This window comes from Arthrobacter sp. 2MCAF14, assembly GCF_052115645.1.
Lineage (GTDB): Bacteria > Actinomycetota > Actinomycetes > Actinomycetales > Micrococcaceae > Arthrobacter.
The window spans coordinates 1-57671 of the sequence record NZ_JBFRHB010000008.1 but is presented as its reverse complement, the minus strand read 5'-3'; the positions used below and the strand labels follow the sequence as shown (position 1 = coordinate 57671).

The 57671-nt window shown below is 63.7% G+C and carries 51 protein-coding genes and 2 pseudogenes (1 of these 53 running past the window's edge); 23 read left to right on the top strand and 30 right to left on the bottom strand.

All coding sequences use genetic code 11. The features are described from left to right. The 3 genes from AB4074_RS08280 to AB4074_RS08270 form a co-directional block, all read right to left on the bottom strand. A protein-coding gene (locus AB4074_RS08280; RefSeq protein WP_441412949.1) for an NAD-glutamate dehydrogenase crosses the window boundary here: on the bottom strand, positions 1 to 3119 show its 5' portion. Its footprint begins 1741 nt before the window's first position; only the first 3119 of its 4860 coding nucleotides appear in the window; it begins with the start codon at positions 3117 to 3119; the stop codon falls past the left edge of the window. Positions 3120 to 3979: 860 nt separating this feature from the next. Next, positions 3980 to 4258: a DUF4192 family protein gene (locus AB4074_RS08275; protein WP_441412948.1), complete on the bottom strand. Its 279-nt coding sequence runs from the start codon at positions 4256 to 4258 to the stop codon at positions 3980 to 3982. A gap of 183 nt (positions 4259 to 4441) precedes the next feature. Beyond that, entirely contained in the window at positions 4442 to 5065 is a 624-nt protein-coding gene (locus AB4074_RS08270) for a TetR/AcrR family transcriptional regulator (protein WP_441412947.1), read from the bottom strand. 247 nt (positions 5066 to 5312) lie between these two features. On the opposite strand from AB4074_RS08270, the gene AB4074_RS08265 reads away from it, so the two are divergent. From AB4074_RS08265 to AB4074_RS08240, 6 genes are all read left to right on the top strand, one after another. After that, positions 5313 to 5711, top strand: coding sequence for an SDR family NAD(P)-dependent oxidoreductase (locus AB4074_RS08265; RefSeq protein ID WP_441412946.1), 399 nt, complete (start codon positions 5313 to 5315; stop codon positions 5709 to 5711). Beyond that, complete coding sequence (locus tag AB4074_RS08260; RefSeq protein ID WP_441412945.1) at positions 5708 to 6136, top strand: SDR family oxidoreductase; 429 nt, start codon at positions 5708 to 5710, stop codon at positions 6134 to 6136. The genes AB4074_RS08265 and AB4074_RS08260 overlap by 4 nt, the downstream gene beginning before the upstream one ends. 40 nt (positions 6137 to 6176) lie before the next feature. Then, a complete protein-coding gene (locus tag AB4074_RS08255; RefSeq protein WP_441412944.1) occupies positions 6177 to 7217 on the top strand; it encodes an aldo/keto reductase in 1041 nt (346 codons plus the stop codon). Positions 7218 to 7429: 212 nt separating this feature from the next. After that, positions 7430 to 7666 (top strand): hypothetical protein, encoded by a 237-nt coding sequence (locus tag AB4074_RS08250; RefSeq protein WP_441412943.1) that lies wholly within the window; start codon positions 7430 to 7432, stop codon positions 7664 to 7666. 21 nt (positions 7667 to 7687) lie between these two features. Next, positions 7688 to 8458, top strand: coding sequence for an SDR family NAD(P)-dependent oxidoreductase (locus tag AB4074_RS08245; RefSeq protein ID WP_441412942.1), 771 nt, complete (start codon positions 7688 to 7690; stop codon positions 8456 to 8458). Between the two features lie 1211 nt (positions 8459 to 9669). Next, on the top strand, positions 9670 to 10167 hold the full coding sequence (locus AB4074_RS08240) for a GNAT family N-acetyltransferase (RefSeq protein WP_441412941.1): 498 nt from the start codon (positions 9670 to 9672) through the stop codon (positions 10165 to 10167). A gap of 94 nt (positions 10168 to 10261) precedes the next feature. Here AB4074_RS08240 and AB4074_RS08235 read toward each other — a convergent pair whose 3' ends face one another. Continuing rightward, a complete protein-coding gene (locus AB4074_RS08235; protein WP_441412940.1) occupies positions 10262 to 10744 on the bottom strand; it encodes a winged helix-turn-helix transcriptional regulator in 483 nt (160 codons plus the stop codon). Between the two features lie 127 nt (positions 10745 to 10871). Between AB4074_RS08235 and AB4074_RS08230 the strand changes: the two genes are divergently transcribed. From AB4074_RS08230 to AB4074_RS08210, 5 genes are all read left to right on the top strand, one after another. Then, on the top strand, positions 10872 to 11588 hold the full coding sequence (locus tag AB4074_RS08230; RefSeq protein ID WP_441412939.1) for an SDR family oxidoreductase: 717 nt from the start codon (positions 10872 to 10874) through the stop codon (positions 11586 to 11588). A 48-nt stretch (positions 11589 to 11636) separates the two neighbouring features. Continuing rightward, positions 11637 to 12161, top strand: a complete 525-nt coding sequence (locus AB4074_RS08225; protein WP_441412938.1) for a PaaI family thioesterase — start codon at positions 11637 to 11639, stop codon at positions 12159 to 12161. Further along, a complete protein-coding gene (locus tag AB4074_RS08220) occupies positions 12158 to 13195 on the top strand; it encodes a TDT family transporter (protein ID WP_441412937.1) in 1038 nt (345 codons plus the stop codon). The genes AB4074_RS08225 and AB4074_RS08220 overlap by 4 nt, the downstream gene beginning before the upstream one ends. A gap of 103 nt (positions 13196 to 13298) precedes the next feature. Beyond that, a complete protein-coding gene (locus AB4074_RS08215; RefSeq protein ID WP_441412936.1) occupies positions 13299 to 13502 on the top strand; it encodes a hypothetical protein in 204 nt (67 codons plus the stop codon). Beyond that, a complete protein-coding gene (locus AB4074_RS08210) occupies positions 13420 to 13776 on the top strand; it encodes a dihydroxyacetone kinase subunit DhaK (protein ID WP_441413010.1) in 357 nt (118 codons plus the stop codon). Before AB4074_RS08215 ends, AB4074_RS08210 begins: the two co-directional genes overlap by 83 nt. A 424-nt stretch (positions 13777 to 14200) precedes the next feature. Here AB4074_RS08210 and AB4074_RS08205 read toward each other — a convergent pair whose 3' ends face one another. The 7 genes from AB4074_RS08205 to AB4074_RS08175 form a co-directional block, all read right to left on the bottom strand. Next, positions 14201 to 15739, bottom strand: coding sequence for a glycoside hydrolase family 32 protein (locus AB4074_RS08205; protein ID WP_441412935.1), 1539 nt, complete (start codon positions 15737 to 15739; stop codon positions 14201 to 14203). Next, positions 15732 to 16685 (bottom strand): carbohydrate kinase family protein, encoded by a 954-nt coding sequence (locus AB4074_RS08200; RefSeq protein ID WP_441412934.1) that lies wholly within the window; start codon positions 16683 to 16685, stop codon positions 15732 to 15734. The genes AB4074_RS08205 and AB4074_RS08200 overlap by 8 nt, the downstream gene beginning before the upstream one ends. Positions 16686 to 16734: 49 nt before the next feature. Continuing rightward, on the bottom strand, positions 16735 to 17826 hold the full coding sequence (locus tag AB4074_RS08195) for a LacI family DNA-binding transcriptional regulator (RefSeq protein WP_441412933.1): 1092 nt from the start codon (positions 17824 to 17826) through the stop codon (positions 16735 to 16737). Positions 17827 to 17944: 118 nt separating this feature from the next. Then, a complete protein-coding gene (locus AB4074_RS08190) occupies positions 17945 to 19315 on the bottom strand; it encodes a NosD domain-containing protein (RefSeq protein ID WP_441412932.1) in 1371 nt (456 codons plus the stop codon). Between the two features lie 27 nt (positions 19316 to 19342). After that, a complete protein-coding gene (locus tag AB4074_RS08185) occupies positions 19343 to 20266 on the bottom strand; it encodes a carbohydrate ABC transporter permease (protein ID WP_441413009.1) in 924 nt (307 codons plus the stop codon). A gap of 119 nt (positions 20267 to 20385) precedes the next feature. Then, entirely contained in the window at positions 20386 to 21273 is an 888-nt protein-coding gene (locus AB4074_RS08180) for a carbohydrate ABC transporter permease (protein ID WP_441412931.1), read from the bottom strand. A gap of 66 nt (positions 21274 to 21339) precedes the next feature. Next, the gene (locus tag AB4074_RS08175) at positions 21340 to 22620 is read right to left on the bottom strand and encodes an ABC transporter substrate-binding protein (RefSeq protein WP_441412930.1); all 1281 of its coding nucleotides are present in this window, start codon (positions 22618 to 22620) and stop codon (positions 21340 to 21342) included. 400 nt (positions 22621 to 23020) lie between these two features. On the opposite strand from AB4074_RS08175, the gene AB4074_RS08170 reads away from it, so the two are divergent. Next, positions 23021 to 24373, top strand: a complete 1353-nt coding sequence (locus AB4074_RS08170; protein WP_441412929.1) for a NosD domain-containing protein — start codon at positions 23021 to 23023, stop codon at positions 24371 to 24373. A 489-nt stretch (positions 24374 to 24862) separates the two neighbouring features. Continuing rightward, positions 24863 to 25273: an NAD-dependent epimerase/dehydratase family protein gene (locus AB4074_RS08165; RefSeq protein ID WP_441412928.1), complete on the top strand. Its 411-nt coding sequence runs from the start codon at positions 24863 to 24865 to the stop codon at positions 25271 to 25273. Positions 25274 to 25995: 722 nt separating this feature from the next. On the opposite strand, the gene AB4074_RS08160 is transcribed toward AB4074_RS08165, so the two are convergent. Then, positions 25996 to 26937, bottom strand: a complete 942-nt coding sequence (locus AB4074_RS08160) for a LysR family transcriptional regulator (protein ID WP_441412927.1) — start codon at positions 26935 to 26937, stop codon at positions 25996 to 25998. 126 nt (positions 26938 to 27063) lie between these two features. Between AB4074_RS08160 and AB4074_RS08155 the strand changes: the two genes are divergently transcribed. The 3 genes from AB4074_RS08155 to AB4074_RS08145 all read left to right on the top strand — a co-directional run bounded on the left by AB4074_RS08155 (position 27064) and on the right by AB4074_RS08145 (position 30185). After that, positions 27064 to 28203, top strand: a complete 1140-nt coding sequence (locus AB4074_RS08155; RefSeq protein ID WP_441412926.1) for a PrpF domain-containing protein — start codon at positions 27064 to 27066, stop codon at positions 28201 to 28203. Between the two features lie 61 nt (positions 28204 to 28264). After that, complete coding sequence (gene dctA / locus AB4074_RS08150) at positions 28265 to 29575, top strand: C4-dicarboxylate transporter DctA (RefSeq protein ID WP_441412925.1); 1311 nt, start codon at positions 28265 to 28267, stop codon at positions 29573 to 29575. Positions 29576 to 29882: 307 nt separating this feature from the next. Beyond that, a complete protein-coding gene (locus tag AB4074_RS08145) occupies positions 29883 to 30185 on the top strand; it encodes a hypothetical protein (protein ID WP_441412924.1) in 303 nt (100 codons plus the stop codon). A gap of 57 nt (positions 30186 to 30242) precedes the next feature. Here AB4074_RS08145 and AB4074_RS08140 read toward each other — a convergent pair whose 3' ends face one another. The 10 genes and pseudogenes from AB4074_RS08140 to AB4074_RS08095 all read right to left on the bottom strand — a co-directional run. Next, a complete protein-coding gene (locus AB4074_RS08140) occupies positions 30243 to 30407 on the bottom strand; it encodes a hypothetical protein (RefSeq protein ID WP_441412923.1) in 165 nt (54 codons plus the stop codon). 176 nt (positions 30408 to 30583) lie between these two features. Next, on the bottom strand, positions 30584 to 32077 hold the full coding sequence (locus tag AB4074_RS08135) for a glycoside hydrolase family 32 protein (RefSeq protein ID WP_441412922.1): 1494 nt from the start codon (positions 32075 to 32077) through the stop codon (positions 30584 to 30586). Between the two features lie 229 nt (positions 32078 to 32306). After that, positions 32307 to 33863 (bottom strand): glycoside hydrolase family 32 protein, encoded by a 1557-nt coding sequence (locus AB4074_RS08130; RefSeq protein WP_441412921.1) that lies wholly within the window; start codon positions 33861 to 33863, stop codon positions 32307 to 32309. After that, positions 33860 to 34930: an ATP-binding cassette domain-containing protein gene (locus AB4074_RS08125; RefSeq protein ID WP_441412920.1), complete on the bottom strand. Its 1071-nt coding sequence runs from the start codon at positions 34928 to 34930 to the stop codon at positions 33860 to 33862. Before AB4074_RS08125 ends, AB4074_RS08130 begins: the two co-directional genes overlap by 4 nt. Continuing rightward, positions 34927 to 35892, bottom strand: coding sequence for an ABC transporter ATP-binding protein (locus tag AB4074_RS08120; protein WP_441412919.1), 966 nt, complete (start codon positions 35890 to 35892; stop codon positions 34927 to 34929). Before AB4074_RS08120 ends, AB4074_RS08125 begins: the two co-directional genes overlap by 4 nt. Beyond that, positions 35889 to 36815 (bottom strand): ABC transporter permease, encoded by a 927-nt coding sequence (locus tag AB4074_RS08115; protein WP_441412918.1) that lies wholly within the window; start codon positions 36813 to 36815, stop codon positions 35889 to 35891. Before AB4074_RS08115 ends, AB4074_RS08120 begins: the two co-directional genes overlap by 4 nt. 10 nt (positions 36816 to 36825) lie before the next feature. Next, positions 36826 to 37803 (bottom strand): ABC transporter permease, encoded by a 978-nt coding sequence (locus AB4074_RS08110; protein ID WP_241708015.1) that lies wholly within the window; start codon positions 37801 to 37803, stop codon positions 36826 to 36828. A 124-nt stretch (positions 37804 to 37927) separates the two neighbouring features. Continuing rightward, on the bottom strand, positions 37928 to 39604 hold the full coding sequence (locus AB4074_RS08105) for an ABC transporter substrate-binding protein (protein ID WP_441412917.1): 1677 nt from the start codon (positions 39602 to 39604) through the stop codon (positions 37928 to 37930). 78 nt (positions 39605 to 39682) lie between these two features. Beyond that, a complete protein-coding gene (locus AB4074_RS08100) occupies positions 39683 to 40753 on the bottom strand; it encodes a LacI family DNA-binding transcriptional regulator (RefSeq protein ID WP_441412916.1) in 1071 nt (356 codons plus the stop codon). Between the two features lie 196 nt (positions 40754 to 40949). Continuing rightward, positions 40950 to 41069, bottom strand: a pseudogene (locus AB4074_RS08095) (IS21-like element helper ATPase IstB); the annotation flags it as partial. Between the two features lie 298 nt (positions 41070 to 41367). Here AB4074_RS08095 and AB4074_RS08090 point away from each other — a divergent pair. Then, entirely contained in the window at positions 41368 to 43908 is a 2541-nt protein-coding gene (locus AB4074_RS08090) for a GH32 C-terminal domain-containing protein (RefSeq protein ID WP_441412915.1), read from the top strand. A 383-nt stretch (positions 43909 to 44291) separates the two neighbouring features. On the opposite strand, the gene AB4074_RS08085 is transcribed toward AB4074_RS08090, so the two are convergent. Both AB4074_RS08085 and AB4074_RS08080 read right to left on the bottom strand, forming a co-directional pair. After that, positions 44292 to 44585 carry a putative quinol monooxygenase gene (locus AB4074_RS08085; RefSeq protein WP_441412914.1) on the bottom strand — a complete coding sequence of 98 codons (294 nt, stop codon included), beginning with the start codon at positions 44583 to 44585 and terminating at the stop codon, positions 44292 to 44294. A 47-nt stretch (positions 44586 to 44632) separates the two neighbouring features. Next, entirely contained in the window at positions 44633 to 45631 is a 999-nt protein-coding gene (locus AB4074_RS08080) for a LacI family DNA-binding transcriptional regulator (protein ID WP_441412913.1), read from the bottom strand. A gap of 166 nt (positions 45632 to 45797) precedes the next feature. Between AB4074_RS08080 and AB4074_RS08075 the strand changes: the two genes are divergently transcribed. From AB4074_RS08075 to AB4074_RS08060, 4 genes are all read left to right on the top strand, one after another. After that, positions 45798 to 46913 carry a substrate-binding domain-containing protein gene (locus tag AB4074_RS08075; protein WP_241708020.1) on the top strand — a complete coding sequence of 372 codons (1116 nt, stop codon included), beginning with the start codon at positions 45798 to 45800 and terminating at the stop codon, positions 46911 to 46913. A gap of 96 nt (positions 46914 to 47009) precedes the next feature. Then, positions 47010 to 48056, top strand: a complete 1047-nt coding sequence (locus AB4074_RS08070) for an ABC transporter permease (protein ID WP_441412912.1) — start codon at positions 47010 to 47012, stop codon at positions 48054 to 48056. Beyond that, positions 48053 to 48847, top strand: coding sequence for an ATP-binding cassette domain-containing protein (locus tag AB4074_RS08065; RefSeq protein WP_441412911.1), 795 nt, complete (start codon positions 48053 to 48055; stop codon positions 48845 to 48847). Before AB4074_RS08070 ends, AB4074_RS08065 begins: the two co-directional genes overlap by 4 nt. A 118-nt stretch (positions 48848 to 48965) precedes the next feature. Then, entirely contained in the window at positions 48966 to 49928 is a 963-nt protein-coding gene (locus AB4074_RS08060; protein ID WP_441412910.1) for a carbohydrate kinase family protein, read from the top strand. A gap of 421 nt (positions 49929 to 50349) precedes the next feature. Here the strand turns inward: AB4074_RS08060 and AB4074_RS08055 are convergent, their stop codons facing one another. The 3 genes from AB4074_RS08055 to AB4074_RS08045 all read right to left on the bottom strand — a co-directional run bounded on the left by AB4074_RS08055 (position 50350) and on the right by AB4074_RS08045 (position 51948). Further along, positions 50350 to 50622 carry a hypothetical protein gene (locus tag AB4074_RS08055; RefSeq protein WP_441412909.1) on the bottom strand — a complete coding sequence of 91 codons (273 nt, stop codon included), beginning with the start codon at positions 50620 to 50622 and terminating at the stop codon, positions 50350 to 50352. Between the two features lie 224 nt (positions 50623 to 50846). Next, positions 50847 to 51659 (bottom strand): response regulator transcription factor, encoded by an 813-nt coding sequence (locus tag AB4074_RS08050; protein WP_441412908.1) that lies wholly within the window; start codon positions 51657 to 51659, stop codon positions 50847 to 50849. Positions 51660 to 51783: 124 nt separating this feature from the next. Beyond that, on the bottom strand, positions 51784 to 51948 hold the full coding sequence (locus AB4074_RS08045; protein WP_441412907.1) for a hypothetical protein: 165 nt from the start codon (positions 51946 to 51948) through the stop codon (positions 51784 to 51786). 163 nt (positions 51949 to 52111) lie between these two features. Here AB4074_RS08045 and AB4074_RS08040 point away from each other — a divergent pair, with 163 nt between their 5' ends. Beyond that, positions 52112 to 52543, top strand: coding sequence for a hypothetical protein (locus AB4074_RS08040; RefSeq protein WP_441412906.1), 432 nt, complete (start codon positions 52112 to 52114; stop codon positions 52541 to 52543). A gap of 519 nt (positions 52544 to 53062) precedes the next feature. On the opposite strand, the gene AB4074_RS08035 is transcribed toward AB4074_RS08040, so the two are convergent. Together AB4074_RS08035 and AB4074_RS08030 are read right to left on the bottom strand one after the other, a co-directional pair. Further along, positions 53063 to 54478 carry a ferredoxin reductase gene (locus AB4074_RS08035; protein ID WP_441412905.1) on the bottom strand — a complete coding sequence of 472 codons (1416 nt, stop codon included), beginning with the start codon at positions 54476 to 54478 and terminating at the stop codon, positions 53063 to 53065. Further along, on the bottom strand, positions 54475 to 55779 hold the full coding sequence (locus AB4074_RS08030) for an aromatic ring-hydroxylating oxygenase subunit alpha (protein WP_441412904.1): 1305 nt from the start codon (positions 55777 to 55779) through the stop codon (positions 54475 to 54477). Before AB4074_RS08030 ends, AB4074_RS08035 begins: the two co-directional genes overlap by 4 nt. 156 nt (positions 55780 to 55935) lie before the next feature. Here AB4074_RS08030 and AB4074_RS08025 point away from each other — a divergent pair, with 156 nt between their 5' ends. Then, positions 55936 to 56868 carry a LysR family transcriptional regulator gene (locus tag AB4074_RS08025; RefSeq protein ID WP_441412903.1) on the top strand — a complete coding sequence of 311 codons (933 nt, stop codon included), beginning with the start codon at positions 55936 to 55938 and terminating at the stop codon, positions 56866 to 56868. A 239-nt stretch (positions 56869 to 57107) separates the two neighbouring features. Here AB4074_RS08025 and AB4074_RS08020 read toward each other — a convergent pair. After that, positions 57108 to 57671 (bottom strand): annotated as a pseudogene (locus AB4074_RS08020) (GTP 3',8-cyclase MoaA); the annotation flags it as partial.

Below are 57671 nucleotides of genomic sequence, written 5' to 3'. Positions count from 1 at the left end.
GCGGGGTTGTAGTCGGCCCACGAGGAGCGGGGCAGGTTGAAGAGGCGGCGGCGTTCCTCGAGGGAGGACGCCGCGTCCGGTGTGGGGTCCAGGAAGATGTGCCGGTGGTCGAAGGCGGCCACGAGCCGGATGTGGCCGGAGAGCAACATGCCGTTGCCGAAGACGTCCCCGCTCATGTCGCCGATGCCGATCACGGTGAAGTCCTGATGCTCGGAGTCGATCCCGAGTTCGCTGAGATGCTGGGTCGCGGACGCCCAGGCGCCCCGGGCGGTGATGCCCATCTGCTTGTGGTCGTAGCCTACTGAGCCGCCCGACGCGAATGCGTCGCCGAGCCAGAAGCCGTACTCCTTGGCCACGTCGTTGGCGATGTCGGAAAACCCGGCGGTGCCTTTGTCTGCGGCCACCACGAGGTAGTAGTCGTCGTCGTCATGCCGCACCACGTTCTGCGGCGGGACGATACGTCCCACCTGGCCTCGTGTGCCGCGAGTGGCAGGGGAGCCGGCGACGTCGGGCGGGGCCAGGTTGTCCGTGACATCGAGGAGGCCCCGGAGGAAGTCCTTGTAGCTCTCGATGCCTTCGGCGAGCCATGCTGCCCGGTCGGTTATGGGATCGGGAAGGTGCTTCGCGTAGAAGCCGCCCTTCGCGCCGGTCGGGACGATCACGGAATTCTTCATGATCTGGACCTTGGCGAGACCGAGGACTTCGGTGCGGAAATCCTCGCGCCGGTCCGACCACCGCAGCCCCCCGCGAGCCACCGACCCGAAGCGAAGGTGCACGCCTTCGACCCGGGGCGAATACACCCAGATCTCGAACTGAGGACGTGGGTAGGGGGCGCCGGGAAGACGGGAGGGCTGGAGTTTGAAGCTCAGGTACGGCCGGTTGCGGTAGAAGTTGGTCCGTGATGTCGCTTCGATGAGGTTCAGGAAGGTCCGGAGCAGGCGGTCCGCGTCCAGGGACGCGACGGCGTCGATCGCCCCGGCCACCGCTGTGCGGGCGGCCCTCGTGTCCCGGAGTCGCTGTGTGATGCCAAGACCCGGATCGAAACGGGCGCGGAACAGGGCCAGCAGGGCTCGGGTCGCCGTCGGGTTGGCCAGGAGCGAGTCCGCGATGAAGTCGTACGAGTTGGTGGTTCCCAGCTGCTGGAGATACTTGGCATAGCTGCGAAGGATCGCGACCTGCCGCCATTCCGTGCCTTCCTGCAGGACCAAGGCCTCGAAGCGGTCTGATTCGGTGTCCCCGCGCATGGCTGCGCCGAATGCCTCCGCGAGCAGGGAGCTGGTTCCGGCAGGATCCACGCCAGGCGGATACTGCACGCCCAAGTCGTAGAGGAACAGCGGCAGGGCGTTGCCCCGCAGGACCTCGAAGGGTCGCTGGTTGAGGACCTGCACGCCCAGATTGTGGAGGAACGGCAGGATCTGCGTGAGGCTTCGGGCACTGGTCAGATAGAGGCGAATCCGTGTGTCCTCGACGCCGGTCGGCTTGGTACTTGCCCGGACGGCCAGCACGGGGTCATTCAGGGGCCGGCCGCCGGTGCCGTCCAGATCGTACTGTTCAAACTTCTCTATGTCCTCAAGGGCGTCTGGGACCTCGAAGTCTGCCCGGTAGCTGGCAGGGAAGGCACTGGCCCAGAGTACGGACAACCTTCTGGCCTGTTCGGCGGGGAAGCGTTCGCGCAGGGCTTCGTCAACTCCTTCGGCCCAGGTCCGGGTGGCATTGATGAGTGTCCGCTCCAGTGCGTCCGGATCGATGGACCGTGGTGTTGCGAGTGCAGGCAGCAGGACGCGAAAAAAGATGCGCGCCATGTGCGATTCGCTGAGACGGATCTCGGACTCAAGCGATGAGGCCCTCGAGGCTTCCTTGAGCGCCTGTTCAATCCTGAGCCGCACGGCCGCGCTGTAGCGGCGGCGCGGAAGGAACACCAGCGCAATCATGAAGGGACCGTAGTTATCGAAGCGTAGGAGCAAACTTGTCTCATGGCGCTTTTGGACCCGCAAGATGACAGCCGCCAGCCGAGCCAGTTCGCCTTCGCCGATGTCGAACAGCTCCCCGAGAGGGAACGACCCCAGCGCGGCAAACAGCCTCTTCTCCTCGGTTGACCCGGGGGCGAAACCAAGCCGGTCACGCACGCTGGCAGCCTTGTCTCGGAGCACCGGAATACGACGCACTGATTGATCCGCCGTTCCCGGGGCGAAAACGCCCACAAACCTGCGATCCCCATTGACGACTCCGGCAGCACTGAACCTCGGGAGACGGATTTCGTCCAGGTAAGAGGGTTCCGGAATCGAGGAGCGAAGGGCGGAGGTGTATAGCGCGAGAACTTGCGAGCCGCTCAACGCAGACTCTTCGGAGTTGAGAGGGGGATTCTGCCTGCGCAAAAGGCCCAGGCAAGTGCCCGGACGGAGTCGAAGAACCGGCCCAGCCTTCCCCGCCGTCAAACCGTACTCGCAATATCCCAGAAAAATGAAGTTCCCTCGGTTCAGCCACTCCAGAAGTTCTCCGAGCTGTTCGGTTGACGGCACGCAACCGCGCGGGAATGCGGCCAAGGAGTCGAGGGCGGCTACTTGTTCCTTCAGGGCAGGGGAGTCCTCTGTAACTGCCCGCGCGTCGGCAAGAACCCTTTGGACATTCGCGATAGCGTCCACGGCATTCGAGGATCTCGGCAGCCTGCCGATTTCGAGCGCAATCCAAGTTTCCGTGGTCCCGGAATCGGGCAGCTCGGAAGCAAGTTCCGCGCGCTGCGGAGTATGGCGGAGCTCGAGCAACTCATGGCTTGCAGGGTCCCGAAGGACCCGGAACGAGGGATGGACGAGCAGCCGGACCGTCCCTCCTTCGCGGGTTAGCTCCGCGGTAACGGAGCGGACCACGTTAAGCGCGCCTTCGGCCACCACGAACACCACGCTGGCATGTGGTTCGTTGAGGACATCCACCCTTGACGTCCCCGGAGTCAGCACCGAGGCGAGCGAAAGATGGTGCCGTGCCCGGCGCTCCAAGGTTTCACCGGCGTAAGGAAGGAGCGCCTCGGGATCTACGTGCTCGTAGTAATCCGCGAGGAAATGATCGTCCGCCTGAGCCGGACCGCCTGATGCGGAGTGCCCCGTCGGCATAGATTTACCGGGCATGCCCTTACGCCTCCATCGGGTGGGTCCGCCTCCATTTACACCCTGAGATGGGATCCTCACGCCTGATTTCATGATGTCCCTCTCTTCTCGCGGCGTCCATAGTGTGGTGCCAATCGCATGCTTCAACCCATGTGGTTCTGAAGAGAGGAACCGTGATCAGGGAAATCGAGTTCAGGCATGCGCTGTAACCTATTGGTCCGACCGTTTTCGGCCTGAGTGCCGCCGAGCATGCAAGGAAGAGAGGCCCTCATCGGAGTGCTTTGAAACTGAACACGGCGGTCCGGTTCCCGGCTTTGGAGCGGACGCCGGAAGGAGCCGGCTGAATTGGTCAAAAGGAAGTGTGCACAATGTGCACACTCTTGCGGTCGGACTGGCCCGTACATAGGCCGGACTGGGCCGTACTCGGCATGTTTTCGGGAGTTCCCTGTGTTTCCGGGGCCCGGAATGCGGTTCGAGTCCCACCTCGGGCACAGTGTTTCCGCAGGTCAGGGGGCCTTTGGCCCTCTGACTGTGCACAAATCAGCTTTTATAATGGCCCCTTCTGGGCCGTTTTTGTTGGTGGCCGTTAGTGTGGCCGGCGGCTCCTTCCAATAGAAACTCGATGGCTCGGTTCTTTGCTACTTCTTCATTGTCGTTCGCGGAGCGGGCGACATAACTGGTTCCGGCTGTGACTGAAGGACTTCTCTACCTTGCTTTCGCTTTCCCGGTGGGCCTTCATGAAGTGGTTAGGATCTGCTCGCGTACAACTTGCCAGCCAGCGAGCTCTGGCTTCCTCTAGCCGCGGTAGACGAATTCGGCATTGATCGGGCTGGACTGGTCGCCGTCAGCAGCAGTGTCAGTCCGTCCCGAGTATCGCCGTCCTACTGGGAAACGGCCTTGTCTCCGACGAGGAGCTCGTAACGGATGGTCGTTTCGCGTTCGGCCAGCGCGCACGTCAGTGCTGCGATGGTTGCTGCGTGGGGCTTGAGCTGGCCCGGTTTCTGGGTCTCGGAGGTGTACACGGCGAAAAGCACGCAGGCGGCAGTGGTGTCGTGGGCAATGTAGTCGGCCACTGTGCGTGCGTACCGGAGTCCGCCCTCGCGGTTGGGGAGGTCAACCCTGAGCGTTGCCCCGTCGTGGCGGATGTTCAACTTGCACAACAGGGCCCTGAATAACGATCCACTTCACTAAAGGGCGCCCTAATGCCCGGGGTGCGCCGCCAACTCAACAAGAAAGAGGCCGGCGATAGTTTGGATGGCCGCCGTGGCACGATCTAGATGCCGCATGCCCAAGATTGAACTGCTTCGGCCCTTGGGTGGCGCGGGGTTGCTCCTACGTGGTCCCTATTTCCGGCTATTACGCCAGGCTGTGATCGTCCGGTTGATGTATGTCTCGACGCTGACGGTGACGTCTGTGGACGGGTCAAGCAGCCATTGCAGCCCGATCCCGTCCAACACGGCGGTGACTAGGCGAACTTCTACCTCAATTTCGGCGCGGGTCAACGGTGCCACGTCGCCGGCGTCGACCGCCTGCTGGAGATGGATTCCAAGGGTGGCAAGGTTGTTCGTGTAGCGGTGCTGAATGAAGACGTGAGCCGGATGGGCAGGGCTGGAAGCCTCGGCCGCGATGGTGGTGAACAGCTCGAGCAGCCCCCGGTTGCTTCGATGTGCAGTCATGACCTCAGGCAACCGGCGGAAATAGTCCAGCCCGACAACACCGGACAGGCTGGCTTCCACCGTTCGGCGGTCCCACTCCTGCAGCACAGCCGTCAGGAGTCCTTCTTTGCTACCGAAGTGCTGCAGCAGTGTGGCGTGGGAGACCCCGACCCGCTCAGCGATGGTCCGGATCGATCCGCCGGCATAGCCGTACTCGCCGAAGACCGCGATCGCCGTGGCGACGATCTGTTCCCGCCGCCGGATCCCTGTGCGGTAGGGTCCCCGCGCGTTAGTCACTGTGCTATTGGGCATGGCACCACCATCTCATACTCCATTGACCAAAACCTACCACTCGGTTATAGTTTATCGCCAGAGGGGGGCAAACAGTCCTGGCCAACAGGTCCTCGACGCAAACACGCGCCGCCCGAAAGCGGGTGCCTGCTACGCCCGGTCCACCCAACGGCTGCCACTGCCCAACGCAGCGGACGCCCGGAACGACTTACCCGAGGAGAGCAATGACTCACACACAAATGTGTTTCAGCACCGGCCAGGGCCAGGAATGGCTGTTGTTTTCGCCCACGAGAATGCCTCACCGGCGACGCCAGGGGCAGCACCGATGAATCCGAGCTACGACTTCACTGGCCAGGTCGCCTTGGTCACCGGCGCCAGCTCCGGTATGGGCTTGGCCACCGCACGCGCGTTTGCCGAAGCCGGCGCCGCCGTGGTGCTGGCCCATATCAACCAGGCGACGTTGTCCGCCGTCACCGCGGAGCTGGCCGGCAGCGGCCACCAGGTGCTCGCTGTGCCGTGCGACGTGGCCGACGAGGAGCAGGTGGCCGCGCTCATCGCCACCGCCGTCGAAAGGTTCGGCCGGCTCGACATGGCTTTCAACAACGCCGGCATCCAGCTCCCGGTCTGCGACGCGGCCGACGAACCGGCCAGGCATTCGATCGGGTGACCGCGATCAACCTCCGCGGCGTGCGGGCCTGCATGAAGCACGAACTGGCCCAGATGCGCCTCCAAGGCAGCGGTGCCATCGTGAACTGCTCCTCCCTCGGCGGGCTCGTCGGCAACCCCGGGCGGGCCGCCTACCACGCCACCAAGCACGGTGTGCTTGGCCTGACCCGCAGCGCTGCGCTCGAGTACGCTCCCCGCGGGATCCGGATCAACGCAGTCTGCCCCGGAACCATCGCCACTCCGATGGTCACCGGCATGCTTGCCACCGGCGAGCTCGACCTTGCGGAGTCGCTGGCCAACCAGCCCATCAACCGGCTGGGCGAACCCGAAGAGATCGGTGCAGCCGTGCTGTGGCTGTGCAGCCAGGGCGCGAGCTTCGTCATTGGGGTCGCGCTCCCCGTCGACGGCGGCTACACCGCCCGCTAGCCCCGCCTCCCACCACCACGGAAGACAAGGAAACTTGCTGATGAAGTACTCCATCCTCGGCTCAACCGGCGTCAAAGTGTCCCGGATCTGTTTGGGCACCGCCACGTTCGGGGTCGCTCCCGCCGCGCAGGATGCCAACCGGGTCGTCGGCACCGCTATCGACCTTGGCATCAACTTCGTCGACACCGCCGATGTCTATGGCAACATGCCGGTCTTCGACCGGCCCGGCGCTCCGGCCGCGGCCGACCGTGAACCCGCCGAGCAGATCCTCGGCCGCGCGCTCCGCGGCCGCCGCGAGCAGATGGTGGTCGCCACCAAGTCCAACGGAATCGTCGGACTCGACGTCAACGACCGTGGCCTGTCACGCCGCCACATCATCCGTCAGGTCGAAGCCAGCCTGCGCCGCCTGGAGACCGACTACATCGACCTCTACTACGCCCACGACCCTGACCCCGACACGCCGTTGGAACAGACCCTCGCGGCCTATGACGACCTGATCAGGCAGGGCAAAATCCGCTACGTCGGCCTGTCCAACCACCCCGCCTGGCAAGTCGCGCAGGCCCTGTGGATCGCGGACGACCGCCGGCTGAATGCGCCCGTGGCCGTACAGGTGAAGTACAACCTCCTCGATCGAGCCGCCGAACGCGAACTCGCGCCCGCCTGCCAGCAGTTCGGGCTGTCCATCGTCCCCTACGCGCCGTTGCACGGCGGCCTGCTCGCCGACCTCCGGGTTCTCGACCGCGACGTCTCCGGTGACCAGCGCTTCGCCGGAGCAGGGTTCACCGACGCCGAGATCGTCGTCGCCCGCGAGACCGAGCGACTCAGCCGAGCATGGGGGCTGGCGCCGTATCAGGCGTCGCTGGCCTGGCTGCTGTCCCGCCCGGCCGTCGCCTCGGCCATCGTCGGTGCCGAGACCCCCGAAGAGCTCCAAGCCAATGCCACAGCAGCCGACATCGAGCTCGAGCCGGCGCAGCTAGACTCGCTCACCGCGTTGGCCAGCGAACCCGCAGCCTTCCATCACCGCGCCGGTGACGGACCGGAACAGCCGCCCGCCGCGAGCGGGACGGCCTCCACCGACTAAGGTGCCCAACCCCGCCACCGAGAACCGAAATGCGCAGCCCATCCCTTCATCACCAGCAAAGGAACCCGTCATGCCTCAAGCCGACCAGGCCACCATCGACATCCTGACCGACTACTTCAACGCCATGGAGGCCAAAGACCCGGAACGACTGGGTTCCTACTACGCCGACAACATCACCCTGTCCTTCGCTAACACACCGACCATCACCGGCCGTGCTGGAACAGATGACCACCCTGCTCGGCAAGGTCAAGTCGCTGGCCCACCCGCTGACCAACGTCTGGCAGGACGAAGGTGGAGTGGTCATCTTCGAGGTCACCACCATCTGGCGCCTCCACGACGATACGGAGATCAAGATCAACGCCTGTTCAATCTTTACCCTCGTTGACGGCAAGTTCACCGACCAACGCATCTACGTCGACAACACGCCTGTCGGCAGCTACGTCAACTGACGAACGAACGAGAGGACCCTTGTGGCCCGCATCCTGATTACCGGTTCCGCCCAAGGCCTTGGACGGGCCGCAGCTGCCGCCCTGCTCGACGACGGTCACCAGGTCGTAGTCCATGCCCGCGACACCCACCGGGCCGCCGCGCTCAGGGATCTGGCCGACCGCGGCGCGGCCGTGGTCGTCGGTGATCTCGCCAGCGCCCAGCAGACCCGCAGCCTGGCCGACCAGGTCAACCAGCTCGGCCGGATGGACACCATCATCCACAACGCCGGCGTCTATGGCGACCCCGGCCCTAACCCCGGCCCGGAGGGACACCCGCGAGTGCTGGCAGTCAACACTCTGGCCCCCTACCTATTGACCGGCCTGATCCAGAGTCCGAACCGGCTCATCTACCTCACCAGCGACATGCACGTCAGCGGCGACCAAAGCCTCCACGACCTAGACTGGACCACTCGCCGCTGGAACGGCACCCAGGCCTACTGCGACAGCAAACTTTTCGTCACCACGCTCTCCCTCGCCATCGCCCACCGCTGGCCAGAGGTCATCACCCACGCGGTCGACCCGGGCTGGGTGCCCACCCGCATGGGCGGCCCCTCCGCCACCGACGACCTCGACCAAGGCCACCTCACTCAGACATGGCTCGCTGTCAGCGACAGTCCGGACGCCAGGCACACCGGTTCGGTCTGGCACCACCGCCGACCAGCACCGGTCGCCGCCGTAGCCCGGGACAGCAACTTCCAAGACCGGCTCCTTGAGCAGTTGGCCAAAATAACGGGGATTGATCTGGAAGGTTAGTACCCCGCACCTCCTCAGCTCGTCCAGAGACCGAGCGATGGAGGACGACTAGTGGGCGACACCTGTCGTGCCCTAACGACAGCGCTCCCGCTAGGCAAAGTCAGAAAAAGTGCGCTTCACGCCGACAGAATACCTGGGCAAATCTCGGCCTTGCAGGGAAAACAACGACACCCCTTCGGCCCCCAACAGGGCACATTCCTGGCATCCCACTTGGGCTCAAACGCCAGATCACCAGGAAGGGTACCCGTGGGAGAGATTGCTTCCATGGCCTTCGCCAACGCCAGCGCGACCGGGGGGCGCAGCGACCGCGGCACGCTCTCAGCCATGACGCCAGTCCAAATCGCATCCAGTCTCCATCCTTCTTGACCGTGCGTTCCGGCCAGGACAGAGATCGGCACGGGCCGTCCGCGTGTTGAGGCCGGAGGGGCGGAGAGAGCCAGACCACCGTCGCCGGCTCACGAAACGCACCGGGCCGGGTTCTTTCAGCCGGGATGGGCACAGAGGGAGCGGTAGTCAGGAATCGACACCGAGGCGTTCTACGGGCTTGCTGCCTGAACCGGAAAGTCCCCGTCCCCGATCACGCCTTCCGCGCCGCACTCCTGCTTGCCGGACTCCGCCCTGAAAGAACCGGAGAGAAAAGGAGGCTCGCGGGTCTGCGCATGACCGGACCGGCCGCAACGGATTACACCCTCAACAGCTACCCCAGGATGCCCCGCATTCGCCGTTGCCTTTTCCCCTTCGGGTGTCCTTCCAACACGCTCCCGGGCGTCAACACCATCGCACCCTGCCCCGCGAACACTCCTCTGTGGGCGCAGTTCGCAAAAGACTCCGGCCCGGATTCAACCGCCAACCGGGCCAAACGCGCCGCGCAACTTCCAATGCGCCGGTCGCCGAACCAGACGAAGTCGCCCGCGCCATCCTTTTCCTTGCCGACCCGGACAACCGCTACATCACCGGCGTAACACTCGACGTGGCATGCGGAGCACACCTCGGCATGAGCACCTGAACCGCGTTCGGTAGGGCACCGCAGGCGCTGCGAGGCATTGGTACAAGTGGCTGGTGCGCGCCACTGAGCGGCCCAGAGCAGTACCATGACGTCATACTGGAGTCCCCAGACGGGGGGCTCCAGTACGGCTGTCGCTTCGGCCGTCGTCGACTCCTTCTTCCAGGGGTCGGCAGCATGATTCCACGCTAATCTGAAGGAAGGTCTGGTGTCGGGTGAGAAGTTGGTTCTGAATCTCGAAGAAGTTAGTTTTGAGGATCCGCGTGCTGTCCGGTTACGGGATCTGCTGAACAAGGAACTCCTCGACCGGTACGCCACGGAGGACGAACCCGCCCTTCCGGCTGCCGCCAGGGCGGCCTTAGACGTCGCCGCTGAAGACTTCGTCGCGAACGTCCTCATTGTCACAGCCTCCGGGCATGCGGTAGCGCATGGGGCACTTCGCCTGCTGGACGGGGAGTGGGAAGTCAAGCGTGTCATCGTTGACCCCGCGGCGCGTGGCCTCGGGGCGGCGACTCGACTGATGGCCGGGCTGGAGCAGATCGCGGCTGCGGCCGGCGCCAGACGGGTCATTCTTCAAACCGGCGGCCAACAACCGGAAGCAGAAGCCCTGTACCGGAAGATCGGCTACCGACAAATACCGGCCTATCCGCCCTACGACACCGCGATACCGGCGTCAGTCTGCTTCGAAAAGGAACTTGAGGGCTGAGTCCCCGGAATCAGCCGGCAAAAGCCGGACGCAAACGGTGGCAAGAGGACGACGGCGGGACGTACCGCCGTCGTCATCTGCCTGATTTTTGTGGTTACTGGCCGGACGCCGGGTCCGTACCCGCGCTTGACACAAGCGGTCCCAGTAACAGACTTCCTGGCGTGAACTCCTCACCGCATTCCGCACACAACACCACCGGTTTCAGGTCCGCCCCGCAACTATGGCGGTAAGAAGCACGCGGCGTCTCGTCGCGCATCCATGTACTGCTCCACGCCGCGAGCGAAATGAGAATGGGCGCGACTTCCGCTCCGGAGGTTGTGAGGTGGTACTCGTAGCGCGCAGGGCGCTCGGAGTACTGGACACGCTCAATCACGCCACGGTTTTCGAGCGTGCGCAGCCGGTCCGTCAGGATGTCGCGGGACGCGCCGGTATTGCGCGCAATCTGATCGAACCGGTGAACGCCCAACGACATCTCGCGAAGGGCGAGCAGGGCCCACCGTTCCCCTAAAACGTCGAGGCCTGCCGCGATGAAACACGCCCTCGGCGCATCTACTGCCTTCTCGGTCGGCTTATTCATCGTTCACCTGCTTTCAGTACTCTCGCCAAGTATACAGGTTAGTTGGAAAATCCAACTGACTCGGCTAATCTGGGGTTCTGAGACCGCGACAACCGCGTCGCCGCCCTATCCGACAGTAGGAGAATCCATGCCCCTGCTATCTGGCGCCGTCGTCCTTGTCACCGGCGCGAACGGAGGACTGGGCCGCGAGCTCGTGGAACAGGCCCTCGCCCGTGGGGCTGCAAAGGTGTACGCGACCGCACGCCGCCCGCAAGAGTGGAACGATCCCCGGGTCGTCCCCCTCGCCCTCGATGTCACCGACGCTGACGCGGTCCGGGCGGCCGTCGCCCAGGCCCAGGACGTCACAGTCCTGATCAACAACGCCGGTACGAGCGTCGAATCCGACACTCTGTTGGCACTCTCCGACGAGGAGATACGCGAAGTCATGGAGACCAACTTCTTCGGACCCGTCGCCATGACCAGGGCATTCGCACCGGTGCTTGCCGCCAGCGAGACATCAGCGGTCCTCAACATCCACTCGGTGCTCAGTTGGATCGCACTTACCGGCGCCTACAGCGCATCAAAGGCCGCGTTGTGGTCAGCGACCAACTCCTTCCGCCTTGAACTGGCACCTCAAGGCACCCAGGTGACGGGTGTTCACGTCGGCTACATGGACACGGCCATGGCCAGGGGCGTGGATGCCCCGAAGACCTCCCCCGAGGAAGTCGCACGGAAGTCCTTCGATGGGCTCGAGCACGGTGATTACGAGGTCATCGTGGACGAGATCAGCGCCGGCGTGAAGCTCGGCCTGTCCGGTCCGATCTCGGGTCTGTACCCGGTCCTGGCATCCAATTCCCCGGCATGACCGCGGCAAAGCCTGACGACTTGCAGAGAACCTAAGGAGGAAACCCTGGTGTCAACGAACGCCTCCGCGCAACGCTCGGAAACCTTCACCTGGATGGATCCGGCAATCGCGCTCGAACAGCTGCCACGGCTGTCGGGTCTGGACTACTTTTCCGGCCTCCGCGACGGCAGCATCGCGCCGCCGCCGATCGCTTCCCTCATGAATTTCGATCTCGTCGACGCGAAGCACGGACACGTCGAGTTCCAGTGCCAGCCTGGCGAAGCGCACTACAACCCCCTCGGAATGGTGCACGGCGGCCTGGCCTGCACGCTCCTTGACACGGTGCTCGGCTGCGCAGCACACAGCACCCTGGAAGCCGGGATCGGTTACACCTCCATTGACCTGGCGGTCAAGTATCTGCGACCCGTCACGCTCCAGAAGGGTGCTCTTCGCGCAGAGGGATCAGTCGTGAAGACTGGCTCGCGCGTGATATTCACCGAAGGCAGACTCAGCACCGCAGGGGGAGAACTCCTCGCCACCGCGACCAGCACGCTACTCATCTTCACCCACCAACCAGGCTCTCTGCCAAGATGACTGATACCGGCACCGCTGTTGCGCTGACGCCGCCCCCTACGGATCGCGTCTTGTCCCCGGACGCCCCGTCGGGAATGCCGGCGTTGAGCCGCTTCGGCATTCCCTTGGGGCTTGCCGGCCTTGGCGGCGGCTGGTCCGCTGCGAGGAGCTCTCTCGGAGCCCCGATGTGGCCGGAGGAATTCTTTTACGGGGCAGCAAGCTCCCTGTGGTTGATCCTGACCGCCGTCTACGTGTTCCGGGGCTTTCGTCGAAAAGGAGCATTCCGGGCCGACCTGAGACACGAAGTGGCAGGGCCCTTTGCGTCCTTCATCCCACTAATCGGGATCCTGCTTTCGTCCCACTACAGCCAGTATCTGCCGCCATGGGGCGCCTGGCTGTGTATGGTTTTCATTGCCGCCCTTGCCGTCGTCGCTGCCCAGCTCCTTGCCCACTGGGTCACCGGCGGGGTATCCATGCAATCCATCCATCCCGGCTACCTGCTGCCCGTCGCGGCCGGATCCTTCGTTGCCAGCATCGGGTTCTCAAGCATCCAAGCCCATAATGCGGCCATGGCCGCGTTTGGCGTTGGCGTGTTCTTCTGGCTGGTGATAGGAACTGTCGTCACCGTCCGCCTGATGACCGGCGGCGAGGTGCCACCAGCCGCCAAGGTCGGCCTGTCCGCCTATCTGGCTGCACCGGCAACGGCCAACATCGCGTGGATGGTGTCACATCCAGGCCCCTTGGGAACAATCCAGCTCGGACTGACAGGCGTACTGTTGATCATGGTGCTGATGCAGGTCATGCTCCTCCCCGAATACCGCAAACTTCCCTTCACGCAAATGTTTTGGGTATTCACCTTTCCCGTGGGTGCAACCACGAACTATGCCATCCGCTGGCTTGCGACAACCGACCTCCCCGGCCGGCAAATATGCGCCTGGGCGATTCTCGGCCTCGCAACAGCCTTCACCTTGGTCATCGCCGCCCGCACCGTGCCAACACCCATCGCCCCAAAGGCAGCGAGACTGGCCGCACCACAGAGCACGGAAGTGCACTGAAGCTCCCGCTTCCGGCTCTTTCTCGACCTTCGACGACATAGACACATCCGCTGAAGCCAACGCGTACGCCGCCGAGTTCGTCCGCGCGAAGATCCGGGAAACCGTGCTCGATCCGCAGACGGCCGAGCTCTTGGCCCCCAAGGGCTACCCCTACGGCGCCAAACTGCCTCCGGTCGGCCACGGCTACTACGAAGCTTTCAACCGTACCGGCGCCCACCTCGTCGATACTAGAAAATTGCCCATCAGCGAGATCACCTCGCCCACGCTGCGCGTGGGCGAGGACGAGTACGAGGTTGCGTCCAGATGAGGTCGAACTTGGCGTCGGCATCCATGGTGAACGCGGCACTGCACGAGTGCCCTTCGCGGCAGCGGATGAGCCCACGGCTCTACTGGTCGATCCGCTTGTCGCAGAGCTCGGATTGGGGCGTTCTGCCCCCTCCAGTAAATCCTCCATTCGCTGCCCGCAGACCCCAGCGGCATCCGGAGCGCGGCAGGAGGTTGGGGGGTGTGTCCTCCAGCAGGCAGCTGGTCCGGACGTCTTGGACAAGAACTGCGCAGCACTTGGGCTCTTTACCGGGTAATCCCCAAAGTTCGGGGCGCTCAAGGAATAGGACCAAGGCGCACCAGTGGTGCTGTGCCCGTCACGGATAGGTGGGATACGCATTCTTGACGGTGCCTTGTTCCTTCTCAGGTCTTGGCGGTGCGGAGTGCCGTACCAGCCTCGGCAAGCTATTCCGGGTGCAGGTCCCGTGGCGAGGGCCTCGGAGTATTTCCCGGCAGGTATGCCCAGCACGCCCTGTGGGTCGCCGGTATGGCGCGCGTCCTTTACCGCCGCGGCCCGAGCTCAAAAGTCGTCTTGCACGTCTCTGTGTCAGCCTCCTACCTACAGTTGACGGTTAAGCCGGGGGTGCTTGCCGATCCTATCCGTGCGTGATCCCTCCGGATCATGGGCCCCCGGCCGGTGGCTTTCCAGCGGGACGTGAGTACTGCGGTGTAGTGCTGTGTTTAGGACAATGCCGTGACGGCTAGTTTCCGCACAATGGCCGTGCCGCCTTCCACGCACAAGTCGGTGCGCAGGTTCCCGGGCAGCGGGAACACCAGATCGCTCAGAACGACCCTGCCGTCTTGGGCGAAGACCTCCACGGAGCAGTGGTCGACGATTACCCTTAGCCTTAGCACGCCATCGTCGAGCTCCACGGGTGCCGACTCAGCCGACGCGAACTTGTCGTGGAAGGCGGTGTTTCCGGAGTTGCGGCGATCCAGGGTGAGCCGGCTCGTGACGGCATCGAAGCTGAGGACCGTTGCGGCGCTCCCGTCCGGTGCGCCGAGGAGCCTGAAAGCAATGGTCCGGGCGGTGCCGGGCAGGATCTCGGCCTCGATCAGCTGGGCTGATCCGGGTACCGCATCGGGAACTTGCAGCAGGGCGTCGTGAAGTTCCATGTTCTGGATGGTGCGGGCCGGCTCCCCACAGTCCAACGGCAGCACCGGGCGCTGTACCAGGCGCGGCAAGCCGTCCACCGTCGCAAGCTCGACCTCGCGGGCAAGCGACATACTGGAGCGCCACGGAGACGTGGGCAGGGAGTTGGCGTAGTCCCAGTTGTTCATCCAGCCGATCATGATGCGGCGGTTCTCCGGGGCGTTGCTGAAGGATACGGCGGCGTAGTAGTCACGTCCCCAGTCGAGCCACAGACAGTGTCTGAGATCTACGTTCCCGTCGGCATCCGCTGGAACGAGCGAATCAGGGTCGGCAGTGAACTGCACGCCGTCGAAGTCGCCGACGAAGTATTGCCCTCCCGAGCCGCCGGCCACGGCACCCGGGTTGATGTTGACCACCAGGACCCATTTGACGTTGTCCGGGTCTCCGTCGAGGGGGAGCGGGAACAGGTCGGGGCATTCCCATTCGCCTCCTGTGGCGTTTGCAGGGCCGAAGGTGCTCAGGTATTCCCAGTCCTTGAGGTTGGCCGAGCGGTACAGCACAACCTGCTGATGCCGGGCCTCCACCGCCACCATGACCCAGCAGGAACCGGCCGGTCCCTCATGGGAGAACACCTTGGGGTCCCGGAAATGGGCCGAGCCGCGGTCAAGCACCGGGTTGCCTGCGTATTTGCTCCAGGTCATGCCGGCGTCCGTGGAGAACGCGAGAGACTGGGCTTGTGTTCCTTGGTGCGCAGAGCCTTCCTTGAAGGCGCTCGTGTAGATGGCCACCAAAGCCGGATCTTCCTCTGTGCCGAATCCCGATGTATTGCCGTGGTCCACCACGATGCTGCCGGAGAAGACGTCTTCTTCTTCGTCGCAGGCGATGGCAACCGGGTGTTCGGTCCAGTGCAGAAGGTCGGTTGAGGTGGCGTGTCCCCAGGACATGTTGCCCCAGACGTTGTCGAAAGGGTTGTTTTGGTAGAAGAGGTGGTACACGCCCCGGTGCCACACGAGTCCGTTGGGGTCGTTCAGCCACGTGTTCTTGGCCGTGTAGTGAAGTACCGGCCGGACGGTGGGGGCGGTTTCTTCGCCGCCGCCCCCGGCAGGGTGCGTTGTTGTTTCAGTCATCGGAGTTCTTTCGGGAAATCTGGGCCAGTTCCAAGGATCGGACAAGTTCTGCCCGTGTTGGCGGGTTCGCTCCGTGCCGTCCGACCGTTATGGCGGCAGCGAGCGAGGCGGCTGTTCCCAGGCGGGTGAGTTTGCCGTAGCCGAAATCGTCTTCGCGGTCCTCGAGGAGGCCGGCGATAAGCGAGGACATGTAGGAGTCGCCTGCGCCGACAGTATCTTTGACGACCACTGGTGGTGCCGGCACGTCGATCTCGGCGGCATTCGAGCGCAGATAGGATCCGGATGCGCCATCGGTGATGATTGCCAGTTCCGTCCCGAGATCAAGCAGCCGCCGCGCGACGTCGTGAGGGGACGTGCGCGGGTATAGCCACCGGGCATCGTCTGAACTGAGTTTCACGACGGTAGCCAGGGCAACTGTGTGTTCGAAGGTCCTGAGCGCTTCGGTGTGGCTGCGGAGCAGTGTCGGGCGGATGTTGGGGTCGTACGTGATCAGGCAGCGGCGTGAGAACAGTTCCAGCAAGGACCGGACCTGGGTTGCTCCGGGCTCCATGAAGGAGGCCAGTGACCCGGTGTGCAGCACCTTCGGGAGGAAAGTCGGGCTGATTTGGGGGAGGTTCCATTCGAAGTCGAATTCGTACTCTGCGGAACCGCTGCTGTCCAGAAGCGCCCTGGCAGTGGATGTGCGGTTGAGGTGTTCGGCTCCCGGAAGCAGGCGTACCCCCGCGGTGTCCAAGTGCCGCTGGATGGCCTTGCTGCGTTCATCGCTGCCCAATGCGGTGAGAAATGCGGTGCTGACGCCTAGCCGGCCGAGTCCGAACGCGACGTTCATACCCGATCCACCGGGAAACTCGAAGGGCCCTGCTGCGGTGTCGATGATGTCGATGATGGCCTCGCCGACGACGACGACATCCGTTTCAGGGCATGGGGGAACTGGGGTGATGTGCATTCGAGGTCCTTGGAAGGTTGGGCGCGTCCCCTACTGGACGCGCTCGGGGTCAGGTGTTGGGGCGTGTGGGTGAGTCCGGTGCTGCCCTACTGTGAGCGCCCTGGTGCTTTGGGGAGGCGACCGAATCGCGAAGGACCAGGGGACAGGGAAGAAGGGTCGGGTGAGCCGCGAACAGCTGCAGGTCGGTTTTTCCCTCGATGGCGTCGATCAGGTTTTCGGTTGCCCATGCGCCCATTTCGTAGTGGGGCAGGGCGACGGTTGTCAGTGCGGGGTAGATGTTTTCGGCAATAAGTTGTTGGTTGTCGAAACCGACAATGGAAATGTCGTCCGGAATCCTGAGGCCAAGTTCCCCGGCGGCCCGGTACGCACCCATGGCCATGCGGTCGTTGTAGCAGAACACGGCCGTGGGCCGGCTTTGCGGTTTCAGCAGGCGCAGGGCCGCCTGGTGGCCGCCGGGCACCTCCGAAGGCTCAGACTGGACCAGTTCTTCGTGGAAGGGCAGCCCGGCGTCCGCGAGTGTTTCTTTGAAGGCCCTGAGCCGGGAGTGGGTTGCCGGGACGTCGTCGGTGTTGTTGAGCATGCCGATGCGGGTGTGCCCGGCGTCGATCAGGGTTTGTACGGCCGACCTCGCACCGGCGATTTCGTCGGGGATAACGGAGGAAACGGTGTGGCTGATGTCTTCGGAGTCCACCAGGACAGCGGGGAGTCCGACGAGGTTCTTGGGGACGACTAGTTTGCGGTGATACATGGTGGCGTACAGGATGCCGTCCACCTGCCGGTCCAGCAGATCCGCCACATCACTTTCCCTGGAATCCTGGGAGCTGGTGCTGGTGGAGTTGATGATCATGATGCGGTACCCGCGGGCACGTGCCGTCTCCTCGGCCCCCAAAATGATCCGGCCAGCGTGGGGGGTGGTGGCGATTTCCTCACTGATGAACCCGATCATGCCCGAACGTTGGGTGCGCAGGGCCTGCGCCAGCCGGTTCGGGCCGTATCCGAGACGCCGCGCCGCTTCGTGGACCCGTTCCCTCGTCTCCGCCCCCACCCGGGCGTAGACAACATCATTGAGGACGTGGGAGACCGTTGTGACAGAGACACCGGCTGCGGCCGCCACGTCCTTGATGCCAACCGACTTGTTCATTGGTCTCCCACGTCCTTATGTTGATGCTGATTCTATGTCCGGGTAATTGCTGCGTACGTTTTATTCGTCCCAGGGGCCGGATGGCGATCCCCGGGGATCTCGCCGGGGCCTGGGCGGGTTACCGGGCAACAAGCGGTGCGTGTGCCGCCTGGAAACCGACGGTGGGTGTGGCCCTGAAGGCGTTGACGGCCCTGTCTGCGATAACTTGGGCGTCACTTCCGGAGTCAAGGATCGTATTCCGGGCTGATTCGGAATCGACCAGGACGGCCGTAACGGCGAGGGCGTCCGAAGCCTCGGTCGTCAACAGGGCGTCCACCTGAGCCTCGAAGCAGGAGTCACTTGACGCGGAGCGGACATCCATCGCCACCACGTGGTTGTTGGAGACGAAGTTGCCAACCCCCGACATCAGCCGGATGATGACAGGCATCGCACCTGTCGGACGGATGCTCTGTGAGTCGATGATCTCGGAGAAGTGGTTGCCGATGACAGAGTTGTTAGCGCCGCTGACACAGAGAAGCCCGTTGAGGTCGTCCAAGCCGTTGTCGACACCCAAGAAAGGCGTCCAGGGCTCATGGTCACGCAAGAAGTGATTCGTGGCCACGAGGTTCTCCGAACTATTCGCTGCGAGAACCACCATGCCAGGGTAGAACGAATGCAAACGGTTGTTGGTGACGCTTGAACGCGTGACGCCGTGGAGGTAGACGCTGCTCGCACCTCGGGGGAAGACGTTGTTCGCGGTTATCAGGAGCCCGCCATGGTTCACGGCGTAGATCGAGTGGCCCTTGGGCCCTGCTCCGACCAGGTTGTCGGTGATCTTTGATGCCTGTCCCCAGCCGCGCAGTTCGATGCAGCTTCCGCATTCGGCGATGAAGTTGTCGTGAATGGAAAGCGCGTCCGCGTTGTAGATGGTGAGGGCGTTCTCGAGGTAGACGAACCCCATGCCGGTGACGCGGAATGAGTCATTGGCGTTCGCGACGTAGATCCCGGTTTTGCCGTTGACGTAGGTGTTCTCCGGATGCATCCCCGAGTCGTCGGGGTTGAAGTGCAACCCGTCGATGCAGAAGTTGGAGAACTCGACCGAGCTGATCCGCGGGCTCCCGCTTCGCTCAACGTAGAAGGCGGCTCCCTTGGATTCCTCCTCGTCTGCGCCGAGGGGAAGGTCGACGATTATGCGACTGCCTCCGGGCCACAGCTCATGCAAGTCGGGCCATTCTTCTTCGGGAACGTTGAACCGGATGCTGGAGGAGGTAAAGCCGTGTCCGGAGCCATGGATCCTGAGGAAGCTGACATCGATCACCACCTGCGTACGGAGGTGGTAGTCCCCGGGCGGAAGGTAGATCACCGCGCCTGGCTTTCCACCATGGTTCGCATCGGTGGCCGTCTGCCGGTCCTTGATGTCGGCGATGATGCTGTTGATTACCTCACCGACGTCCTCGGACGGATTGCCGACGGGCCACGTAGTCACGTCGTAGTAGTTGTTGCTTGACATGGGTTCTTCCCTTTGTGCTGTGGTTTCTCAGCCCTTGACGGCGCCGAGCGTCATGCCTGCGACGATCTTGCGCTGCAAGAGAAGAGTGAGAAGGATGACGGGGATCGAGTAGACGGCCGCGAGGGCTGTCATGGATCCCCAGTCCAGCCCGAACTGGGTCTGGAAGTTTGCGATGACCACGGGTGTGGTCTGGGACCGGACGGCGGTCATGAGCAGCGCGAACAGGAACTCGTTCCAGGACGCGAGGAAGGCGAAGATCGCCGTCACTGCGATGCCTCCCGAGACGACCGGGATCACCACCCGCCACAGCGCTCCGAGCCGGCTGCAGCCATCCACCGTGGCCGCTTCCTCCAGGTCCTGGGGGACGGCTTCGAAGAAGCTGGACATGAGCCAGATGGAGAGCGGCAGCGAGATGGTGGTGTGCGCGATGGACAGGGCGATGGGGGTGTCGGCCAGGCCCACGGAGGCCATCATGGACGCCAACGGGATACCGATGGCCACCGGCGGCACCATGCGGGTGACCAGCGCGGCCATGATGAACACGCGGCCACTGCGGGTCTTGTAGCGCGTGATGCCGTAGGCCGCCGGGACGGCCAGAACGAGCGAGAGCAGGGTGCTGATGACGGCGGTCTGGATGCTGTTGATGAACGACGCCGGCACCCCGCTGCGGCCCAGGGCGTTGGTGTAGTTATCCAGCGTCCATACCTTGGGCAGGATGGTCGGGGGAACGGCAATGGTGTCGATCGGCGTCTTGAAGGACGTGAACAGCAGGTACAGGAACGGGAAGCCGTAGAGGACGAGGGAGGCTGCGAGCAGGATCCACAGGATGGTCCTCGTGCTGCGCTTGCCGGCTTCGAGTCCTTCACGATTCACGCCGCGGCGCCTGCGGCCTCCGCCGGTCCGTGAAGGTTCCGTGGTGGTCTGAGGCGCTAGGGCTGTCCGGCTTGGCATGGTGCTCTCCGTTTGGTGCGGTGCAGGCGCATTGCGGTATGCGATTCCGGCGTGGCGTGGCCGGCCGGGGACGGCGGCCGCCAGCACGCCGCTGTCGTCGGGGGTCTCAGCGATGCTCATCAGGTGTCCTTTCCTGGCCGCCAGATTGTGGTGACGGCGACGAAGGCGATGGCGAGCATGGCCAGCAGGTAGATGGTGCCCATGGCGCTTGCGAGGCCTGGGTCGCCGAAGCGGATCATCGTCCGGTAGATGAGCAGGCTCATGGTTTCGGAGGCGGATTGTGGTCCGCCGTTGGTCTGGATGAGGATGGTGTCAAAAGCCCGTGCTGCGTCGATGCCGCGGACCACCAGCGCCACGGCTATGACCGGGCGGAGCAGCGGGAGGATGATCCGGAACAGCAGCGAGGGTGCGCGGGCGCCGTCGAGCCTGGCCGCTTCGATGAGGTCTCCCGGGATGTTCTGCAGGCCCGCGAACAGCACCAGGCACATGAACGAGGTCGTGAGCCAGATGTCCGGGACGGCGACGGAGAACAGGACGATGTCCGGGTTGGACAGCCAGCCGATCTGGTTTGGATTCTGCAGGATGCCGGCCTGGTTAAGAAGGGTGCCGAGCAAGCCGAAGTTATCGATCATGAGGAACTTCCACAGCAGGCCGGCCACGATCGGAGCGATCATCAGCGGGTAAAGGAACATGGTCCGCCACACCTGGGATTTCCGGCCCAGGGTGGTGAACAGGAGGGCCATGCCCAGGCCCAGAGTGAACTCGAGGGTCACCACCATCAAGGTGTAAGCGAGGGTCCGCCATCCTGCACCGATGAAGGCCTCTGAGGTGAAGGCTCGGACGTAGTTGTCCAGGCCCACGAAGTCGCGGGGGCCCCCGACGATCGGGGAAATTTTGAAGAAGCTGTCCGTGACCAACCGGAACAACGGGTAGGCAACAAAGACTGCGAGGAACAACGCCGCCGGGGTCATCAGGTAGAGGGCGAAGCGGCGATCTGGGATGCGCACGGGATTCTCTTCCGCTGGTTGGGGCCGCGGCCGGCAACGCCATGGGCTGCTGCCGGCCGCGGAGTTTTACTTGAGGAGGGCCTGGATCTTGGACTTGGCGTCGGCCAGCAAGGTCGCGCTGTCTCCGCCCGCGACGGCCTTCTGGAGCATCGGAACCAGTACGGTGTCGACGATTTGCTGCCACTTTGCTGTTGCCGGACGGGTTGCCGTCGCGGGAGCGTTGAGTGTTTCGATCAGCGGTTTGAAGCTCTCGTAGCCTGGCTGGTCCTGGTACTTCTGGAAGGCGGAGACTCGTGCTGCCAGGCCAAGGCTTGACTGGATGGCCAGGTCATTGTGGTCGAAGGCGCACTTGACGAACTTCTTCGCGGCGTCCGTGTTCTTGGTTGCCTTGGGTACTGAGAGGTACCAGGGGCCGGGAACACCGGCAACACCGGCGGACCCGCCGATCATCGGCGCTGTTCCGACCTTGCCGTAGACGGGGGAGTCCTTGGGGATCTGCCGGTACGCATGGGCCCAGAACTGGGTCATGGCCGTCTTGCCCTGGTTGAAGAGGTTCTGGGCGGCGGCCCAGTCGACCTGGGCCGCACCGGCCGGGGCGTCCTTGACGAGACTGGTGTAGAAGTCCAGCGCTTGCTTGTGGGCCGCATTGTCGATCACGACGTTGTTGTTGCTGTCCAGCACCATGGGTGATCCGGCCTGCAGTACATGGGCCAGGTACTCGGTTTCAACGCCACCCTTGACGTCCGTGCCATACATGCCGTCCTTGGTGAAGAAGGCGGAGATGTCCTGATACTGCTGCCAGGTCTTGGGCGCGGCGAGGTCGTAACCGTACTTGGCTTTGAAGTCGGCCTTGTTCTTGGCGTCCTCAAAGAGGTCCTTGCGGTAGAGGACTATCTCGGCGTTGGTCCACGCCGGCATGCCAATGAAGTGGCCATCGACGTTGGCTTCCTTGACCAGCGAAGGGAAGATATCCTTCTTTGCCTCGTCGGTGAAAAGTTCATCGATGGGCTGCAGGGCGTCCTTGAAACTGGGCAGCCAGACGGAGTCAAGAGCCGCAACATCGAAGGAGACAGTACCGGAGGAGAACTCGCTGGAGAGACGGTTGAAAAGGCCGTCATAAGGGAGTTCAACGAAGTTGACGTTGATCCCGGTGTCCTTCTTGCACTGGTCGGCAATCGGCTGCAGTTCTGCATGGCCGCCGGCCTCCACCAGGACGTTGATGGAACTGCCGGCAGCGCCCCCGGACGTCGCCGGGCCTCCTGCGCCGCATGCAGTCGCGGCCAGGATCACGGCCGTCGAAAGGCTGCCGAGAGCGGCAAGCCTGGAGATTGTTTTTCGAGAGGACATCGCTGTCGACTCCCTTTCTCGGGAACGGAAATACGGAGACTGGCTTTTGGATGAAAAACCGTTTTGCCAAAACGACTTGGCATTAGATTACGCGGAGAGCGCGGAGGGTGTCAAGGGTCACAAATCATTGGGAGACCGTCGTCGGATGTGCCAAACACTTCTGTCCAAATTTTGGCGTTGACAGCCGGCGCGCCGTGCTCCTAGTGTCATCTCTCGTTAGCCCAAACGGTTTGGCATCTCAGTTGTGGCATTAGTCCACGTGGGACATCAGCCGTTTCCCGGGGAATAAAAATGTGATGCCGCCGAAGCGGATGACAAGGGCAGCCAAGCCTTCGGCAGGCCAACCCGGCAGCGCCCGATTCTGAACAGCAGCAGTCTTATCTCATACAGAGGAGAACCCGTGGTAACTGGCAAGAATCCAGAAAAAGCGAATCCAAGCCGACGCCGGCTGATCGGCGCGGGAGCCGCCGGAACGCTGGCGGCTGCCTTGACCCTCGGAACAATGCAGAATGCCAATGCGGCCGACGGCCAACAAGGCACCCACCTCGATTCGCCCAACACGTACGACGTGACAACGTGGAGGATCAAGGCGCACCCGGACGTCACCGCACAGTCCGACATCGGGGCGGTCATCAACGACATCATCGCCGACATCAAGCAACGGCAGACGTCCCCGGACGCGCGTCCCGGAGCCGCGATCATCATCCCTCCGGGCGACTACGACCTGCACACCCAGGTCGTCGTCGACATCAGCTACCTGACCATCGCCGGCTTCGGGCATGGCTTCTTCTCCCGAAGCATCCTCGACAACTCGAACCCGACCGGATGGCAGAACCTCCAGCCCGGAGCCAGCCACATCCGCGTCCTGACCTCTCCGAGCGCACCCCAGGCATTCCTCGTCCGCCGGACAGGGGATCCCCGTCTTTCAGGAATCGTGTTCCGGGACTTCTGCCTCGACGGAGTCGGTTTCACCCCCGAGAAGAACAGCTACCACAACGGCAAGACCGGAATCGAAATCGCCTCCGACAACGACTCCTTCCACATCACCGGCATGGGATTCGTCTACCTCGAACATGCCCTGATCGTGCACGGCGCGGACGCGCTCCGCGTCAACGACAACATGATCGCCGAATGCGGCAACTGCGTCGAGCTCACCGGGGCCGGGCAGGCCACAATTGTCAGCGGCAACCACATGGGCGCCGGTCCTGACGGGGTCACGCTCCTGGCGGAGAACCACGAGGGCCTCCTCGTCACGGGCAACAACCTCTTCCCCCGGGGCCGCAGCCTCATCGAATTCACCGGCTGCAACCGGTGCTCAGTCTCTTCGAACAGGCTCCAGGGCTTCTACCCGGGCATGCTCCGCCTGCTGAACGGCTGCAAGGAAAACCTCATCACGGCGAACCACATCCGCCGGACCAACGAGGGGTACCCGCCGTTCATCGGCCGCGGCAACGGCCTCGACGACCTCTACGGAGTCGTCCACATCGCGGGAGACAACAACCTCATCTCGGACAACCTCTTCGCCTACAACGTCCCGCCCGCCAACATCGCCCCCGCCGGCACCCAACCGACCCAGATCCTGATCGCCGGAGGGGACGCCAACGTGGTCGCGCTCAACCACGTGGCCAGCGACGTCGCTTCCCAGCACGTCGTTCTCGACGCATCCACCACCCACTCGAAAGTGCTCGACAGCGGGACAGCCTCCCAGATCACCTCCTACAGCCCGGACACGGCAATCCGCCCGACCCCCTGACAGACCAACGGCCAGGAGCGCGTCCCGAGGCGTGGCCTCTGTCCTCGGGGCGCGCGCTCCCACGTATTGATCAGCCCGGCCAGTCGTTGTCGCCAGACCGAAATCTCCTGTTCTGCTCGACCGGGCCCCGGCATCGACAGGCACTCCCGTGTCGGCCGATCCATCCGCCCCTGGGATAAACCAAGGCGTGCTTGGGACGACGAACTACCCCGAATGCCCTTATAGGGATGCCGGAGAAACACCCCAGTATGTCCCGACTTCCCGAAAGGACCATCATGATTCACGGAAACCACGCCGCTCCTGCACCGCGTGGCACGCGCGTCGTTATTACCGGTGCCGGCGGGAACATCGGCCGTGGCCTCACACCACGTCTCCTAGCCGCTGGCTACGAGTTGACCCTCTCCGACCCTAAACCCGGCGACGGACTGGTTACGGAAGCACGTTTCGCCACGGCGGACGTCCGGACGGGGAGAGGGTCTCCAGGCCGCGATGGCCGGAGCGGACATTCTCGTGCACCTGCCGGCCCTGCACGGCATCCACGTCGTCGATCACACTGAAACGGAATTCTGGGAACTCAATGTAAACGGCACATTCCGCACCCTGCAGGCGGCCGTCGCCGCCGGTGTCGGGAAAGTGGTCTGGCTTTCCTCGCAGGCATGGCATGACTCGAACGACGTTTACGGATTCACGAAAGTCATCGGCGAGCAGCTTCTGGATTATCACCGGACGCGCCACGGCATCTCATATGTTGCGGTCTTCCCTGCCTCACTGGTGCAAACGACGGCGGTCTGGTGCTGGATGCCCTTCATCCGGACGCAGTGTCGGCCGATGAACTGCGCGACTGGGAACATGATCCAATCGGCACAGCAGACCGTCGTTTCCCTGGGGCACGGGCCGTAGTCGAGCGGTTCGGACTCGACATTTCAGCCCCCCGTCCGGCCAAGCAAACTCGGCTGGACCGAGACAGGTTACAGGCCGAGCCGTAACTTCGGTGCGTGGATCGATGAGGTCGCCGGATTCAGCGACCTTCAGGTGAAAGCGCGAACCAGCGACTACTGAACATCATCGAGTCGAGGGCGGCAACGATGCGCACCCGTCCCATCCGGCGTCGACCACACCCGCCACGGTATCCCATCGACAGGAACAATAGGCGGGAAAACACGCCGCATCACCGTGATGGGACAGTTTCCAACGACGGGAACCTGCTCGTGTACTGGTTCCCGGACGAACGACTTCGCGGCCGGACCGGTCACCGGTGTTCGTGACGGACCCGGACTGTTATCCCGGTGGCGTCGGCCGAAATCTCCAGTCCCGAGTAGGCGAAGGCGGTGTAGGAGAGTCCGTGGCCGAAAGGGAAGACCACGCGTCCATTTTGCGGTCGTTACCAGCGGCAGCCGACCAATAGACCTTCCCCACAGCGCACGTGGGAGTTCTCTCCTTGGAAGTTCAGGTACGCCGGTGTCCTCCAGTCGGACCGGAACGGTCTGAAGGAGGCGGCCTGACGGGTTCACCGCGCCGAAAAGCACATCAGCGAGGGCGGCGCCCGTCTGGCCGGGCAGGGCGCGCCGTCTCGGCGTCGGCTGCGATCCGGGGGCTTCCTGCCGGAGGGTCTCGACGTCTCCCTATCCGCCTAAGAGGGGTGGTTGCTTGGCGAGTGCAGGGGCCTGCAGCCGCTTCGCCGTTGACCGGAACACGGATACAGCTTGCTGCCCGGCGGGGCTGAGCCGACGGTTCGCCAGGTGGGCGAGGAGGATCCTTCGTGTCGGGGAGCCGGCGAGGGGAACGGCAACGATGTCGGGGCGGAGCGCGCTCAGGGCGAGCTGCGGGGCCAGGGCGATGCCGATGCCCGCGGCGACCATGCCCTGGGTCTCCTGATAGTCGTTGGCTGCGAAGGCGATGCGCGGCTCGAATCCGGCATCGCGGCACACGCGGCGGAGGACGTCGGCTACGGGGTGTTCGTCGCGGACGATCCATTCCTGGTCCCTGAGCGTGTCGATCCGCACGGAGCGGCGCGCCGCGACGGGGTGGTCGCTCGGTACGAGCAGCATGGTGGGGTCGTTCATGAGCGGCACGAGGTTCAGGTCTTCGTCCTCGATGCGCTCCCAGGGGTAGTCCCACAGCAGAGTGAGCTCGATGTCCCTGCGCCGCAGCCGTTCGAGCAGGCCGTCGCGACGGGCGCTGACTACGGTGACGGCGATCTCCGGATGACGCGCGCGGAAGGCCAGCACGACGTCGGGCATGAGGGATGCACCGACGGTGGGGAACGTCCCCATTCGCAGTTGGCCTCGCCGCAACCCGGCGAACTCGCCCATCTCGGCCCGGGCGGCCTCGATTGTCCTGTCGATGTCGTCCGCATACCGCAGGAGCGCCTGACCTGCATCGGTGAGCACGACGCCTCGTGGATGGCGGTCGATCAGGGCGACCCCCACTTCGTGTTCAAGCTTCGCGATCTGCTGGGAGACGGCTGACGTCGTGAAGGAGAGGGCCGTAGCGGCCGACGTCAAGGAGCCGGAACGGCTTACTTCGCGGAGCAGATGGAGCCGGTGCAGGTCAAGGTCGGCCATGCATTGAGTTTAGCAAAAGTAAAGACCCGTCGAGAATCCTGTGATTGTGCTGAACTCTAGGGGAGTGGATCGTAGAAGGAGCAGGCGCCGCGAGGCGCGACCACGACACGTGAAGGAAGAAAACCCATGCAACTCCGCGGTCACTGGTACCGGGGCGGCACGAGCAAGTGCTGGCTCTTCGACGCCGAAGACGTGGCGCCTCACGCCGGGAGCCGCGAGGAGATCCGCAACCTCTTAGCAGATGCCTTCGGCGCAACGGATGCCCGACAGCTCGACGGCGTCGGCGGCGGCACCTCGACGACGTCCAAGGCCGCGGTCATCCGGGCCACACCCGAGGGGCCCGCGGACCTCGACTACCTCTTCGCCCAGGTCGGGATCGGGGACCCGACGGTGGAACTCGGTTCCAATTGCGGCAACTGTGCCACCGCGATCGCCCTGTACGCGGTCCAGTCGGGGGTGGTCCCTCCGAAGGAGGGAACAACCCGGGTCCGCATGCGGAACCTCAACACCGGAGCCGTGCTGAGCGGCACGATCGCGACCCCCGGTGGCCGCGTCCCGGCGTCGGGCCTGGCCAGGGTTCCCGGCAGTAGCGCGCCCGGCGTTCCCGTCAGCCTCTCGTTCCACGCCCCGTGGGGGCGGACCACGGGGTCGGTCCTGCCGACGGGGAGCGCGACCGACCAGATCGCGACCGGAGGGGCTACTCTTACGGCGACCCTGGTCGACGCCGGAGCGCCGGCGGTCCTCATCCCTGCGGACGAGGCAGGCATCGACCTTTCCTCGATGACCGGCAACCTGTCCGAGCACCTGCCCACGCTGGTTGCGGCCCGGGCGTCGGCTGGCCTGATGATGGGGCTGCGGAAGCCTGAAGATCCTCCGCAGAATGCCGTGCCGAAGGTCGGCGTCGTGGCAGCCCCCGGCGACTACATCGCGGCCGACGGAACGAGGATCGCGGCGGGCACCCACGATCTGCGGGTGCGGATGCTCTCGATGCTCGCACCCCACCCCGCGATCGGCCTGACCTCGGCCGTTGCAGTCTCCCTCGCAGCCGCCCTTCCGGGATCGGTAGTGGCCAAAATGCTGGCACCTGAAGACAGCACTCGCCAAGGCCGCCGGCTGTTGCGAATCGGAACACCTGCCGGTGTCATCACCACCGAAGTCGTCACGGACGACAACGGTCACGTCAGCGAGGTCGCCCTCCACAGGGCGGCCCGCCAACTCGCCGTCGCCGACATCGACGTCGCACAACCCGTGCCACAGACGGCCTAGCACCTCCAACCCTGCCCCTGCCATCATGGATGGAACGGGCACTCACCCAGGAAGTTGTTCAATGAAGATCAAATCCATCCTCGGACATTTGTATGTCCAGGTACTCATCGGCGTCGGGCTCGGCATCCTTGTCGGCGCGCTGTGGCCCGACCTTGGTTCCTCCCTCAAGCCGCTCGGTGACGGGTTCGTGAAGCTTGTGAAGTTCATGATCGCACCGATCGTCTTCTGCACCATCGTCAGCGGCATCACCTCGCTGACCGACACCAAGAAGGTTGGCCCGACCCTGCTGCGTTCACTGGGGCTGTTCTACGTGCTTACCGGAGCGGCATTGGCCATCGGCCTGGGCGCGGTCATGCTCTTCCAGCCGGGCGCGGGCATGCACATCAACCCCGCCCACCTCGATACCTCCGTTGCGTCGAAGTACACAAGCCAGCTGCCCACCAGCAACCCCGTGGACTTCGTCATGAGCATCATCCCCACCAGCTTCATCGGCGCCTTCGCCGACGGCGAGGTCCTGCCCGTGCTCGTCATCGCGCTGCTCTGCGGCTTCGCCTTCAGCAAGCTCGGCGCACCCGGGCAGCTGGCCCTGAACGTGGTCAACAGCTTCAACAAGCTGCTGTTCGTCGTGTTCGGCTTCCTCATGAAGGTCGCCCCCATCGGGGCGTTCGGCGCCATGGCGTTCACGGTCGGCAAGTACGGAGCCCATTCGATCGGCAACCTCGGGATGCTGATCCTCGCCTTCTACACCGCGTGCATCGTTTTCGTGGTGGTCGTCCTCGGCATCCTGGCGAAGCTCACCGGGTTCAGTCTCTGGCGGATCCTGCGCTACTTCCGCGACGAGTTCCTGATCGTCCTCGCCACATCCTCAAGCGAACCTGTCCTTCCGCGCCTGCTCTCCAAGCTTGAGCGCCTCGGCTGCGACCGCGGAGTCGTTGGTCTCGTGGTCCCGACCGGCTACTCCTTCAACCTCACCGGCACGGCCGTCTATCTCACGCTCTCCTCGATGTTCATCGCCGAGGCCTGCGACATCCACCTCAGCTGGGACCAGATCCTCCTCATGCTCGGAATGATGCTGCTGACCTCCAAGGGCGCCGCGGGCGTGACAGGCAGCGGCTTCGTCGCCCTCGTCGCCACTCTGACGGTCATGCCCACGCTGCCCGTTGCCGGCGTGGCCCTCATTGTCGGCATCGACCGCTTCATGAGCGAAGCCCGCGCCCTCACCAGCACCGTGGCCAACATCGTCTCCTGCGTCGCCGTCGCCAAGTGGCAACACGCACTCGACACCGAGAAACTCCAGTCCGAACTCAAAACGGGCTTCGTGCCCACCGAGGCGGAAAAGCTCCAGCTGAGCGAACCCGCCCTGGCCCACTGAGAGAGCCCACCACGAATCAGGCTCCTACCCGTGCCCGGGGCCTGACCCGGAGGAATGCCAGACACACCGACACATCTCCGCGCAGCCGCCCCAGGGACCCTTCGAAACCGAATCAGAGACTCAGGGGTCCCCTCCAAAAAGCCGCATCGGATACCAGGCCCTGCATATTCCATCGCAACAGGTAACCCGAAAGTCGGGCGCAGGAGCCGGGTCCGATGCCAACGGGGCGGGGAGCAGGCACACTGTTCCCCGCCCCGTCCCCGCGCGGACCGGATCAAACAAGACCAAAGACAGTCCAGGAAACACCATGACACCCCTCTTGCAAAAGACCACTCCGGACGAACTCACGCAGGCACCGAGCGGCGCTCCGACGCCGCAAATGGAGCGCATACCGGACTGGAACAAACTCGCCCGCGCAGACGAAGTCTCAATCCGCCGCGCCGATGGATCAATTTCGTCGGGACGAATCGACATGCTCTCCAGGGACCGAAGGGTCTTCTGGATCATCCAGAATGACGGCAAAGGGCGCACCATGATCGATAAGAACGAAGACACCACCGTCTTCCGTCGCACATCCGACAGCAGCAACGAAAGGCACCCAAGGTCTTAGGGGCATAGAGATTCATGAGTTCAGCCTGGCACGATGCGACAGCAGTATCTCGTGCGGCTAGCCCAAGCTGCCCCGTGCGGCAGTGCCTCGCTCCTCGAGCCCGTAAGCCGCTCGAAGCCCGTCATGGGCATCATCCAGCAGTGCGATGGCCGGTTCTGGTTCAAGATTCATCAGGCTGCCGATCCCTGCGGTGGTCTCGTCGATGATCTCTGCGTGCCACAACTCGGTGCGCCACTGCGGCGGTAGCGACTGCCGGACAGCGGCAAGGCGTTCAAACCCGTCGCGCCAGGGACTCTCTATTTCATGCGAGTCCCCTGGCAGGCAAGCTGGGCCGCTGTCGTCCGCCCGTCGCGTTGATTGGGTGGGTCTGAAATCATCCGGCGGTTGGGTAGCCATGGTCAGGCGAGGGTGGTGAGCCTGAGGGAAGCGACCTTTGCGGTTCCTCCGGTGGTGTACAGCGACACACCGGTGCTGGAGGGTTCCGGGAAGATCAGTTCGGTGAGGGTGACTTCTCCGTCTTGGGCGGAGATCTCCACAGAGCAGTGATCAACGAAAATACGCAGGCTATACGCCCCATCCACGGCACGCAGGGGCGCGGTGTCGATCGATGCAAAGGCGCTGTGGAACGCCGTGTTGCCCGAGACCGTTCGATCCACGAGCAGTCTGCTGTCACCCGGACGGATGCCGATCCTTGTACCTTCGTTGCCGTTGCCGCGGATCACGAGGCCAAATTCATCTGCGGAACCGGGCACAAACGTTACCTCGATGAGTTGCACGGCGCCCCCGCCTGCCACGGAACGGATGCCATTGACGTCCAGCTCTGTGTAGGCAACTGTGCGGGTAAGCGCTGCGGGGTCAATCACGGCCTGCTGGGTGAGGTGCGGTGCCCCTTCAGAGGTGACCAGCGAGACCTCGCGTACAAGCGACATGGGGCTTCGCCACGGGGAGGTTGGAATGTCGTTGCCGTACTGCCAGTTGTTCATCCAGGCCATCATGAGCCGGCGGCCGTCCGGAACGTTGCTGAAGGAAACGGCAGCGTAGTAGTCCCGGCCCCAGTCGAGCCAGTGATACTCGGTCAGGCGCGCCGGATCCTGGTCGCCTTCAGTGACCGTGGTTTCGGACCTGAACGTCACGCCGTCGAATTCGCCAACGAAGTACTGTCCCGCAGATCCTCCGTTTGGCCCGCCGGGATTGAGGTTAACGGTCAGGACCCATCGGATCAGGTCCTCGTTCCCGTCAAGTGGAAGCGGGAACAGGTCAGGACATTCCCAGACTCCGCCGGTGGCGTTGGCGGGCCCGAAACTGCTGAGGTAGTCCCAGCTCTTGAGGTCATCGGAGCGGTACATCACGACGGTGAAATCCAGTGCCTCGACAGCGACCATCACCCAGTAGGATCCGGAAGTGCCGTCGTACCAGAAGACCTTCGGGTCCCGGAACTCGGCCGAGTCCCTGCTCAAGACGGGGTTGCCGTGGTATTTGGACCAGGTGTAGCCGCCGTCGGTGCTCCAGGCCAGCGACTGGGCCCGGATCCCGGCGTGCTGCGACTTCTCCTTGTAGGCACTTGTGTAGATGGCGACCAAGGGTGCAGCAGTTCCGTCACCGAGTCCGCTGGTGTTGTGCTGGTCGTAGACGACGCTGCCGGAGTAGATGTCCTCGTTTTCGTCGCAGGCAATGGCGACGGATTGTTCTGTCCACGTGATGAGGTTCGTGGAGGTGGCGTGCCCCCAGGACATGTTTCCCCAGACATTCCCGAAGGGGTTGTTCTGGTAGTAGAGGTGGTAACTACCCTCGTAGTAGATGAGGCCGTTGGGGTCATTGAGCCAGGTGTTCTTGGTGGCGTAATGCACTGTCGGCCGGGACGCTTCACGTGTGGGCGCGGTTACCGCGGTCATGAATCAATGTCTCGTTTCATTTCGTCTTCCTGAGGAAGGGTGAGGCGGCCATCCAGCCGGCGAACGGCGCGGGGCGCTGTTCGGCGGCTGGACGGATGCTGGGGTTAGCAGTTGCTCTTCTATCGCTCGTACGTCCGCTTCGCGGCGGGATCCCGCGGCCATGAGCTGGATGTCTTAGGTAATAGAGCGACTTGGAGATGAGTCCAAAGGCGGGAGAGGGCGGACTGAGTTAGGGGAAGAGGTTCCGAGCTCCTCCAAGGATCTCAGCCATAGTCCAGGCATCGAAGGAGAGCAGCCTCACGGTGCCTTCGGCGGCGATGCTCACATGCTCACCGGCCAGGGTCGGGTAAACGCGGGCGGTGAGCGGCTTGCCGTTGGCGAAAATTTCGACGGCGGACCGGTCCACCAGAACGCGCAGGTGCACCCGCCCGTCGGGCATCGGGAGCGGTCCGGACTTGTCGTCGACATCAACGGTTGGATCGAGGCTGCTCTGAGTACGGTCGAGGCGGAGTGTGCCTTGGCTGCCGCCTTCAGTGGTCCGGCACAGCTCGATCACTGTTTCCTCCCTGGAACTGCCGGAGACACCATTGTCAGCCGATCCCAGCAAGCCCAGCCGCAGCACAGCACCAGGCTCGAGCTGCACATCCAGTTCGAGGTCCAGTTGGTTGCCGGACACCCCGGTAGGCACAGGTGCCCCGGGCACCAATTCCTGTTCCGACAGGCCGACGTGGTCCCGGCGCAGCTTCTCGATTTCGGGCACGGGTGCGAAACGGAGGGTCCCGTCATCGGCCAGGGTGGTGACGCGCGGCAAACTCATGACGCCCGACCATCCGGCCTCCACCATCGCGGCATTGCTGCGGCCCTCCTGAAGCCAGCCAAACATGATGCGTCGGCCGGACTGATCCTGGAAGGACTGCGGCGCGTAGAAGAACCGTCCTCCGTAGTCGAGCCGATGCAGCCCGGCAGGCTCGAAGGAGTTTTCCGAATAGCGACCGGTCCAGTACAGCGGGTGTCTGGTGTCGCCGTCGTCCCATGCGGAAAAGACCAGCACGTCGGGCGCGTCAGCAGAAGTACGAACCGTACCCAACGAGCCCCCGCCTGCCCGGAACAGGTCAACGCATTCCCACATGGTCCCGGTCCAGTCGGTATCGGCAGGATCGCCCTGGGAGGCGTCACCGATGAACAGCGGCCCGACGTATTCCCAGGAGCGCAGGTCGCCGGACTCGTACAGGAACGCCGTACCGCCGCGCCCACGAATGCCCGATCCCACCAACTGCCGCCAGATGGAACCCTCGCGCCACACGCAGTGATCGCGATACGCCGTGATCTCCACGCCGGCCGGCGGGGCTGCGATGACCGGGTTCTGAGGAATTTTGCTCCACCTCAGCAGGTCTGCGGATCCCACGGCAACGCAGGGCAACTCCTTCTCGCCCAGCCGGCCCGAGTACACCAAGGTGGGCGTGCCACCGTCGTTCACCAACACCCCCGACCAGCAGCCGTCGGCGTCCGGACCTGCGGACGGTTCCAGTGCCACTGGCTGGTCCGTCCAGTGGACGAGGTCGGTGCTGGTGGCGTGGCCCCACTGGATGCGGTGGTGGAAGGCGCCCTCGGGGTTGTACTGGTAGAAGAGGTGATAGGTGCCGTTCCATTGGCTCACGCCGTTGGGGTCGTTCAGCCAACCGGCCGGGGACACGAAATGGAAGCGCGGCCGAAGGGGGTCCGCATCGGCGCGGGCAATCAGTTCGTCCTGGGGGACGGTGGCGAGCGGGTGCGTCGATTCTGTCATGCGGAGGCCTTGTTGTCGGTAGGTCCAGTTGCCAAGGCGTGGCCGCCGGCTCCAGCCTGCGGGCGGTAGAGGTGGCAACGCACCCAGTGGAGGTTTTCGGGGTCGCCCACACCGTGGCGAACGGGTTCCTCGGCCGAGCAGGCCTGGTTTGGGTCGCCGTCGAAAGCGCAGGTGGTCGAAGCCATCACAGCCTGCCGCAGCTCGGCCCGGCGGACGGGATCGTAGGAGCCCGCCCTGGCCGGATCCGGGACGGCTGAGACCAGCAGTTGCGTATACGGGTGGGCCGGGTTGGCCAGGAGGTCCAAGGACTCGCCCTCTTCAACGAGCTCACCGGCGAACATGACGGCTGTCCGGTCCGCGAGGTATCGGGCCGAAGCGAGGTCGTGTGTGATGTAGAGCATGGAGATTCCCTGCTCATCGCGGAGTTTGCGCATCAGGTTCAGCACGCCGATCCGGACCGAAACATCCAGCATGGAGGTGGGTTCGTCAGCGAGAATGACCTGTGGTTCCACGGCGAGGGCCCGGGCGATCGCGACTCGCTGGCGCTGCCCGCCGGAGAGCTCGTGCGGGTAGGAGTTCAGCATGTCGGCCTGCAGGCCTACGGTGGTCATAAGCTCCTCGAGTCGCTGCTGTGTCTCTGTCTCGGAGCTGCCGCCCTTCCGGTGGATCGCTAGCGACCTCCGCAGGAAATGCTCCACTCTATGGGCAGGATTCAGCGAGCCGAAGGGATCCTGGAAGACCATCTGCAGTTGGGAGCGGAAGGCGCGCGATGCCTGGAAGCGGTCGCGCTTGAGGACGTCGACGCCGTCGATCAGGATCTCGCCGGAGCTCGGTCGTTCCAGCCGGGCAACGCACCGGGCCAGGGTGCTCTTACCCGACCCGGACTCTCCCACGAGGGCCACGATTTCTCCGCGGCCAATGGTCAGGTCTACACCGTGCAGGGCCCGGACGGACTCCCGGGAGAACAAACCACCTATAGGGAAAGACTTTCCTAGTCCGCGGACCTCGAGGGCCGTAGCTTCTGTGTCGGGGGAGGGGCGTTGGGATGAAAGCACGGCGTGGCTCATCGTGCGGCTCCTTCCATGATGGCGGTGTCATCAGCCGCTGAAGCGTCGGCACTGACCGGTGCCACGAAATGGCCGGGTGCTGCTTGGCTGAGGTCCGGGATGTTCCGGAACTTCACGCCGTCGGGCAGCCCGGTCAGCGGAACCCGCGGACCGGTGAGCGGCGGGAACGCACCCATGAGGGCCTGAGTGTAGGGGTGGCGGGGGTTTGCGTAGACGTCCTGGGCTTTCGCGGTCTCCACGATCCGGCCTCCGTACATCACGGCCATGCGGTGCGAGAGCTCCACCATGAGGGACATGTCGTGGGTGATGAAGAGGACGGAGAATCCCAATTCGCGTTGGAGTTCCTTGATTTGGGCCATGATTTCCTGCTGCACCACGACGTCCAGCGCGGTGGTGGGTTCGTCGAGGATCAAGAGGGACGGCTTGAGCGCGACGGCCATGGCGATCACGGCGCGCTGCCGCATGCCTCCCGAGAGCTGGTGCGGGTAGGACTTGAGGCGTGCTGGGTCGATCCTCACCAATTCGAGCAGCTCGCCGGCGCGCCGGAGCGATTCCTTGCGCGAGTGGCCCGCATGAGTGGTGAAAATATCCACGATCTGCTCGCCGATGGTCAGCACCGGGTTGAGCGAGTTCATGGCCGACTGGAACACCATAGCGACGTCCTGCCAGCGGAAGCGCCGCAGCTCGTCCGGGCTCATGGCCAGGACATCCTTGCCGCCGAAGGAGATGCTGCCGCCGGCGATCTTCGCGGGATCCTTCAGGAGGCGCATGATCGAGTTGGCGATGGTGGACTTCCCACAGCCGGACTCGCCCGCCAGCCCGAACACTTCACCGGTGCCGATGCTGAAGGAAACACGGTCGACGGCGGTGGTGGAGCGGGTGTCGCCGATGTACTTGACGCTGAGGTTCTTGACGTCCAGGACGGGCTCATGGGAGCCGAAGGAAACTTGGGAGACTGTCACTTGGCGGCGCTCCTTTCGGTAATTTTTGGGGTTTTGATCTTCCGTAGCCGCGGATTAGTGACCTCGTCCACGGCATAGTTGATGAGTGCCAGCGCGAACGCGACCAGCGCGATGCAGACACCCGAGGGAACGAAGACCCACCAGCTGCCGGTCAGTAGGGCGCCCTCGTTGCCGGCCCAGAAGAGGTTGTTGCCCCAGGAAACGGTGCTCACGTCGCCCAGGCCAAGGAACTCCAGGCCTGCCTGGGCGCCGATACCGTAAATCACGCAGCCGAGCAGGGTTCCCATGACGATCGATGCCATGTTCGGGAGGATTTCCCGGAACATGATGCGGCCCGCCCGTTCGCCGGACACCACGGCCGCGGCCACAAAGTCCTTTGAGCGGATGGACAACGCCTGGGAGCGCAATACACGTGCCGACCCAGCCCAGCCGGTGACCACGAGCACCAGGATCACGGTTCCCAAACCCGGCGGCAGGAAAGCTGCCAGGATGACAAGGAGCGGGAGTCCGGGCAGGAGCAGGAAGATGTTGGTCACCAGGGACAGTGCTTCGTCAATGAACTTGCCGAAGTACGCCGACGCCAGGCCCACCAAAATGCCGATGAAGGTGGATGCGAAGCCCACAGTCAACCCGACGAACAGGGAACTGCGGGAGCCATGAACAGTCAGGGCAAGCACGTCCTGACCTTTGGCCGTGGTGCCGAGCCAGTGCTCGGGAGACGGTTCCAGCGAGGCCATCGCGGTGATCCGCGATGGGTCTCCGGGGAACAGCACGGGGGCCAGCAACGCAAGCGCGATGAACACGAGCATCACGATCATGCCCACCAGGGCCTTCTTGTTGGTGATAAGTCCGTGGACGAAACTGCGGTTGGGCTTGCGGGCAGCTGTGGGCTCAGTGGGCTGCTTGAGAATTGCGGTTGTCATGATGGGTCCCTCAGTTGCTGCGCACACGCGGGTCGAGGCGGACGTAGAGGATGTCCACCAGGAAGTTCGCCAGCAGCACGGCGGCCGTGATGGTCAGGAACAGGCCCTGCATAAGCGGGTAGTCGAGGCCTTGGACGGCGTTGAGGAGTTGGTAGCCGACGCCGGGATACGCGAACACCACCTCGGTGAGCATTGCACCACCCACCACGAAGCCCAGGCTCATGCCGAAGCTCGTGACCGACGGGAGCATGGCGTTCCTTGCCGCGTAGCGGAGCATGATGCGGCCCGGCCGGAGACCCTTGGCCTCGGCCATGGTGATGTAGTCCTCGGCGTTCGTGGCGATCATGGTGTTCCGCATGCCCAACATCCAGCCGCCGATGGACACCAGGACGATCGTCAGCGCCGGGAGCACAAGGTGCGCGCCGACGTCGCCGATGAACTCCCACGTGAAGGCGGGCTCCAGTCCATCCGTGAAAGCGTGGCGGATCGGGAACCAGCCCAGCACTACGCCGAACAGGTACAGGGCTCCCATGGCCAGCCAGAAGTACGGGAAGGATCCAATGAAGATCAGGAGCGGCGGCAGGGCGGAGTCGATCGCGCCGCCGCGTCGCCAGGCGGCCAGGATGCCGAGGAGATTGCCGATGATGGCGGCGAACACCAGGGCGGTTCCGCCCAGCAAAAGGGTCCAGCCGATCTGGCTGGCGATGACCTCGGTGACCGGCGTGGGGAAACGCGAGATGGAGACACCCATCTGGCCGGTCAGGATGTTGTGCATGTAGTCGACGTACTGTTCCCAGAGCGGCCGCGTATCCACGCCGAGCATCTTGCGCAGGGCTTCGATCTGTTCGGGCTGCATCTTGCCCTGGGTACGGGCGAACATGCGTGAGACGGGGTCTCCCGGCATGAAACGCGGGAGCAGGAAGTTGAGGGTGATGGAGGCCCAGAAGGCGATCAGGTAAAAACCCAGGCGGCGCAGGATGAAGCGCACGGTTGCTCCGTTCGGGAAAGGCGGGGTCGGGGACGACAGTGGTCCCGGGCGGGAAAGATGAAAAGGTTCTCGGCCGGTGGGAACCGGAATATGGCACCTACAGCCACCGGCCGAGAACTGGCGGCTACTTGCGCGGTTCCAGAGTGGTCAGGACCAGGACCGTGGTGGGGGAGCGGTCAGAGAGCGTTGCGTAGGGGTTGTCCTGAGTGGGCCATCCCGTGAAGTGAACGTCCGTGTAGTCGCCCCATTCGGGGCCGGAGAACAGCGGAACCGTCGGGGCCACCGCGTTGTATTCTGCCTGAAGCTGGTTCGCGATCTGCTTCTGTGCGGCTTCGTCGCCAGCAGCAGCGAACTGCTGCAGGAGATCATCGGCCTTTGGATCGCCGAAACGGTGGTAGTTCTCGGTGGCCTTGGCGCCCACCGGCTTGACGGTGGATGTGCCCATGGTGGAGCTGAAGTACTTGAACGGGCTGGGGTCGTTCGCGCTCCAGACGATGCCGGTGTCGAACGTTCCCTGCTCGTAGCCGGAGACGACGGAGGCCCAGTCAGGGGAGTCCACCTTGGCGGTCACGCCGATGGCCTGGAGGTTCTGGGAGATCACGTTGGCCACGGAGAGCCAGTCGGAGGAGCTGGCGCCCACGGAGATCTTGAACTCGAAAGGCTTGCCGTCCTTGAGGGTGCGCTTGCCGTCCGCGCCCTTGGGGTAACCGGCGGCGTCGAGCATCTTGTTCGCTTCGTCGACGTTCAGCTTGGTCCAAGTGCAGTTGTTCGCCACATCGGCGTTCTTCCAGCTCGCGTAGTTGCCGGAGAGGCCTGTGCAGTCGGCCGGAGTGGCGTACCCGCTCATGCCGATCTTGGTGACCTGGTCACGGTCAACCGCCATGCTCAGGGCCTTGCGCACCGTCGCGTCATTGAACGGCGCCTTGCTGGTGTTCAACTGCCAGTTGATCATGGCGCCCGTCGGCGGGAACCAGAAGTGGCGGTGGTCCTTGTCCTTTGCGATGAAGGTCTTCTCGATGTTCGGGATGAACTGGGTGGACCAGTCGACATCGCCGTTGACGCTGGCCAGGTTGGCGGCATCGTTTCCGGACATCGCCAGCATCTTGATGCCGGCGATCTTCTGCTTGTCAGGCTGCCAGTAGTTCGGGTTCTTCTTCAGCACGAAGGACTGGGACTGGAAGCTGTCCACCTGGGTGTAGGGGCCGGTTCCCACGGGGTTGGCGTTGGTGTCCTTCGCCGGATCGGCGATGGATGACCAGATGTGCTTGGGGAGGATGGGGAGCTGCCCGATCTCATAGAGCGCGGGGGACCAGGGCTTGTTGAAGGTGAATGTCACCTTGTCGGTGCCCACCGGAGTGACGGAATCCAGGTACTCGAAGCCGCCCTTGAGCTTCTTCTGCAGCTGGAAGGTGTAGGCCACGTCATCGGCGACGAAAGGCTGCCCGTCGGACCACTTCACGCCGTCACGCAGGGTGAAGGTGACGGACTTGCCGTCCTCGGCAGCGTCCCAGGAGGCGCCCAGCCAGGGGACGGTGTTGCCTTTGGCCGGGTTGAAGACCAGCAGGGGTTCGTAGATGGCCTGCTGGACCATGGGGTTCACAGAGGGGGCGAAGGGGTTGAAGTTACGGTCGAAGGTGCTCATGTCCTCACGCGGGATGGTCAGGAAGGCGTTCGCGTTAGCTCCGGCGTCGGTGCCTGCGGACTTGTTGACGGTGGCAGCGCAGCCAGTCAGCAGCATTGCACCCACAGCCAGTCCGGCCGCTGCAATGCGGGCAGACCTCAAGAATCGGGTTTGTGTCATGATGGGTATCTCTTTCCTATCTTCATCAGCAAGGTGAAGGGGTGGGTAAGGGTTTGCTCTTCGGCATTGATTTCACGGTCAGACCGAAGAGCGTTCTAGCAGCGGACAGTCGACCAATTGCTGGTCGGCAGTGATCGGCTGTCCTGCTGTGAGAGCTGCGAGCGTCTGGACTCCCAGTGCGCCCATTTTTTCGAAGGGCAACGCAACCGTGGTCAGCTTTGGCCTGAGGTAGGCCGCAATCAGTTCCTGGTTGTCGAAGCCGATCACGGCGATGTCGCCGGGGATGGTCAGTCCCCGTTCCTTGATGGCGTCATAAGCGCCCATCGCCATGCGGTCATTGAGGCAGAACAGGGCGGTTGGCCTTTGATCTTTCGGGTAGCGGTCCAGGATTTCGCAGGCCGCCTCGTAGCCTCCATCTGCCGTCGCATGCCCGGACACCACCAGCTCCGGATCCAGTTCGAGCCCGGCGCCGGCGAGTGCTTCGCGGGCACCCTCCAACCGCCCGACGGCCGCGGGAATGTGCGGGTCCAGGTTGATGACTCCGATCCTGCTGTGGCCGGCCCGGAGCAAACGATCGACGGCAACCCTGCCGCCCGCGCGCTCGTCCGGGACGATCGAGGGCAGCTTCCCGTCCGCGTCGAAACAATTGATCAGGACGGTGGGAACCTCGTGGGCGCTTTCCGGAACATGCACGCCGCGGTGGTACGTTGCCGCGTACAAAAGTCCTTCCACTCGTTGTTCCAGCAGCTTTTCCGTTGCTGCATCTTCCAGGCCTTGATTGGGTCCTACGGCATCGGCCTGGTCGGAAGGCGCGATGAGCAGGAACCGATGGTCAAGCCAGGCCTGGTCCTGGGCGCCCTTGATGATGTCCACCGCAAACGGGGCCGTCACGATCTCGGTGACGAGTCCGTACCAATCACTGCGCTGGGAAGCCAGTGCGCGTGCTCCGGCGTTCGGGCGGTAACCCAAAGCCTGCACGGCGTCGTTGATGCGGGTGCGCGTTTCCTCAGAAATGCTGGCGTTTTCGCGGTTGCTCAGCACGAACGAGACCGCTGTACGGGAGACACCGGCGTGCTGGGCGACATCACTCATGGTGACACCCCGCTGCCGCACAGTCGCGGCTTTCTGGGGGGTCGTGGTTTTCGCCATTGAATGCTCCGGTGGTCTTCGTTGGTCCTGGGTGTTGTGCCAGGGTTCGGTCTGAGGTGTTCCCGCGCTTGCGCTGAAGTAACGCGAGTTACCTACAGCATTGTGAGCGAGGTTACACGCGTTACTTCGTAGCTGTCAACGGCTTCCACCGGGATACCACCCGGCACGAGCACACATCGAACTTCCTCGTGGCGGCTTAGCTGGCCGCTTGTTGGGCCAGCGTGTGGGCGAGGCGGTAGGAGGCGGTCCCGGTTTCGATGATGGTTCCGTTGAAGGTGAGCCGGTCCACGATGGCCGCGCAGAGGCGGGTTGATGTGTCTGCATCGGATATTCTGCCCCGTGGTTTTCTTTGAAATCGTTGACTTGTCCGGTGGACAGGTCGTAACTTCCCCTTTTGACAACGTTGTCCACGTTCCGGTGGCTCTGGCGCAGAACGCGCGCAGGATTTGATTCAACCAAGTCCCTGCAAAACCAGCCCGGGCGACAACCGGCATTACCTGCCTGTCACTGTCGACACGAAAGGTGGATATGTGCGCCGCACACATTCCGGTCCCGGGCTGACACCCGGACCAAAATCAAAAAAGGGTCTCAACGCCCTGATCCTCGCAGCCGTAATGACTGCTGGCAGCGCCCTTCCGCTGTCCGCCCCGGCTCTGGCCGCGGACACCTCCGGGGCGGCCTCGACGCCTTCCGGCGCGGCCGGGACTTCCGCGCCCTACTCCGAGACATACCGGCCCCAGTTCCACTTCAGCCCGGCGACGAACTGGATGAACGATCCGAACGGTCTGCTCTACTACCAGGGCGAATACCACATGTTCTTCCAGTACAACCCTTCCGGGGATACCTGGGGCAACATGTCTTGGGGCCACGCCGTCAGCACCGACCTGGTGCACTGGACGCAGCTACCGCTGGCCATTCCGCAGGATGGGAAAGACATGATCTTCTCCGGTAGTGCGGTCATCGACAAGAACAACACGACAGGTCTCGGCCAGCCGGGCAACCCTGCCATGGTGGCCATCTACACGGCGGCCGATAAAGCCACAGGCAAGCAGTCCCAGGCTCTCGCCTACAGCACGGACAAAGGCCGCACCTTCACCAAGTACGCCGGGAACCCTGTCCTGGATATCGGCTCGAACAATTTCAGGGACCCGAAAGTGTTCTGGTACGAGGCCGGGCATGAGTGGCTGATGTCAGCCGTGCTGTCTGACCAGCACAAGGTGACTTTTTACAGTTCTCCTGACCTGAAAACGTGGAAACATCTGAGTGATTTCGGACCTGCCGGTGCCACCGGCGGCGTCTGGGAGTGCCCGGATCTGTTCCCCTTGCCGGACCCGGCCAATCCCGGGAAACAGAAGTGGGTACTCACGGTCAACCTCAACCCCGGCGGGATCGCCGGGGGTTCGGGCGTGCAGTATTTCACGGGAAGTTTCGACGGTACGACGTTCACCTCCGATGACAAACCCTACGTCGCCCCGGCGGGAACCCCGCTGGACAGTTTCGAGACCGGCAGCTTCGGGAGCTGGACAGCCACCGGCACCGCGTTCGGCACCTCGCCCGCCGCCGGCACGCTGCCCAACCAGCAGACCGTCTCCGGATTCCCGGGCAACTACCTGGTCAACAGCTTCAACGGCGGCGACGGGTCAACCGGGACGCTGAGCTCGCAGACATTCACGGTCAGCAAGCCCCACCTGAACTTCCTCGTCGGCGGCGGCAACCACCCCTACGTACCCAACACGGTACCGTTCGGCACCCTGCCGACCGGTCAGGTCTTCAACGACTTCTCAGGGACCACCTACGGTGCCGGGTGGACCGCCACCGGATCCTTCGTCAACTCCGGCCCGTCGACAGAGAGCCTGCCCAACCAGCTCGGCCCGAAGGTGCTGGACACCTATGCGCCCGCTGGAGATCCCGGCACGGGCACCATCACCTCGCCGACGTTCACGGTCAACAGCCCGTACATCGATCTCCAGGTCGCCGGCGGGAACCACCCCTCGGGCCACGCGAACCCGACCGCGGTAAACCTGATCATCGGCGGACAGGTCGTCGCGACCACCACCGGCCCCAACAGCCCTGACCTGACGTGGACGAACTGGGACGTGAGCAAGTACCAAGGCCAGCAGGCACAGATCCAGGTCGTGGACCAGAACGACGGGTCCACCGGAGGATGGGGCCACCTCATGGTGGGCGACATCGTCTTCGCCGACACCGCAGCCAAGCCCTGGGACACACAGACCTCCGTCAACCTCGTGGTGGACGGAAAAGTCGTGCGAAGCTCCACTGGACAGGACAGCGAAAGCCTGGACTGGAACAGCTGGGACCTCAGCGACCTTCAAGGAAAAACCGGGCACATCGAAATCAGCGACAACAACACAGGGGGCTGGGGGCATATCCTCGCCGACCAGTTCACCCTCTCCGACACCGCTGCACAACCGGCAATCCAGCGCGCACACTGGGTCGATTACGGCAAGGACAACTACGCCGGAGTCAGTTTCAACGACGCCCCCGGCGGCAAACGGATCATGATCGGCTGGATGAACAACTGGGACTACGGAGGATCCATCCCCACCTCACCCTGGCGCAGCGCGATGACGGTCCCCCGGGAGCTGTCACTTCAAAACGTTGACGGGGTAACCCGTCTGGCGCAGACACCGGTCAATCAGCTCAACGAACTCACCACAGGGCCGTCCGTCCACGAGGAGAAAATGTCCGTGCCCGCCGGAAGCACCGTCCTGCCGGCGACAGGGAAAGCGGTCGACATCACCGCGTCCTTCGCTGCCGGTACCGCCGGCTCCTATGGACTGAAGGTCCGCACCGGGTCCGGCCAGGAAACTCTCATCGGTTATGACAACAAGTCCGGACAGGTCTACATCGACCGGACCAAGTCCGGCGCCGTAGGATTCAGCTCCAGCTTCCCCGGAGTCCAGACCGCGCCGCTAACCACGACGGGAGGAGCGGTCAAACTTCACATCCTGGTCGACTGGTCCTCGGTCGAAGTCTTCGCCGACGACGGAAAGATCGTCCTGACAGACCAGATCTTCCCCGACCCGTCCAGCCAAGGCATCGAAGCTTTCTCCAACGGAGGAAACGCTAACCTCACCTCCCTGGACGTCAAGCAGATGAAGTCAGCCTTGCCATCAGCTAGCCCCCAGCAATAACAGCGAATCCCGGCAACACACACATACCAGACCGCTGCGCCCGCAACGTACCCGCTGCGGGCGCAGCACCCATCCCGTGCTCGCTCATCGCCGACAGCCTGGAGGCCCGCAACCGGCAAAGCGCTGATTTCGATTTCCCGGCGCGCATCACCCACTCGTTTGAGGATTCTCCTGAGCAGCCAGTTCGTGTCCTCGTTGGATCCGCCGTCCGGCGCGGCGAAGAACGCATATCCGGCTACATGGACTTCCTGACTCCAGTTGGTCTCGATGTTAAATGCTCAACGGCCGTTGCCGCCCCGAGGAAATCCGGGTGGTGCAACGACCGCTAGGAGCCAGGCACTGTTCGTTTCGGCCCGTGCGTGGCCTCCGGCCTTGGCCGGGACCTAGTCCAGTGGATGGAGCCAGGTCAGGACCGAGCCGTCGCCTTCGATGTGCCCGGCAAGTTCCGCGTTGAATTTCCGGCCGTATTCCGCCCCGATGTGTTCCTCGAATGCCGCTTCATCGCGGTAGACCTCGAACACGAAGTATTCCCGCGGGTTGGTTTCGCGGGTGTAGGGCAGGAACATGACGTTCCCTGGTTCCCGGCGGACGTGGCCGGTGAGCTCTGCCATCATTTCGGCCACCCTCGCTTCGCTGCCTTCCCTGACGGTGAATTCCGCGTACAGTGTTTTGGTCATGTCCTGTCCTTTGCTTGGTGGGTTCGGCTGTCTTGCAGAGTTGGGTGTTAGTTCAGTGGCGGGATCTCGCCGGATCCCCTGGGGATCAGTTCTGACGGGACAGTGTAGGTTTTCGGGGCGCGGTCGTCTCCGTCGATTCTGGCGAGGATCCGTTCGGCGGCGAGTTTGCCGATGCGCTCGGGGTGCTGGGCGATCACGGTGATCCCCGGTTCCATCATGTCGGCCAGGGTGAAGTCGTCAAATCCGATCAAGGCAACCCTGTGATGCAACCCGAGGGATCTCAGGGCGCGCATGGCACCGAAGGTGATCAGGTTCTGGCTGGAGAAGATCGCGGTGGGAGGGTTCTCTGAGGTGAGCAACTCGATCGCCGCCCGAAGGGCGGTCTCCTCGTCGTGGAGTCCGTTGCGCACCGGGATGGTTGACGTCGCAATCCCGGCCCTGCCGATTTCCTCCAGGAACCCCGTGCGGCGTTTCGTTGCCGTCTGGATGTCCGTCCGGTCGCCGAGGTAGGCCAGCTTCGTGTGGCCGTGCCGGATGAGGTGCGCGGCCGCCTTTGCGGCACCCACCTCATTGTCCGTGACCACCGCGTCCGCTTCGATGCCCACCGGCTCGCGGTCGATGAACACCATGGGCAGGGACCGTGAGTGCTCCGGGATGACGTACGCCTGGCTCCTGGCGATCGGGGTCAGGACAAGTCCGTCAACCCGGCGCCCCAGGAAAGCGGAAATCAGCTTCTTCTCCCTTTCCGGGTCGTCATCCAGGCTCGAGGCGAAAACCGCAATCCCGCGCTCGGTCAACGCGTCTTCCAGCGCCCGGTGAATCTCCCCGCTGAAGGGATTGGACACACTGGGAAGCAACAACCCGATGGACTGGGTCTTGCGACCGGACCGTTTCAGGCTGCCTGCGGTCATATCCAGGTGATACTGCAGCTGTTCCGTGGCCCGGAGCACCCTCTGGCGCGTTTCCTCTGAAACACCGGGTTCGTTGTTCACGACTCGCGAGACCGTCTTGATCCCTACCCCTGCGAGATCCGCCACGTTTTTCATCGTCGGAGGCCTCCGACCGGAAACGGATTGGTAACGATTAGACACCGTTGTCAACGAACTGCTCCTCATCATCGAATAACACTTGACTCCACCGTGTGAGCTTGGTTACATGATACATGACATCGTTGTCTGGCGCCGGAAGGGCGCCACAAACACAGGAGTTTCAATGTTGAGTTCCAAAGCCCCGAGGCCGGCCGCGACCCGCCTTCTTGCCGCCGGCGCAGTCCTGACCCTCGGCGCACTTAGCTTGACCGCCTGCGGAGGCAGTTCCTCCAGCTCTTCCTCCAGCGGAGGCGCCGCCGGAAAGATCGGCGTTTCGCTGATCGTGAAGACCACCTCCAACCCCTACTTCGTGGCGATGGAGGACGGCGCGAAGAAAGCAGCCGAAGGCGGCAATATCGACCTGAAGCTCGCTGCCGGCAAGTCCGACGGCGACGAAGACACCCAGATCCAGGCCATCGAGAACGCCATCTCCAGCGGTGACAAGGGCATCCTGATCACGCCGAACGGGCCCGCCGTCGTCGACGCGATCAAGAAGGCCCGCGACGCGGGGCTGTACGTGATCGCCCTGGACACCCCGCCGGACCCGGCAAGTGCCGTGGACATCACCTTCGCCACCGACAACTTCGCGGCCGGCAAGCAGATCGGCCAGTGGACCGCGGCGCAGCTGGACGGCAAGAAGGCCACCATTGCGCTGGTGGACCTGTTCAGCGACAAGGTCGTCTCGGTTGACTACAACCGCGACCAGGGGTTCCTGACCGGTTTGGGCATCGACACCGCCGACAAGACGAAGAACGGTGACGAGGCCAAGACCGGCAAGTACACCGGCGGCAAGGGCGGGGACTACGAGATCGTCGGCAACCAGGCGTCCCAGGGCGCCGAAGACGGCGGCCGCACGGCGATGGAAACCCTGCTCTCGAAGAACCCGAACATCAACGTCGTCTACACGATCAACGAACCTGCCGCGGCAGGCGCCTATGAGGCCCTGAAGGCCGCGGGCAAGGACAAGGGCGTACTGGTCGTCTCCATCGACGGCGGCTGCACCGGCGTGAACAACGTCAAGTCCGGCATCATCGGCGCCACTGCCCAGCAGTACCCGGTGAAGATGGCCCAGCTGGGCGTCCAGGCCATCCAGGACCTGGCCACCTCAGGCAAGAAGCCCACGGTCTCAGCGGGCCTGGACTTCTTCAACACCGGCTCCGCACTCGTCACGGACAAGGCAGTTTCCGGACTGCAGAGCATCGATACCACGGCTGCTTCCCAGATTTGCTGGGGCAAGTAAAGCCTCCCTCTGCGGGGAGCCGCGCCAAAGGCGTCTCCCCGCAGCATCCCCAGCACGACAACAGTTATAGAACATTGAAGTTCAGGAGCTATTCAAGTGACCCAGCAACAGACCGCCGGCCCGCCGAGCGCCGGGCATGCTGATTTGGCCGAGGAATTCCTCGACCGCCAGACCCCCCTCAGCAGAATCCGCAACATTCTCCACCGCTACCCGGCCCTGAGCCCCGCCATTGTCCTGCTGATCGCGGTAGTGGTCTTCGGGATCCTCAATGAACGCTTCCTGCGGGTGGAGAACCTGTCTCTCATCACGCAGCAGGTCGCCGTGGTGGGGACCCTGGCGATCGCCCAGACCCTGATCATCCTGACCGCCGGCATTGACCTCTCGGTCGGGGCGGTCATGATCCTGTCCTCGATGGTGATTGCCCAGCTCGCCGTCAGCAACGGCATCCCCGGGCCGCTCGCCCTCATTGCAGGTCTCGCCGTCGGTCTGGCGGCCGGGGCACTCAACGGCTTCCTGGTGACCAGATTCCGGCTCCCGCCGTTCATCGTCACCCTCGGAACCCTGAACATTTTCGTCGCCCTGACGCTCCTTTACTCCGGCGGCAGCACGGTCCGCGGATCCGCGATGCCGCCGGTGCTCACCTGGCTGGGGAGCACCTTCCCGATCGGACCCGTCCGCATCTCCACCGGCGTCGTGATGATGATCCTGCTCTACGTCGTCGTCGCCTTCATCCTGGGCAAGACAGCCTGGGGGCGGCACGTCTACGCCGTGGGCGATGACAAGGAAGCCGCGCGGTTGGCCGGCATTCCTGTGAGCCGCGTGCTGATGAGCGTCTACCTTGCCGCCGGGGCGGTGCTGGCAGTCGGTGCCTGGATCCAGATCGGCCGCACCAACGCCGCCAGCCCGAACGCCGGGGTCGACCTGAACCTGGACTCCATCACCGCCGTCGTGATCGGCGGAACCAGCCTCTTCGGCGGCCGCGGTTCCATCTGGGGTTCCCTGCTCGGAGCATTGATCGTCGGCATCTTCCGCAACGGCCTCTCACTCGCAGGCCTGGACGTTCTCTACCAGACTCTCGCCGTAGGAGTCCTGATCATCGTTGCCGTGTCTATCGACCAGTGGATCCGAAAGGTCAAGTCATGACCATGACAGAATTTGCAGCCTCCCCCACCGCCACCCGCGAACCCATCCTCAAGGCCAGGAACCTCGTCAAGACCTTCGGCCGCGTCGTCGGACTCGACGGCGTGAGCCTGGACCTTTACCCGGGCGAAGTCCTGGCCGTCATCGGCGACAACGGCGCCGGCAAGTCCACGCTCATCAAGTGCCTCACCGGCGCCGAAATCCCCGACACCGGGGAACTTTACGTATCTGGACAGGAGGTGCACTTCAAACGACCCCAGGACGCCCGGGTCCACGGCATCGAAACGGTCTACCAAAACCTGGCCGTCTCACCAGCCCTCGATGTCGCCTCGAACCTGTTCCTCGGCCGCGAAGAACGGCTCCCCGGCCCCTTGGGGAGCGTGTTCCGGATGCTCGACACCAAAGGCATGCGCAGGAAGGCAAAGGAAGAACTGACCCGCCTGGGCATCTCCACCCTTCAGGACGTCACAGTTCCGGTCGAAAATCTTTCCGGCGGCCAGCGCCAGGCCGTCGCCGTGGCCCGCGCGGCGGCTTTCGGGTCCAAGGTCGTTGTCCTGGACGAGCCGACGGCGGCCCTGGGCGTGCGCGAATCAAACCAGGTCCTCCAACTCGTCCGCGACCTGCGCGACCGCGGCCTGCCGGTCATCCTGATCAGCCACAACATGCCGCACGTGTTCGATGTGGCCGACCGGATCCACATCCAGCGCCTGGGCAAGTGCGCGGCCACCATCACCCCGCAATCCCACAGCATGACCGACGCCGTCGCCATCATGACAGGAGCCGCAAAGGCCTGACAGGCCCACCGGCACCTCCCGCTCCACCGGAGCCCCTTCTCCGTCCGCGGACCTGCTAACAGGTCCGCGGACGGATCCATACCGGGCTCCCACCAGTCAACCCGAAGAAAGAACCCCGATGCACAAGCCCCAACCGGACGGCTCCAACCACGAGCTGATAGACGTTGTCGTCATCGGCGAAGCCCTGATCGACATCGTCAACGGCCCCGAAGGATCCATCAGTTATCCGGGCGGGTCCCCGGCCAACGTCGCCTACGGCCTTGGCCGGCTCGGCGTCCGGACCGGGCTGCTCACGGCAATCGGCGACGACGAACACGGCACAACCATCACCAACCACCTCCACAGCGCAGGCGTCGAGCTTCTTCCCGGATCCACTTCTCTTGAACGGACGGCCACCGCCACCGCGACATTGGCTCCCGACGGCTCAGCCAGCTACGAGTTCGACATCGCCTGGCGGCTGGCACCTGCGGCCCCGGCCATGATCCCGAAAATTCTGCACACGGGCTCGATCGCCACGTTCCTGGCCCCTGGAGCCGGCACCGTCCGCACTCTTCTCGAGCAGTTCCACCAGTCCTGCCTGGTCACTTACGACCCCAATATCCGCCCTGCTCTCCTTGGCAGCCACACCGAGGCAACGACGATCTTCGAGGACCTGCTTCCGCTCACGGACGTCGTCAAACTCAGCGACGAAGATGCACACTGGCTCTACCCCGGATGGTCCCCGGACGACGTGGCCGCCCACTTGCTGCAACATGGCGCGCGCCTGGCCGTCATCACCAAGGGCGCCGACGGTGCCCTGCTCGCCACACCCGGCGCCCGGTTCAGCATCCAGTCCGTGAAAACCGAAGTTGCCGACACCATCGGGGCAGGCGACTCCTACATGGCCGCACTCATCTTCGGACTGCTGACCCGGGGCGACGAAGCATTCGGACCGGCCGCACTCCGAAACATCGGACAAACAGCGTCAATGGCCGCCGCAATCACGGTCAGCCGGCCCGGAGCCAACCCGCCGACCTCCAACGAGCTTCTTACACGGCTGGCCAAGCTTCAACGACCCTATGCCACCATCTACTCTGGGTAGCCGTCTCCGCCAAACCACTCCCGCTGGGCGAACTCAGGGAGAGGTGCAAAGCACCTCTCCCTGCTGGAAGGCTCCAAGACCCCGATCTGAGGCCGCTCCACGGGACGATGAGGCGTACGCAGTCCACCGGCTCGATGTTCCAATATTGAGGCGACCGGGGCCGCTGGTTCGGATGATGGTCAGCAGCCGCAGGGAGCGCTTGTGGCCGCCGGCCAATAGGACGCGAAAAATCATCCGTTCCGCTACAAGGCAGCCGCCCGGACCAGACGGGCCCCACTGCACGGTCACGCGACTCCGGAGACACCGGACCCTGGTCCAGGTGGGTGTTCATGTCGAGGGTGAATCGTCCGTAGGGGTTGATATGAGTCCAGAACAACGGCGTCAGACCCCTGCGGTCTACCGGCTCGAGCAAGCCATTGAACTACTCGGAAGCGCGGACGAAACGGGGCGGATGCGGTCGGGTGTCCTCCAGCGCGCTGCGGGTGTGCCAGACCGTGATTCCCTCGGCGCCGATGAGTCCGAGAGAATCCCCGACGTTGACGGTAGACCTTCCGGGAGGGTGGGTGACCCCCGATAGTCCCTCCAGAATGACGGTGTCGTTGGTGCCGGTCAGCGTCAGGACGGCAGTTTGGGTGTCGAAGGTGATCGAACCTGCGATGGGAGCGTAGATGCTCTGTCGGTCCTTTGCATGCACCTCGACGGCAAGAGCGACGTTGATCGGTTCAAGTTCGCTTCCCGGGTAAGGCGGGCTTCACCGTAGCGGGTCAGTAGGACCTCGGCGTCCACGCGGTCCCCGTCAATGAGTCGCTGTTCCTGACCTGGACCTTCCAGCCAGGAACCTTCGCTGAAGGAGTTGCTGTCCCAGCCCAGATTCACGGCCCGACGTCGTTGCGCCTCCGCGCAACGACGATCGCTACCTTAGGTCGAGCCGACGCAGGCCCGCACCGATGGCCACCGCGGCCACACCCGATCGGGATCCTGTGCCATTTTGACGAGGATGTTCTCCACGTGTGTTGTGACGGTGCGGATTGAAATGCCGAGTTCGGAGGCAATCTGCTGATTTGAGCGCCCCGCCGTTATTCGATCGATGACCTCGGCTTCCCTCGTGGTCAGTCCGAACGGAAGTTCCATCGGTGTTTCAACGATCAGGGCAACGTCGCGGTGTCCTGCCCATGCCGCGGCCGTGCGGGTGATTTCCAGGCCGACCGTGCCGTCGTCGGAGGCCCAGAGCCCTGAGACGGAGGCTGCGTCGCCTGCGAGAAAGCGGGCGACGAATTCGCGGAAATGCGGCTGAAAAACCACGCTGCTCATGTCCCGGGAGATGACGAGGCGGGGAGCGTCCTGTCCGTCGAAGAGGGCGGCTTTGCAGTCTTCCCTTAGCCGGAGAGTGGGGTAGCCCGCCGTTTGACGTCGGCACAGCTCAGCGACGATCGGTGAGAGAGCGCCGATGAGGTCCCGGGCATCATCGTCGAAGTTGTGGAAATGAGCGGCGGAGAGATGGAGCATTCCGGCGTACTGGCCATCGTCGGAAATCAGGCACGTGCTCATCCCCTCAGAAAAGCCTGCCGGTGCCAGCGCGGTCTGATACAGACGGGTTTCCCGGTAGTCGTACTTCAGGTCATCAATGCGCAACGGTCGATGCAGTTTCAACAGCTTCCGATGTGCCTTGGTTGCAGCGTAAGGATCGCCCAACGCGGCCAGGGTTTCCGGCTGGTAACCATCATTTGCCAAGACATCATGCCGGGCCTGGGCTGGGTTCCAGAAGAGCAACGCGGCAGCGTCATGCCTGGTTCCGTCGGCCAGGCCCGGGGGAGTGGACTCCGGTAGTCCGCAGCCGCGCCCGCCGGCTGATCGTTTAACGGTCCAGCGCCGGAATGCTCGGGCCCCGGTGGTTCGCTGGCGGATCCTCCTGTCCGGGAGTGTCACGGACCATGAGGTGTCCGGTGCGGACGCCGTTCATGATCCCGCCGCGGACAGCCACGCCGGGGCCGACGCCGTGACCGTCGACGCCCTCGTGCACTTACACTTCTAGCACCGTGCCCGAGGAGCCCGTGTGAGGCTGCCTCAACGGCCTGGTGACGCCGGTTTTCAACCGATCGCTACCCCTGCCGCAGTCGGCCGGCTATTCGTTCAACCGCTACTCCGCATGTACCGGCAGTCAGGGGCGACGATAGGGTTGGTGCATGAGCGCACCGGATACTACACACGACTGGCGGCCCCTGTGGGCGCGGCTCAACGAGGGCGAGGAAACAGTTCCCGTCGGCGTCCTGATGACCGCCCCGCCGGGCGAGGTCAACAGCGCGCCGCCGATGGAGTCCGAGTTCGGCGTGTTCGAGGCGCCCTTGGAGGATTACGACGTCGTGGAGCTGACGCGCTTCGACCGCCCCTTGGCGCGGGGCCGGGTGGTGTTCGGCGATGGTTTCGCTGTGGTGGGCCCGGTGCGCGCAGTGGACGGCGACGCTGTGGCGCTCGATCACGAGGCCGTGGTTCTGGCCCGACTGGCGGAGGAAGCGTTCGTCGAAGGCGCGGAAGTCGTCTATGCGCCCGTGGACGCCGGGGCGGCGGACCGGTACGAGGCCCTCGGCTGGACGCGGGCGGGCGAACTGGCCCCCTAGGTGCAAGGCCGCTTGCTTAGAGCTCGTTTGGGTTAAGTTTTCGGCATGGCGCGTAGCGGCTGAATTGACGGCCTTGGCGCAAAAATGAGGGTGCCACAATGTGCACACACCCGGGGCTGTACTGGACATGTTTTCTGTAGTTTCCTGTGTTTTCTGCGGTCGGAAGCCGGTTCGAGTCCCACTTTCGCACGTGTTTCCTCAGGTCAGGGGGCCTTTGGCGACATCCTGAAGGTCAGAGGAAGACGGAGCCGTCCGAAGAGATGACGGATCCGTCTTCCTCTGGGAGTGAAGCGGTCTAGGAATGCCTTCACCGTATTTCCTTTGACCTGAGATCAGCCGGCACGCCAATCCAAACTCACGCAGGAGAGACTCAACTGACCTCAAGTGTCCCTTCACCGGTCACAGCGCTGGTGCCCGGCGAGTCGTGGGTGCCCTGGTTCACGCCGTCCCAGGCCTGAGCATAGGAATCTGACATGCCAGCGGGGAAAGCTTCCAGTGAGGTCTAGCAGCTGGAAGCGGCTAGGCATCGATCACCAAATCGGTTCGTGCGGTGGAGCAGCAGGGCAGGAACTTGCCTGCCTCGATTTCCCGTGCCCGGATCCCGCCCTGGTGGTTCATCTCGACCTCCCCGGAGAGTTTGACGACCTTGCAGGACCCGCACATGCCCTCTTTGCAGTTCGCGCCGATCCTGACGCCCGCACGCTGGGCCACCCCGAGGATGTGTTCGGCGGGGTCGATGCGCACGTTGATGCCGGTGCGCATGAAGGACAGGGTGAGGCTTCCCGTTCCGACCGTGTCGAAGCTCGAGGCATCGGAGGACCCGGCCTCCGGTCCCACGTCCGGGCTGCCTTCGGGGGCTTCGGGACCGGGCACGTCCGGGTCGACGGTTTCCAGCGGCAGCCCCGTGGCCATTAGGGTTCCCTCGGCGTCGTAGCCAGGCTCGTAGAGCCCGAACGCAGTGGGCTGGCTCTCGTAGTAGTCCTCGGCGGAATGGGCGATTTCGTCGGCGATTTCCTCCGCAATGTCCACTGCAAGCGCGAGTTCGGCCTGGTATTCAAGGATCGTCTGGCGGTCTCCCGAGAAGAACTCCATGTAGATGGAGGTGTCGTCGACGCCGACTTTCTTGAGGAGCTCGGTGGCGGTGTTCAGGTAACCCTCGGGGCCGCAGGCATAGACCTGGCGGCCGTTGGCATCGGGAGCCACCTCCTCGAGCATGGCCGCCGTCAGCCTTCCGGTGAGCCCTTCCCACCCCTCGGGTTTGCTGCGGTCGCCTAGGGAGTAGAAGACCTTGACGCGCGAGTCAACGGAGGCGATGTAGGCGAGCTCCTGGTGGAAGGCAAAGTCTCCAGCCGCCGCTCCGTGGTAGAGCACCACGACATCGGCCTGTCCGGGCAGGGAGTGGATGGTCCGCACCATCGACATGATGGGGGTGATGCCGGCGCCGGCGGCCAGGAACAGGTACCGTGCCCGCCGGTCCGCGTCGGGCAGGTGGAATGCCCCGACCGGTCCGAGCATGTCGAGAACGGTGCCGGGTTTGAGGTACTGGTGCACCCACGGCGAGACCTGTCCCGTGGGGTCGCATTTGACTGTGATGTCGAAGGTCCACGGCTTGGTGGGCGAACTGGACAGTGAGTAGCTGCGGTCCACCGCGTCCTGGTCCTCGCCGTTCACGGGAAAGGCGACGTTCACGTACTGGCCCGGACGGAACGCCAGCGGCGCACCATCGCGGCGGCGAAACACGAAGGTCATCATGCCGCCCACCTCGGGAACGGTCTCGACACACTCGGCCAAGAACTCCTGCGGATGCCAGGGGCCCAATGCGCGGGCGGCGCTTGCGGGTCCCTCTGTGCTGCCCATCACCCTGTTCCACGGCATCTCAAGGCCGCGAATGCGCTGTGGTTCCTGGATGGCCGTCTCGGTGAGGAGTTCAATCATGCCAAGTGCTCCTGCACGCGCTGCACGTACCAGTTGATGAACGCCTCCACCTGGTATTCACTCTTCATGTACGGGCCGGGCTCGTAGGCGGGGCTGCTGGCGCCCTTCTGGCATAGCTCCACGAACGCCTTATCCTGCAGATTGGTCTGCTTCCAGGTGTAGGTGAGTTTCTCCAGGTCGTAGTCGACGCCTTCCTCGGCGTCGTCAGCCACCAGCCAGGTGGTGCGTACCAGTGTCTGGTGTTCGTTGATGGGGAAGACGGCGAACGTGATGACGTGGTCCCCGAGGAAATGGAACCAGCTGTTGGGCTGCAGGTGCATCGAGCAGCGGCCAAGGCGGAAGTCCCGCAAGTCGCCGAGCAGCTTCTTGGAGAGCCTGCGCCCATCGGGTGAGAAGGATTCGCCCTCGCCGTCGAGTGAGTCCCGTGAGATGCGGATTCCCGCTATGCGGGTGTCGAGCTCCTCGATGACCTCATAGGGAAGGCCATAGCGGCGGCAACGCTCCTCGAGCGAGGACTGTGCTTCCTTGTTGCGGTCCCACACTTCTTCGAGATGGGCCGGAATCAGGCCCTCCGTCAGGCCCCAGGTGGGAAAGAGGGAGCACGCGAGCTCCGGGTGGCCGTCGCAGTGGTAGCACTCACGGTTGTTCTCCATGACGAGCTTCCAGTTGCCCTCCTCGATGATGTTCTGCTGGTAGGCGATCTTCGTCTTCGACAGATCGTGGGGCGCGAGGTAAGGCTCGAAGATCTTTCCGGTTTCGTCGAAATCCGTCGGCGGTTCGTCCGCAATGCAGACGAAGATGAGTCCGGCGAACACGCGGCTGTGGGCGCGCTTGAGGCCGAAGCAGCTCTTGTCGAACTTCGTTTCCCCCGGTGCCGAGGCGTGGATTAGATCGCCGTTGGGGGAGTAGGTCCAGGAGTGATAGCCGCATACCAGGTTTCCCGTTGACCCGGCGGGTTCGGTCAGGACGCGGGCTCCGCGGTGGCGGCACACGTTGTGCAGGACGTTCACGCCGCCGTCGTCGTTGCGCAGCACGATCAGGGAGTAGGGCCCATAGTCGACGGTGACGTAGTCGCCCGGCTCCGGCAGTTCGGCGATGCTGGCGGCAAAGATCCAGTGCTGGCCAAAAATGGCTTCCATGTCGATGTTGAAAATCGTCGGATCGGTGTAGAAGGGGGCATTGAGGGAATACCCCACGCGCCGGAACTCGAACAACTCGGTGATTTCCGCCAGCTGCTCGGCAGGCAATGACGAAGCGAGTTTTCGGCGTGAATTGAGGGGCGCGTTCACTGGAGCAGACATGTGTTTCCTCCCGGGAGGGCTGGGTAGGGGGCGATCCATCGAGACCAGGGTTGGTGGGTGCAATCGCCGTTGTCGAACGTTTTATTCATGAGATTAGGACCGATCGATCTGCAACAAAAGCGCAAGATTTAGGAGATAACAGTGCACAATTGATGCATGATCGATCCACGGCTCATAACACTTCGGGTGTTTGCCCAGTGCGGCACCATTGGCGCAACCGCGGAGCTCACAGGTTATTCTCCCTCCGCCGTCTCCGCGCAGTTACGGGAGTTCCAGCGCGTGCTTGGAATGCAGCTGCTGACGAAGGACGGCCGGGGTGTGCGGCTGACCGCCACAGGCCGTTTTCTCGTGGCGGGCTCGGACACCCTCATAGCCGAATGGGAGAGCCTGCGCGCTGCGGCGATGGAGGCCGGCGACCAGATGCCCACCCGTTTTGGCCTCGGCGGATTCTCCACCGCGGCCGCCCAGTTGCTCGCGCCTCTGGCCGCCACCCTGCGCTCAACACACCCGTCGCTGGAGGTGCAGGTACTCGAGGCCAACCCGGCGCGCTGCTTCGACTTATTGGTTGCCGAGCGAATCGACATCGCCGTCATCGTCGCCATGCAGTCCGACACCTATGTTGAGGACGATCAGCGCTTCGAGCAGACCGTTCTGCTCGACGATCCCCTGGACGTGATCATTCCCTCCAATCATCCGTTGGCATCGCGGGAAAAAGTGACGCTCGAAGAGCTGGCGTCGGAACCCTGGATCACCGAGGCTGCGGGATCCACCTACCATTCCCTATTCGCAGCGGCGTTCACGGCAGTCGGGGTGACGCCGCGAATTGCCCATGAGGCCGTGGAATGGGAAACTCAGATCGCCTTCGTTGGTGCGGGGCTGGGCGTGGGCCTGCTGCCGCGACTGGCGCCCCTGCATAGTGCCGAAAACGTGGTTCGACTGCGCATTACTGGCAAGGGGAAGCCCTCGCGGCGCATTGTCGCTGCGGTGCGCAGTGGCAGCATTGCATCGCCCCTGATCCAGGAGTCGCTCGGCATCCTGCGGGCCAGCGCCAATCGAATCCTCACCGCCCGACCCGAAGATGACCCCTGAAATCGCCTGGCCGAGATTCGTTGCCGACGGGCAAGCAGGTCCAGATTATGGCGGCACGTCCGCAGCCGCCGGCCTTGTGCGCCGCACCAGTCGATATGAGGTACTAGGACGCTGGCGTCCGAAGGGGCGTCTGGTCCTTCTGAAGGCCATTGTTGCCGGGACGGATCCCGAGTGCCCAGCCTGATGCGGCTTGAGATGTGCTGGGACAGGGGCTTGCATCAGCGTCCATGTGGTTATTGCTATCCTCCGATGGCGCTCATGCTGCGGTCCGGCTGGATGAAGTCGGGTGCGCCGAGGCCGGTGTGGTCCATGCCGTGCGCTTTGGGTTTGATCCACATGGCGTCCTGCCAGCGTTGGGCGAGTTCCTCGTCGTCCGCTCCGGAGCGAAGGAGTCCCAACAGGTCGAATTCTTCGCGGGAGAACAGGCAGTTCATGATCTTGCCTTCGGCGGTGATCCGTGTGCGCCGGCAATCGGAACAGAAGGGTTCGGTGACGGAGGCGATGATGCCGACGGTGCCCAGGAGCGGACCCGTGGCTTCGGCGGATGCCGGGTCCCGCCGTCGTACTTCGAATCGTTCCGCCGGGGCCCCGTCGCGTTCGCGCGGGTCCGGGCTCAGTGCGAAGTCTCGGGAGAGCAGTTCGCGGATCTCGGCTGCGGTGATCATGTCCCGCCGGGTCCAGCCGTGATCGGCGTCCAGCGGCATTTGTTCGATGAAGCGCAGCTCATAGCCGCGGTCCACGGCCCAGGCCAGGAGGTCGGGGGACTCGGCGTCGTTGATTCCGCGCATGAGGACGGCATTGAT

Coding starts and splice junctions, on each gene's coding strand:
- AB4074_RS08025 (WP_441412903.1), top strand. CDS start 55,936: ATGATCGATCCACGGCTCATAACACTTCGGGTGTTTGCCCAGTGCGGC.
- AB4074_RS08175 (WP_441412930.1), bottom strand. CDS start 22,620: ATGTCCTCTCGAAAAACAATCTCCAGGCTTGCCGCTCTCGGCAGCCTT.
- AB4074_RS08135 (WP_441412922.1), bottom strand. CDS start 32,077: ATGACCGCGGTAACCGCGCCCACACGTGAAGCGTCCCGGCCGACAGTG.
- AB4074_RS08155 (WP_441412926.1), top strand. CDS start 27,064: ATGCAACTCCGCGGTCACTGGTACCGGGGCGGCACGAGCAAGTGCTGG.
- AB4074_RS08145 (WP_441412924.1), top strand. CDS start 29,883: ATGACACCCCTCTTGCAAAAGACCACTCCGGACGAACTCACGCAGGCA.
- AB4074_RS08255 (WP_441412944.1), top strand. CDS start 6,177: ATGAAGTACTCCATCCTCGGCTCAACCGGCGTCAAAGTGTCCCGGATC.
- AB4074_RS08085 (WP_441412914.1), bottom strand. CDS start 44,585: ATGACCAAAACACTGTACGCGGAATTCACCGTCAGGGAAGGCAGCGAA.
- AB4074_RS08195 (WP_441412933.1), bottom strand. CDS start 17,826: ATGAACAAGTCGGTTGGCATCAAGGACGTGGCGGCCGCAGCCGGTGTC.
- AB4074_RS08040 (WP_441412906.1), top strand. CDS start 52,112: ATGAGCGCACCGGATACTACACACGACTGGCGGCCCCTGTGGGCGCGG.
- AB4074_RS08090 (WP_441412915.1), top strand. CDS start 41,368: ATGACTGCTGGCAGCGCCCTTCCGCTGTCCGCCCCGGCTCTGGCCGCG.
- AB4074_RS08035 (WP_441412905.1), bottom strand. CDS start 54,478: ATGATTGAACTCCTCACCGAGACGGCCATCCAGGAACCACAGCGCATT.
- AB4074_RS08115 (WP_441412918.1), bottom strand. CDS start 36,815: ATGACAACCGCAATTCTCAAGCAGCCCACTGAGCCCACAGCTGCCCGC.
- AB4074_RS08100 (WP_441412916.1), bottom strand. CDS start 40,753: ATGGCGAAAACCACGACCCCCCAGAAAGCCGCGACTGTGCGGCAGCGG.
- AB4074_RS08190 (WP_441412932.1), bottom strand. CDS start 19,315: ATGTCAAGCAACAACTACTACGACGTGACTACGTGGCCCGTCGGCAAT.
- AB4074_RS08060 (WP_441412910.1), top strand. CDS start 48,966: ATGCACAAGCCCCAACCGGACGGCTCCAACCACGAGCTGATAGACGTT.
- AB4074_RS08220 (WP_441412937.1), top strand. CDS start 12,158: ATGACTGATACCGGCACCGCTGTTGCGCTGACGCCGCCCCCTACGGAT.
- AB4074_RS08075 (WP_241708020.1), top strand. CDS start 45,798: ATGTTGAGTTCCAAAGCCCCGAGGCCGGCCGCGACCCGCCTTCTTGCC.
- AB4074_RS08030 (WP_441412904.1), bottom strand. CDS start 55,779: ATGTCTGCTCCAGTGAACGCGCCCCTCAATTCACGCCGAAAACTCGCT.
- AB4074_RS08105 (WP_441412917.1), bottom strand. CDS start 39,604: ATGACACAAACCCGATTCTTGAGGTCTGCCCGCATTGCAGCGGCCGGA.
- AB4074_RS08130 (WP_441412921.1), bottom strand. CDS start 33,863: ATGACAGAATCGACGCACCCGCTCGCCACCGTCCCCCAGGACGAACTG.
- AB4074_RS08235 (WP_441412940.1), bottom strand. CDS start 10,744: ATGAATAAGCCGACCGAGAAGGCAGTAGATGCGCCGAGGGCGTGTTTC.
- AB4074_RS08065 (WP_441412911.1), top strand. CDS start 48,053: ATGACCATGACAGAATTTGCAGCCTCCCCCACCGCCACCCGCGAACCC.
- dctA (WP_441412925.1), top strand. CDS start 28,265: ATGAAGATCAAATCCATCCTCGGACATTTGTATGTCCAGGTACTCATC.
- AB4074_RS08160 (WP_441412927.1), bottom strand. CDS start 26,937: ATGGCCGACCTTGACCTGCACCGGCTCCATCTGCTCCGCGAAGTAAGC.
- AB4074_RS08230 (WP_441412939.1), top strand. CDS start 10,872: ATGCCCCTGCTATCTGGCGCCGTCGTCCTTGTCACCGGCGCGAACGGA.
- AB4074_RS08125 (WP_441412920.1), bottom strand. CDS start 34,930: ATGAGCCACGCCGTGCTTTCATCCCAACGCCCCTCCCCCGACACAGAA.
- AB4074_RS08200 (WP_441412934.1), bottom strand. CDS start 16,685: ATGCACATCACCCCAGTTCCCCCATGCCCTGAAACGGATGTCGTCGTC.
- AB4074_RS08265 (WP_441412946.1), top strand. CDS start 5,313: ATGGCTGTTGTTTTCGCCCACGAGAATGCCTCACCGGCGACGCCAGGG.
- AB4074_RS08205 (WP_441412935.1), bottom strand. CDS start 15,739: ATGACTGAAACAACAACGCACCCTGCCGGGGGCGGCGGCGAAGAAACC.
- AB4074_RS08080 (WP_441412913.1), bottom strand. CDS start 45,631: ATGAAAAACGTGGCGGATCTCGCAGGGGTAGGGATCAAGACGGTCTCG.
- AB4074_RS08270 (WP_441412947.1), bottom strand. CDS start 5,065: ATGCCCAATAGCACAGTGACTAACGCGCGGGGACCCTACCGCACAGGG.
- AB4074_RS08185 (WP_441413009.1), bottom strand. CDS start 20,266: ATGCCAAGCCGGACAGCCCTAGCGCCTCAGACCACCACGGAACCTTCA.
- AB4074_RS08165 (WP_441412928.1), top strand. CDS start 24,863: ATGGCCGGAGCGGACATTCTCGTGCACCTGCCGGCCCTGCACGGCATC.